54 protein-coding genes and 1 pseudogene (2 of these 55 running past the window's edge) are annotated in these 55,227 nt (G+C 61.9%); 26 read left to right on the top strand and 29 right to left on the bottom strand.

Going from position 1 to position 55,227, the window contains the following annotated elements; translation table 11 throughout:
- A protein-coding gene (locus tag BFQ04_RS18925; protein WP_065952113.1) for a helix-turn-helix transcriptional regulator crosses the window boundary here: on the top strand, positions 1-223 show its 3' end. 488 nt of this gene lie to the left of the window's left edge; only the last 223 of its 711 coding nucleotides appear in the window; its start codon lies beyond the left edge, outside the window; its stop codon occupies positions 221-223.
- A 142-nt stretch (positions 224-365) separates the two neighbouring features.
- Positions 366-1,490, top strand: coding sequence for a methyltransferase (locus tag BFQ04_RS18920; RefSeq protein WP_065952112.1), 1,125 nt, complete (start codon positions 366-368; stop codon positions 1,488-1,490).
- Positions 1,491-1,562: 72 nt separating this feature from the next.
- Here the strand turns inward: BFQ04_RS18920 and BFQ04_RS18915 are convergent, their stop codons facing one another.
- The 3 genes from BFQ04_RS18915 to BFQ04_RS18905 are packed head-to-tail and all read right to left on the bottom strand — an operon-like array spanning position 1,563 to position 4,191.
- On the bottom strand, positions 1,563-1,730 hold the full coding sequence (locus BFQ04_RS18915) for a DUF2474 domain-containing protein (protein WP_065886906.1): 168 nt from the start codon (positions 1,728-1,730) through the stop codon (positions 1,563-1,565).
- Between the two features lie 12 nt (positions 1,731-1,742).
- Positions 1,743-2,750: a cytochrome d ubiquinol oxidase subunit II gene (cydB, locus tag BFQ04_RS18910; protein ID WP_065952111.1), complete on the bottom strand. Its 1,008-nt coding sequence runs from the start codon at positions 2,748-2,750 to the stop codon at positions 1,743-1,745.
- A gap of 1 nt (position 2,751) precedes the next feature.
- Positions 2,752-4,191, bottom strand: a complete 1,440-nt coding sequence (locus tag BFQ04_RS18905) for a cytochrome ubiquinol oxidase subunit I (RefSeq protein WP_065952110.1) — start codon at positions 4,189-4,191, stop codon at positions 2,752-2,754.
- Between the two features lie 318 nt (positions 4,192-4,509).
- Here BFQ04_RS18905 and BFQ04_RS18900 point away from each other — a divergent pair, with 318 nt between their 5' ends.
- Positions 4,510-5,760 (top strand): MFS transporter, encoded by a 1,251-nt coding sequence (locus BFQ04_RS18900; protein ID WP_065952109.1) that lies wholly within the window; start codon positions 4,510-4,512, stop codon positions 5,758-5,760.
- A 130-nt stretch (positions 5,761-5,890) separates the two neighbouring features.
- Here the strand turns inward: BFQ04_RS18900 and BFQ04_RS18895 are convergent, their stop codons facing one another.
- From BFQ04_RS18895 to BFQ04_RS18880, 4 genes are all read right to left on the bottom strand, one after another.
- Positions 5,891-8,074 (bottom strand): xanthine dehydrogenase family protein molybdopterin-binding subunit, encoded by a 2,184-nt coding sequence (locus BFQ04_RS18895; RefSeq protein WP_065952108.1) that lies wholly within the window; start codon positions 8,072-8,074, stop codon positions 5,891-5,893.
- Positions 8,071-9,060: an FAD binding domain-containing protein gene (locus BFQ04_RS18890; RefSeq protein WP_065952107.1), complete on the bottom strand. Its 990-nt coding sequence runs from the start codon at positions 9,058-9,060 to the stop codon at positions 8,071-8,073. The genes BFQ04_RS18895 and BFQ04_RS18890 overlap by 4 nt, the downstream gene beginning before the upstream one ends.
- On the bottom strand, positions 9,057-9,581 hold the full coding sequence (locus tag BFQ04_RS18885; protein WP_065952106.1) for a (2Fe-2S)-binding protein: 525 nt from the start codon (positions 9,579-9,581) through the stop codon (positions 9,057-9,059). The genes BFQ04_RS18890 and BFQ04_RS18885 overlap by 4 nt, the downstream gene beginning before the upstream one ends.
- Before the next feature lie 96 nt (positions 9,582-9,677).
- Positions 9,678-10,124 carry a DUF4879 domain-containing protein gene (locus tag BFQ04_RS18880; RefSeq protein WP_065952217.1) on the bottom strand — a complete coding sequence of 149 codons (447 nt, stop codon included), beginning with the start codon at positions 10,122-10,124 and terminating at the stop codon, positions 9,678-9,680.
- Between the two features lie 188 nt (positions 10,125-10,312).
- Here BFQ04_RS18880 and BFQ04_RS18875 point away from each other — a divergent pair, with 188 nt between their 5' ends.
- Both BFQ04_RS18875 and trmA read left to right on the top strand, forming a co-directional pair.
- Entirely contained in the window at positions 10,313-11,608 is a 1,296-nt protein-coding gene (locus BFQ04_RS18875; protein ID WP_065952105.1) for an NCS2 family permease, read from the top strand.
- Entirely contained in the window at positions 11,605-12,684 is a 1,080-nt protein-coding gene (gene trmA / locus BFQ04_RS18870; protein ID WP_065952104.1) for a tRNA (uridine(54)-C5)-methyltransferase TrmA, read from the top strand. The genes BFQ04_RS18875 and trmA overlap by 4 nt, the downstream gene beginning before the upstream one ends.
- A gap of 34 nt (positions 12,685-12,718) precedes the next feature.
- Here trmA and BFQ04_RS18865 read toward each other — a convergent pair whose 3' ends face one another.
- Positions 12,719-13,186, bottom strand: coding sequence for a DUF2442 domain-containing protein (locus BFQ04_RS18865; protein ID WP_065952103.1), 468 nt, complete (start codon positions 13,184-13,186; stop codon positions 12,719-12,721).
- The gene (locus BFQ04_RS18860) at positions 13,183-13,611 is read right to left on the bottom strand and encodes a DUF4160 domain-containing protein (protein WP_065952102.1); all 429 of its coding nucleotides are present in this window, start codon (positions 13,609-13,611) and stop codon (positions 13,183-13,185) included. The genes BFQ04_RS18865 and BFQ04_RS18860 overlap by 4 nt, the downstream gene beginning before the upstream one ends.
- A 330-nt stretch (positions 13,612-13,941) precedes the next feature.
- Between BFQ04_RS18860 and aroQ the strand changes: the two genes are divergently transcribed.
- Both aroQ and BFQ04_RS18850 read left to right on the top strand, forming a co-directional pair.
- Entirely contained in the window at positions 13,942-14,388 is a 447-nt protein-coding gene (gene aroQ / locus BFQ04_RS18855) for a type II 3-dehydroquinate dehydratase (protein WP_065895204.1), read from the top strand.
- Entirely contained in the window at positions 14,388-15,242 is an 855-nt protein-coding gene (locus tag BFQ04_RS18850) for a shikimate dehydrogenase (RefSeq protein ID WP_065952216.1), read from the top strand. The genes aroQ and BFQ04_RS18850 overlap by 1 nt, the downstream gene beginning before the upstream one ends.
- Before the next feature lie 366 nt (positions 15,243-15,608).
- On the opposite strand, the gene BFQ04_RS18845 is transcribed toward BFQ04_RS18850, so the two are convergent.
- Both BFQ04_RS18845 and quiC read right to left on the bottom strand, forming a co-directional pair.
- Positions 15,609-16,274: a TetR/AcrR family transcriptional regulator gene (locus BFQ04_RS18845; protein WP_065933063.1), complete on the bottom strand. Its 666-nt coding sequence runs from the start codon at positions 16,272-16,274 to the stop codon at positions 15,609-15,611.
- A 75-nt stretch (positions 16,275-16,349) separates the two neighbouring features.
- The gene (gene quiC, locus BFQ04_RS18840) at positions 16,350-18,251 is read right to left on the bottom strand and encodes a 3-dehydroshikimate dehydratase QuiC (protein WP_065952101.1); all 1,902 of its coding nucleotides are present in this window, start codon (positions 18,249-18,251) and stop codon (positions 16,350-16,352) included.
- A 210-nt stretch (positions 18,252-18,461) separates the two neighbouring features.
- Here quiC and BFQ04_RS18835 point away from each other — a divergent pair, with 210 nt between their 5' ends.
- Positions 18,462-19,796 carry an MFS transporter gene (locus BFQ04_RS18835; RefSeq protein ID WP_065952100.1) on the top strand — a complete coding sequence of 445 codons (1,335 nt, stop codon included), beginning with the start codon at positions 18,462-18,464 and terminating at the stop codon, positions 19,794-19,796.
- Position 19,797: 1 nt separating this feature from the next.
- On the opposite strand, the gene BFQ04_RS18830 is transcribed toward BFQ04_RS18835, so the two are convergent.
- Positions 19,798-20,676 (bottom strand): DMT family transporter, encoded by an 879-nt coding sequence (locus BFQ04_RS18830; protein ID WP_065952099.1) that lies wholly within the window; start codon positions 20,674-20,676, stop codon positions 19,798-19,800.
- A gap of 185 nt (positions 20,677-20,861) precedes the next feature.
- On the opposite strand from BFQ04_RS18830, the gene BFQ04_RS18825 reads away from it, so the two are divergent.
- Genes BFQ04_RS18825 through BFQ04_RS18815 form a run of 3 tightly spaced genes read left to right on the top strand, consistent with a single transcriptional unit; the run spans position 20,862 to position 23,205 of the window.
- Positions 20,862-21,275 (top strand): lipoprotein, encoded by a 414-nt coding sequence (locus BFQ04_RS18825; RefSeq protein ID WP_065952098.1) that lies wholly within the window; start codon positions 20,862-20,864, stop codon positions 21,273-21,275.
- 55 nt (positions 21,276-21,330) lie between these two features.
- A complete protein-coding gene (locus BFQ04_RS18820; protein WP_065952097.1) occupies positions 21,331-22,230 on the top strand; it encodes a KPN_02809 family neutral zinc metallopeptidase in 900 nt (299 codons plus the stop codon).
- The gene (locus tag BFQ04_RS18815) at positions 22,231-23,205 is read left to right on the top strand and encodes a hypothetical protein (RefSeq protein ID WP_065952096.1); all 975 of its coding nucleotides are present in this window, start codon (positions 22,231-22,233) and stop codon (positions 23,203-23,205) included.
- Between the two features lie 488 nt (positions 23,206-23,693).
- Here the strand turns inward: BFQ04_RS18815 and BFQ04_RS18810 are convergent, their stop codons facing one another.
- The 3 genes from BFQ04_RS18810 to BFQ04_RS18800 form a co-directional block, all read right to left on the bottom strand.
- A complete protein-coding gene (locus tag BFQ04_RS18810) occupies positions 23,694-24,281 on the bottom strand; it encodes an HAD family hydrolase (protein WP_065952095.1) in 588 nt (195 codons plus the stop codon).
- The gene (gene tesB / locus BFQ04_RS18805) at positions 24,278-25,147 is read right to left on the bottom strand and encodes an acyl-CoA thioesterase II (protein ID WP_065895199.1); all 870 of its coding nucleotides are present in this window, start codon (positions 25,145-25,147) and stop codon (positions 24,278-24,280) included. The genes BFQ04_RS18810 and tesB overlap by 4 nt, the downstream gene beginning before the upstream one ends.
- A gap of 159 nt (positions 25,148-25,306) precedes the next feature.
- Positions 25,307-25,876, bottom strand: a complete 570-nt coding sequence (locus BFQ04_RS18800; RefSeq protein WP_065952094.1) for a GNAT family N-acetyltransferase — start codon at positions 25,874-25,876, stop codon at positions 25,307-25,309.
- A gap of 76 nt (positions 25,877-25,952) precedes the next feature.
- On the opposite strand from BFQ04_RS18800, the pseudogene BFQ04_RS18795 reads away from it, so the two are divergent.
- Together BFQ04_RS18795 and BFQ04_RS18790 are read left to right on the top strand one after the other, a co-directional pair.
- Positions 25,953-26,874: pseudogene (locus BFQ04_RS18795) on the top strand (histone deacetylase).
- A gap of 171 nt (positions 26,875-27,045) precedes the next feature.
- Positions 27,046-28,272 carry a TIGR03862 family flavoprotein gene (locus tag BFQ04_RS18790; RefSeq protein WP_065952093.1) on the top strand — a complete coding sequence of 409 codons (1,227 nt, stop codon included), beginning with the start codon at positions 27,046-27,048 and terminating at the stop codon, positions 28,270-28,272.
- A 122-nt stretch (positions 28,273-28,394) separates the two neighbouring features.
- On the opposite strand, the gene BFQ04_RS18785 is transcribed toward BFQ04_RS18790, so the two are convergent.
- Together BFQ04_RS18785 and yedA are read right to left on the bottom strand one after the other, a co-directional pair.
- Positions 28,395-29,729 (bottom strand): DEAD/DEAH box helicase, encoded by a 1,335-nt coding sequence (locus tag BFQ04_RS18785; protein ID WP_065952092.1) that lies wholly within the window; start codon positions 29,727-29,729, stop codon positions 28,395-28,397.
- 49 nt (positions 29,730-29,778) lie between these two features.
- Positions 29,779-30,675 carry a drug/metabolite exporter YedA gene (gene yedA / locus BFQ04_RS18780; protein ID WP_065952091.1) on the bottom strand — a complete coding sequence of 299 codons (897 nt, stop codon included), beginning with the start codon at positions 30,673-30,675 and terminating at the stop codon, positions 29,779-29,781.
- Positions 30,676-30,835: 160 nt separating this feature from the next.
- Here yedA and BFQ04_RS18775 point away from each other — a divergent pair, with 160 nt between their 5' ends.
- On the top strand, positions 30,836-31,297 hold the full coding sequence (locus BFQ04_RS18775; protein WP_065952090.1) for an Lrp/AsnC family transcriptional regulator: 462 nt from the start codon (positions 30,836-30,838) through the stop codon (positions 31,295-31,297).
- Positions 31,298-31,347: 50 nt separating this feature from the next.
- On the opposite strand, the gene BFQ04_RS18770 is transcribed toward BFQ04_RS18775, so the two are convergent.
- Positions 31,348-31,638 carry an acyl carrier protein gene (locus BFQ04_RS18770; RefSeq protein ID WP_065952089.1) on the bottom strand — a complete coding sequence of 97 codons (291 nt, stop codon included), beginning with the start codon at positions 31,636-31,638 and terminating at the stop codon, positions 31,348-31,350.
- On the bottom strand, positions 31,628-32,194 hold the full coding sequence (locus BFQ04_RS18765) for a hypothetical protein (protein ID WP_065952088.1): 567 nt from the start codon (positions 32,192-32,194) through the stop codon (positions 31,628-31,630). The genes BFQ04_RS18770 and BFQ04_RS18765 overlap by 11 nt, the downstream gene beginning before the upstream one ends.
- Before the next feature lie 475 nt (positions 32,195-32,669).
- Here BFQ04_RS18765 and BFQ04_RS18760 point away from each other — a divergent pair, with 475 nt between their 5' ends.
- Complete coding sequence (locus BFQ04_RS18760) at positions 32,670-32,978, top strand: DUF6124 family protein (RefSeq protein WP_065952087.1); 309 nt, start codon at positions 32,670-32,672, stop codon at positions 32,976-32,978.
- Between the two features lie 140 nt (positions 32,979-33,118).
- Here BFQ04_RS18760 and BFQ04_RS18755 read toward each other — a convergent pair whose 3' ends face one another.
- The 3 genes from BFQ04_RS18755 to BFQ04_RS18745 form a co-directional block, all read right to left on the bottom strand.
- Positions 33,119-33,730, bottom strand: coding sequence for a 3'-5' exonuclease (locus BFQ04_RS18755; protein ID WP_057724934.1), 612 nt, complete (start codon positions 33,728-33,730; stop codon positions 33,119-33,121).
- Between the two features lie 42 nt (positions 33,731-33,772).
- Complete coding sequence (locus tag BFQ04_RS18750; RefSeq protein WP_057724933.1) at positions 33,773-34,249, bottom strand: LabA-like NYN domain-containing protein; 477 nt, start codon at positions 34,247-34,249, stop codon at positions 33,773-33,775.
- Positions 34,250-34,368: 119 nt separating this feature from the next.
- Positions 34,369-35,100 (bottom strand): DUF2076 domain-containing protein, encoded by a 732-nt coding sequence (locus BFQ04_RS18745; protein WP_065952086.1) that lies wholly within the window; start codon positions 35,098-35,100, stop codon positions 34,369-34,371.
- 179 nt (positions 35,101-35,279) lie between these two features.
- Between BFQ04_RS18745 and BFQ04_RS18740 the strand changes: the two genes are divergently transcribed.
- Together BFQ04_RS18740 and BFQ04_RS18735 are read left to right on the top strand one after the other, a co-directional pair.
- A complete protein-coding gene (locus BFQ04_RS18740) occupies positions 35,280-35,939 on the top strand; it encodes a YciC family protein (RefSeq protein WP_065952085.1) in 660 nt (219 codons plus the stop codon).
- 41 nt (positions 35,940-35,980) lie between these two features.
- Entirely contained in the window at positions 35,981-37,069 is a 1,089-nt protein-coding gene (locus BFQ04_RS18735) for an endonuclease/exonuclease/phosphatase family protein (protein WP_065952084.1), read from the top strand.
- A 108-nt stretch (positions 37,070-37,177) separates the two neighbouring features.
- Here the strand turns inward: BFQ04_RS18735 and hrpB are convergent, their stop codons facing one another.
- On the bottom strand, positions 37,178-39,685 hold the full coding sequence (gene hrpB, locus BFQ04_RS18730) for an ATP-dependent helicase HrpB (protein ID WP_065952083.1): 2,508 nt from the start codon (positions 39,683-39,685) through the stop codon (positions 37,178-37,180).
- A 166-nt stretch (positions 39,686-39,851) separates the two neighbouring features.
- Here hrpB and BFQ04_RS18725 point away from each other — a divergent pair, with 166 nt between their 5' ends.
- Both BFQ04_RS18725 and BFQ04_RS18720 read left to right on the top strand, forming a co-directional pair.
- Positions 39,852-40,271: a polyribonucleotide nucleotidyltransferase gene (locus BFQ04_RS18725; RefSeq protein WP_065952082.1), complete on the top strand. Its 420-nt coding sequence runs from the start codon at positions 39,852-39,854 to the stop codon at positions 40,269-40,271.
- 9 nt (positions 40,272-40,280) lie between these two features.
- Positions 40,281-41,159 carry a cation diffusion facilitator family transporter gene (locus tag BFQ04_RS18720; RefSeq protein ID WP_065952081.1) on the top strand — a complete coding sequence of 293 codons (879 nt, stop codon included), beginning with the start codon at positions 40,281-40,283 and terminating at the stop codon, positions 41,157-41,159.
- A 118-nt stretch (positions 41,160-41,277) separates the two neighbouring features.
- Here the strand turns inward: BFQ04_RS18720 and BFQ04_RS18715 are convergent, their stop codons facing one another.
- Complete coding sequence (locus tag BFQ04_RS18715; RefSeq protein WP_065952080.1) at positions 41,278-42,294, bottom strand: DUF6515 family protein; 1,017 nt, start codon at positions 42,292-42,294, stop codon at positions 41,278-41,280.
- A 417-nt stretch (positions 42,295-42,711) separates the two neighbouring features.
- Here BFQ04_RS18715 and BFQ04_RS18710 point away from each other — a divergent pair, with 417 nt between their 5' ends.
- Both BFQ04_RS18710 and BFQ04_RS18705 read left to right on the top strand, forming a co-directional pair.
- Positions 42,712-43,191: an Lrp/AsnC family transcriptional regulator gene (locus BFQ04_RS18710; RefSeq protein ID WP_003194418.1), complete on the top strand. Its 480-nt coding sequence runs from the start codon at positions 42,712-42,714 to the stop codon at positions 43,189-43,191.
- A gap of 220 nt (positions 43,192-43,411) precedes the next feature.
- Complete coding sequence (locus BFQ04_RS18705) at positions 43,412-43,621, top strand: DUF2788 domain-containing protein (RefSeq protein ID WP_032884769.1); 210 nt, start codon at positions 43,412-43,414, stop codon at positions 43,619-43,621.
- Here BFQ04_RS18705 and BFQ04_RS18700 read toward each other — a convergent pair.
- The 4 genes from BFQ04_RS18700 to BFQ04_RS18685 all read right to left on the bottom strand — a co-directional run bounded on the left by BFQ04_RS18700 (position 43,616) and on the right by BFQ04_RS18685 (position 50,101).
- Positions 43,616-44,251, bottom strand: coding sequence for a pseudouridine synthase (locus tag BFQ04_RS18700; protein ID WP_065952079.1), 636 nt, complete (start codon positions 44,249-44,251; stop codon positions 43,616-43,618). The two genes, BFQ04_RS18705 and BFQ04_RS18700, sit on opposite strands and share 6 nt — an antisense overlap.
- 71 nt (positions 44,252-44,322) lie before the next feature.
- Positions 44,323-45,795, bottom strand: a complete 1,473-nt coding sequence (gene amn, locus BFQ04_RS18695) for an AMP nucleosidase (protein ID WP_162515428.1) — start codon at positions 45,793-45,795, stop codon at positions 44,323-44,325.
- 186 nt (positions 45,796-45,981) lie between these two features.
- Positions 45,982-47,634, bottom strand: coding sequence for an acyl-CoA dehydrogenase family protein (locus BFQ04_RS18690; RefSeq protein WP_065952078.1), 1,653 nt, complete (start codon positions 47,632-47,634; stop codon positions 45,982-45,984).
- A 67-nt stretch (positions 47,635-47,701) separates the two neighbouring features.
- On the bottom strand, positions 47,702-50,101 hold the full coding sequence (locus BFQ04_RS18685; RefSeq protein WP_065952077.1) for a hybrid sensor histidine kinase/response regulator: 2,400 nt from the start codon (positions 50,099-50,101) through the stop codon (positions 47,702-47,704).
- A gap of 277 nt (positions 50,102-50,378) precedes the next feature.
- On the opposite strand from BFQ04_RS18685, the gene BFQ04_RS18680 reads away from it, so the two are divergent.
- The 4 genes from BFQ04_RS18680 (at position 50,379) to BFQ04_RS18665 (ending at position 53,903) form a co-directional block, all read left to right on the top strand.
- Entirely contained in the window at positions 50,379-51,176 is a 798-nt protein-coding gene (locus tag BFQ04_RS18680; RefSeq protein ID WP_065952076.1) for a hydroxymethylpyrimidine/phosphomethylpyrimidine kinase, read from the top strand.
- Positions 51,177-51,194: 18 nt separating this feature from the next.
- Entirely contained in the window at positions 51,195-51,818 is a 624-nt protein-coding gene (gene thiE, locus BFQ04_RS18675; RefSeq protein ID WP_065952075.1) for a thiamine phosphate synthase, read from the top strand.
- A 19-nt stretch (positions 51,819-51,837) separates the two neighbouring features.
- Positions 51,838-53,121, top strand: a complete 1,284-nt coding sequence (gene hemL, locus BFQ04_RS18670; protein WP_065952074.1) for a glutamate-1-semialdehyde 2,1-aminomutase — start codon at positions 51,838-51,840, stop codon at positions 53,119-53,121.
- Between the two features lie 227 nt (positions 53,122-53,348).
- Complete coding sequence (locus tag BFQ04_RS18665) at positions 53,349-53,903, top strand: tetratricopeptide repeat protein (RefSeq protein ID WP_065886862.1); 555 nt, start codon at positions 53,349-53,351, stop codon at positions 53,901-53,903.
- Positions 53,904-53,924: 21 nt separating this feature from the next.
- Here the strand turns inward: BFQ04_RS18665 and BFQ04_RS18660 are convergent, their stop codons facing one another.
- The gene (locus BFQ04_RS18660) at positions 53,925-54,251 is read right to left on the bottom strand and encodes a DUF1820 family protein (protein ID WP_003194436.1); all 327 of its coding nucleotides are present in this window, start codon (positions 54,249-54,251) and stop codon (positions 53,925-53,927) included.
- Between the two features lie 131 nt (positions 54,252-54,382).
- Between BFQ04_RS18660 and miaB the strand changes: the two genes are divergently transcribed.
- A protein-coding gene (miaB, locus tag BFQ04_RS18655) for a tRNA (N6-isopentenyl adenosine(37)-C2)-methylthiotransferase MiaB (protein ID WP_065952073.1) crosses the window boundary here: on the top strand, positions 54,383-55,227 show its 5' portion. Its footprint extends 484 nt past the window's final position; 845 of the gene's 1,329 nt are visible here — the first part of the coding sequence; the start codon lies at positions 54,383-54,385; its stop codon lies off the right edge, out of view.

Here is a 55,227-nt window from a genome sequence, read left to right as displayed (position 1 = left end):
ATACGCCGACAAAGCCCATATCACCACGCCCAGCAAGTTAACCGCACGGGAAACGGAGGTCCTCAAGTGGTCCGCCATGGGCAAGACCGCTTCCGAGATCGCGGCTATTCTCTGCCTGTCCGAGCGTACGGTGGGCTTTCATATCAGCAGCACCTTCAAGAAGCTTGGGGTGCACAACAAGATCCAGGCTGTGCTCAGCGCCTCTAAAGCAGGGCTGTTTTAACCCGCACAAGAAACAGCGCATGTCATCGCGTTGAAAAAAAAGTAACATTTGCGGCCCATTCTGAGTGTTGATGCTGCCCTTTCAAAGGTTGCCTCGCCGTTCACTCAGACGGTTCCGTCGATTACCCAGAGCCTCCCCCGCCATGCCCCTGCTTGACAGCCCCTTCGCCCAGCTCGATTTGATCCGTCAGCCCGAGCAACACAATGATCCGCTGCAAGCCTTCGATGCCGCCGACGAATACCTGCTCAGCCACCTCGCCGGCCAGCAACCCCCTGCGCAAACCCGTGTGCTGGTACTCAATGACAGCTTCGGCGCCCTCGCGGCCAGCCTTGCAGGCCAGGTGCAGGTGACCTCCAGCGGGGACTCGTTCCTCGCCGCGCAAGGCCTGGGAAAAAACCTGGTGCGCAACGGTAAAGCCTTTGATGCGGTAAGGTTCGTACCGGCCAGCCAAGTGCCGGTCGGGCCGTTCGATCGGGTGTTGCTCCGTGTGCCGAAGACCCTGGCGCTGCTGGAAGAACAGTTGATTCGTCTGCAGGGGCAACTGGCACCGGGCGCCGAAGTGATCGCCGGGGCGATGATCAAACACTTGCCACGCGCCGCCGGTGAACTGCTGGAGCGTTATATCGGGCCGATGCATGCCACGCTTGCGGCAAAGAAGGCCCGGCTGCTGATCGCCACCGTCGCGGATCGCCCCGCGCCCATATCGCCCTACCCTACCCGCTACTCGCTGGATACCCCGGCCATCGAATTGCTCAACCATGCCAACGTGTTCTGCCGCGAAGGCCTGGACATCGGCACGCGCGCCTTCTTGCCGCACCTGCCGAACAACCTGGGCGGCGCCCGCGTGGCCGACCTTGGTTGCGGCAACGGCGTACTGGCAATTGCCAGCGCGCTGCAAAATCCTGACGCGCAGTACACCCTGGTGGACGAGTCCTTCATGGCGGTGCAGTCAGCCGCCGAAAACTGGCAGGCCGCGCTGGGCGGACGGGATGTCATCGTGCGCGCCGATGACGGCCTGGCCGGCCAGGACCCGCAGTCGTTGGACGTGGTGCTGTGCAATCCGCCGTTCCACCAGCAGCAGGTGGTGGGCGACTTTCTCGCCTGGCGCATGTTCCAGCAGGCGCGCGAGGCGCTGGTGGTGGGTGGCGCGCTGTATATCGTCGGTAACCGTCACCTGGGTTATCACAGCAAATTGGCGCGCCTGTTTCGCGGCGTCGAACAAGTGGCGGCCACACCCAAGTTCGTCATTCTCAAGGCGCGCAAATAAAAAAAAGCCCCACCCTTCCAGTAAGAAGAGCAGGACTCAAAAAAACCGGGCCGCAAGGCCCGGATAGGGATGTCAGTGCGTGGTCAGGCCGGCCGCGTTCATGAACATGCGCATCAGGCTGGCGACGATAAACAGGGCCAGCACACTGCCAGTCCAGATCATCGCCAGCCATCCAAGGCGCCGCCACAGCGGCTGTTTCTCGGCCTGTTCGATATCGTGCAACGAAGGTTTGCCCGCCATGCTGCGACTCTCCTAGTGATAACCGTCTTCATGGGTGACCTTGCCGCGGAACACGTAGTAGCTCCAGAAGGTGTAGCCCAGGATGAACGGAATGATGAACAAGGTCCCCACCAGCATGAAGCCCTGGCTTTGCGGCGGCGCGGCGGCGTCCCATATCGACACCGACGGTGGAATGATGTTCGGCCACAGGCTGATCCCCAGGCCGCTGTAACCCAGGAAGATCAATACCAGCGTCAGCAGGAATGGCGTGTAGTGCGCACGGCGTGCCACGGCGCGGAACAACCCGTACATCGTCACCAGCACCAACAGCGGCACGGGCAGGAACCAGAACAGATTCGGCAGGGTGAACCAGCGCGCGGCGATGTCCGAATGGGTCAGCGGCGTCCACAGGCTGACGATACCGATTACCGCCAACACCACGAAGGCCAGCGGGCGCGCCAGGTTGTGCATCTGTTCCTGCAACTTGCCTTCGGTCTTCATGATCAGCCAGGTGCAGCCGAGCAAGGCATACGCCACGATCAACGCCACGCCACAGAACATCGTGAACGGGGTCAGCCAGTCCAGCGAGCCGCCGGCGAACTGGCGGTTGACCACCGGAATACCATCGATGAACGCCCCCAACGCCACGCCCTGGAAGAACGTGGCCGTCAGCGAGCCGCCGATAAACGCCTTGTCCCACAAGTGACGCTTATGGTCCTTGGCCTTGAAGCGGAACTCGAAGGCCACGCCACGAAAGATCAGCCCGATCAACATCAGGATCAGCGGCAGGTACAACGCCGACAACACCACCGAGTAGGCCAGCGGAAACGCACCAAACAACCCCGCGCCGCCCAATACCAGCCAGGTCTCGTTACCGTCCCACACGGGCGCCACGGTGTTCATCATGACGTCGCGGTCGGTCTTGCCCTTCACGAACGGAAACAGGATGCCGATGCCCAGGTCGAAGCCGTCCATCACCACGTACATCATGATGCCGAAGATGATGATCACGGCCCAGATCAGCGGAAGATCAATGCCCATCTCAATGCCCCTTGTGCTGGATGTCGTCGTGGTCGTTATCGGTGCCATCATCGGCAGCGGACAACGGACGCGCCGGGGTACGTTTCTGGCCAGGTCCACCCTGGGTCGGCTCGGTGACCTCGTAAACCACAGGCCCTTTGCGCACCAGTCGCATCATGTAACCCAGGCCCGCGCCGAACAGCGCGAAGTACACCACCACGAACAGCACCAGGGTGATGGTCATCTGCGCCAGGCTATGTCCGGAAGAGGCATCCGCCGTGCGCATCAGCCCGTAGACCACCCACGGCTGGCGACCGATTTCGGTGGTGAACCAGCCGGCGAGAATCGCGATCAGACCGGACGGGCCCATCCACAACGCCAGGTACAGGAACGGCCTGGACGTGTACATCTTGTCGCCACGGCGCAGCCACAGGCTGAACAAGCCCGTGAAGATCATCAGGAAACCCAGGCCGACCATGACCCGGAACGACCAGAACACCACGGTCGAATTGGGACGGTCTTCAGGCGGGAAGTCCTTGAGCGCCGGCACCTGTTTATCCAGCGAGTGGGTCAGGATCAGGCTGCCCAGGTAGGGGATTTCCACCGCATACTTGGTTTTTTCGGCCTTCATGTCCGGCCAGCCGAACAGGATCAGCGGCGTGGGTTCATTGCCGATGTTTTCCCAGTGACCTTCAATCGCGGCGATTTTGGCCGGTTGGTGCTTCAAGGTATTGAGGCCGTGGAAGTCGCCGATCACCGCCTGAATGGGCGCAACGATCAAGGCCATCCACATCGCCATCGAGAGCATTTTGCGGATCGCCGGGTTGTCCTTGCCGCGCAGCAAATGCCAGGCCGCCGACGAACCGACGAAGAACGCCGTGGCCACGAAGGCAGCGGTGGCCATGTGCGCCAGGCGGTAGGGGAATGAGGGGTTGAAGACCACGGCGAACCAATCGGTGGGGATCACGCGGCCATCGACGATTTCAAAGCCTTGCGGCGTCTGCATCCAGCTGTTGGAGGAGAGAATCCAGAACGTCGAGATCAGCGTACCGATCGCCACCATCACGGTGGAGAAGAAGTGCAGGTTGCGCCCCACCTTGTTCCAGCCAAACAGCATTACCCCCAGGAAACCGGCTTCGAGGAAGAACGCGGTGAGTACTTCATACGTCAGCAGCGGCCCGGTGACGGCGCCGGCGAAGTCCGAAAAACGGCTCCAGTTGGTGCCGAACTGGTAAGCCATGACCAGGCCGGAGACCACGCCCATGCCGAAGTTGACGGCAAAGATCTTCGACCAGAAATGGTAGAGGTCACGGTAGGTGTCGTTGCGGGTCTTGAGCCACAAGCCCTCCAGCACCGCAAGGTAACTGGCCAGGCCGATGGTGATCGCCGGGAACAGGATGTGAAACGAGATGGTGAACGCAAATTGAATTCGGGCGAGATCTAGCGCCTCCAAACCGAACATAAGTCTTCCTCTGTCAGGTAATACCGGCTGCGGGCTCGGAGCCTGCACCCACTGCCCCCACGGATATGGAGTGTGGCGAATTTCAATTCGTTTCTTTTTTTACCCGTCACGCAGGGAGTCTGGCCTTTCGGCCACCAGAGCAATCCCGGAGCGGGCGTTGATCTGGATCAAGCATCGTTGAAAGAGTAGTCCCATTTTCGATGGGCAGTTGTGTGGTGTTTTGCCGCGTGACAGCTTGCCTCACCGAGGTTATTGCAACTCTTTGTTACAACATAATGCTAATCTCGACGCTCCCTTCGGCACCGACCTGTACGCCCAATGCCTAGTGAACCCGCGTTGCTGTTACGTCACCACCGTCCTTTCATCGCGTTCTGGCTGGCGCGGATCTTTACCGCCAGCGGTTTCCAGATGCTGACCGTGGCCATCGGCTGGAACCTCTATCAACTGACCGGCAATGTGCTGGACCTGGGATTGGTCGGCCTGGTGGAGTTCGTGCCGCGCGTGCTGTTCATGCTGCACACCGGGCATGTGGCCGATCGCTATGAGCGACGCAAAGTCGCCGCCATCTGCCAGACCGTCCAGGCGCTGATTGCCCTGTCCCTGGCCATCGGCGGGCTGACCGGCAACGTGACCCGCGAGATGATCTTCGTCCTCGCCTTCCTGCTTGGCGCCGCGCGTTCATTCGAAATGCCCACCACCCAGGCAATGCTGCCGAGTATCGTGCCCAGCGCGCTGTTCCCTCGGGCCGTGGCGTCGTCGCAATCGGCCCAGCAATTGGCGACCATCGTCGCCCCGGCCCTCGGCGGCTTGCTCTATGCGTTCGGCAGCGTCTGGGTGTACGGCCCGACCGTGGTGCTGTACCTGATCGCCTGCGGGCTGACCTTGAACCTGCCGGCCCGCCAGACGCCGCTGAACAAAGGCAAGGCCACCCTCGACTCGCTGCTCGCCGGGATTCGCTTTATCCGCAGCCGGTCGGACATCCTCGGCGCCATTTCCCTGGACCTGTTTGCCGTGCTGCTGGGCGGCGCCACCGCATTATTGCCGGTGTTCGCCAAGGACATCCTGCTGACCGGCCCCTGGGGCCTGGGTCTGTTGCGCTCGGCACCGGCGGTGGGAGCGCTGCTGATGTCACTGTGGCTGGCGCGTTTTTCGGTGGACCGCAAGGTCGGTCGCGTCATGTTCACCGCGGTCGGCGTGTTCGGCGTGGCAACCATCGCGTTCGGGCTGTCGACCTCGTTCTGGTTCTCCCTGGCGGTGCTGGTGGTGCTCGGCGCGGCGGACATGATCAGCATGGTGATCCGGGCTTCGTTCGTGCAACTGGAAACGCCGGATGAAATGCGCGGCCGGGTGAGTGCGGTCAACGGCTTGTTTATCGGTGCATCCAATCAATTGGGTGAGTTCGAATCGGGCATCACCGCGCACTGGTTCGGCACTGTGCCTGCGGTGGTCATGGGCGGGATTGGCACGCTGGTGGTAACCGGGGTGTGGATCAAACTGTTCCCGACCCTGGCCAATCGCGACCGTATGCATGTTCCGGTGGAAGAGCCTGTGTTGAAAACCACCGCCTGACCCGCGATGACAATAAGGTCAAATGTGGGAGGGGGCTTGCCCCCGATAGCGGTAGATCAGTCGCATCAGCGTCGACTGACACGCCGTCATCGGGGGCAAGCCCCCTCCCACATGGGTTACGCGCTGTCTTTTAGAGCACCTTGTCCAGGGTGATCGGAAACTCCCGGACCCGTTTGCCAGTGGCGTGATAGATGGCATTCGCCACCGCCGCCGCCACCCCGACAATGCCGATCTCTCCTACGCCCTTGGACCCCAGCGCATTGACGATCTCGTCGTGTTCTTCGACAAACAGCACGTCAATCTCGCCGATATCGGCATTCACCGGGATGTGGTACTCGGCCAGGCTGTGGTTCATGTAGCGCCCCAGTTGATGGTCGACCTGGGTCTCTTCATGCAGCGCCATGCCGATGCCCCACACCACACCGCCGAGGATCTGGCTGCGCGCCATTTTCGGATTGACCACACGCCCGGCCGCAATGGCGCTGACCACGCGGCTGACCTTGATGGTGCCCAGGTCCTCGTCCACGCGCACTTCGACGAATACCGCCGAATGGGTGGCGCTGGCATAGCCCTCGCGCTTCTTATCGGGCTCGCTGTCTATCTGCACCTCCAGCGCGTCCTCACCGCTGTCCTTGACCAACTGGGCCAACGACACACTCACGTCACCGGTATGCAACTGGCCCTCTTCGAAGCGAACGGACCGGGCGTCCTTGAACACCGGGTAAACCTGCCGGGCGGTTTCCAGCAGTTTGGCATTGAGGGCTTCACAGGCCTGCTGCACGGCAGTACCGACGGACGACACGGTAAACGAGCCGCCCTGCAATGGCGCCGTGGGCAAGGACGAATCGCCCAGCAGGAAGCGGATATCGGCCATCGCCACGCCGCTGGCCTGGGCTGCGATCTGGGTCATCACAGTGTAGGTGCCGGTACCGATATCGGTGGTGGCGCTGCTGACGGTGAGTTTGCCGTCGCTGTCGATGCGCGCCTTGGCACTGGCTTTCATCTGCATGGCTTCCCACACCCCGCCGGCCATGCCCCAGCCGATCAACTGGCGGCCGTCGCGCATGCTGCGCGGTTCGGGGTTGCGCTGGCTCCAGCCGAAACGCTCGGCGCCTTCGCTGTAACATTCGCGCAGGGCTTTGCTCGACCAGGGTTTGTCCTCGTTCTGGTTACGCTCGGCGTAGTTGATCAGGCGCAGTTGCACCGGGTCGATGGCCAGGGCACAGGCCAGTTCATCCATGGCGCATTCCAGGCCGATCACGCCCAGGGCCGCGCCTGGAGCACGCATGTCCAGTGGGGTGAATACATCCAGCGGCACCAGGTTGTAGGTCAACTGCACGTTATCGCAGTGGTAGAGCATGCCGCTCCATTCCACCACGTGTTCGCTGAAATCCTCGAAGCGTGAAGTCTGGCCGATTGCGGTATGCCCCAGGGCCAGCAGGCGCCCGTTGGCGGCGGCGCCCATCTGCAAGCGCTGCAGGGTGCGAGGGCGGTAGCCGAAGGTGAACATCTGCTGGCGGGTCAGGGTGACGCGTACCGAACGCTTCAGTGCCAGCGATGCCATCACCGCCAGTGGCAATTGGTACTGCGGGCGCAGGCCCGAACCAAAGGCACCGCCGACAAACGCGGCAAAGATGCGCACCTGGCTTTTATCCAGGCCGAACACTTTCTGTACATAGGCCTGGCAATTCTGCGGCCCCTGGGTCTTGTCGTGGATATGCAACGTGCCGTCCGGTTGGTACAGCACGGTGCTGGCGTGGGGTTCCATCGGGTTATGGTGTTCGATGGGCGTGCTGTAGTGCAGATCGAGGCTGATGGCGGCGCCAGCCCATTCGGCCTGGAAGTTGCCACGCGGGCCGGGCGGGGTCTGCGGCGAAGGGTGGGCCGATTCCTGCTGGGTGATCAGGTCCGTTTCGAAGTCTTCGCGCGCGTACTCAATCTCCACCAACGAGCCGGCATGCCGCGCCAGCTCCAGGTTATCGGCGATCACCAGCGCCAGCGGCTGTCCGCTGTAGAGCACGCGGTCGTTGTACAGCGGGCGAAAGGGCGAGCCGTCGGCGGCATCCGCATCGGCGAAGGCATCGTCGTAGCTGGCGATCCGGGGGCGATTGAGGTGATCGATGACGTCCACCACGCCTGGCAGCGCCAGGGCCTTGGAGGCATCGATCCGGATGACCCGGCCTTTGGCGATGGTGCTCGATACCACGCTGCCATGCAGCAGGCCGTCCTCGGGAAATTCCCCGGCATAGCGTGCTTTGCCGGTGACCTTGAGCAGACCGTCGACACGGTCCAGGGGTTTGCCGATGGCACTCATGGCTGTTCTCCCGCGACCGCAGCGTCGCTCAGTGCTCGAATGATTGCGCGGCGCGCCAGCTTGATCTTGAAGCCGTTGTGTTGCAGCGGCTCGGCATCTTGCAGCAGGGCATCGGCGGCGTTACTGAAGGTTTCGCGGCTGACTGGGCGGCCGATCAGGGAAGCTTCCACCGCACGGTCACGCCAGGGCTTGTGGGCCACACCGCCCAGGGCCAGGCGGGCGTCGATGATCTCGTCGCCGTCCAGCTCCAGGGCAGCGGCAACCGACACCAGCGCAAACGCATAGGACGCACGGTCGCGGATCTTCAGGTAGTGACTGTGGCGAGCCAGGTTATCGGCAGGCAATTCCACGGCCGTGATCAGTTCGTCATCGGCCAATTGGTTGTCCCGTTGCGGCGCATCACCCGGCAGACGGTGGAAATCGGCAAACTCGATGACCCGCGCCCCGCCGCGCCCTTGCACATGCACCCGCGCCTCCAGCGCTGCCAGGGCTACGCACATGTCCGAGGGGTGGGTGGCGACGCATTGCTCGCTGGCGCCAAGGATCGCGTGGATGCGATTCAAGCCGGTGCGTGCCGGGCAGCCGCTGCCGGGCTCACGCTTGTTGCACGGCACCGTGGCGTCATAGAAATAGTAGCAGCGGGTGCGCTGCAGCAGGTTGCCACCGGTACTGGCCATGTTGCGCAGTTGCGGCGAGGCCCCGGCCAGGATGGCCTGGGACAGCAACGGGTAACGCTGCTCGATCAGCGGGTGCCAGGCCAGGTCGGCATTGCTGACCAGCGCGCCGATACGCAGGCCGCCCTCAGCGGTTTCTTCGATGGCGCGCAGCGGCAATCCGGTGATATCGATCAGGTGCTCAGGGCGGCTGATGTTCTCTTTCATCAAGTCCAGCAGGTTGGTGCCGCCGGCAATGAAGCGTGACGCCGCGCTGCTCAGGTTGACCGCCTCGTGCACATCGGCCGGCTTGCTGTAATGGAACGGATTCATTGCTCACCTCCCCGGTTGCCGCACGCCGGCAGCGCCTCTTCAATGGCGTCGCGGATATTGCTGTAGGCGCCGCAGCGGCACAGGTTGCCGCTCATCAGTTCCTGGATCTGCGCACTGTCGTGGGCGCGGCCTTCGTTGGCCAGGCCGACCGCCGAGCAGATCTGGCCGGGGGTGCAGTAGCCGCACTGGAAGGCATCGTGCTTGATAAAGGCTTGCTGCATCGGGTGCAGTTGGTCGCCATCGGCCAGGCCTTCGATGGTGGTCAGCTCGGCGCCGTCGCACATCACGGCCAGGGTCAGGCAGGCGTTTACGCGTTTGCCGTCACGCAAGACGGTGCAGGCACCGCACTGGCCGTGGTCACAGCCCTTTTTGCTGCCGACCAGGTCCAGTTGTTCGCGCAGCAGGTCCAGCAAGGTGGTCCAGGGCAGCACACTCAATTGGCGATCCTGGCCATTGAGGGTCAAGCGTATCGGGTGGGCAACGTACGGCTGGGCCGCCGCGCCATTGGGGGTCGCGCTCATAAACACCTCACGGGTTGGTCTACATCCGCGGCGTTCAGGAAAATCGCCGTCTCAGGGGTACGACTTCCCGGGGTTTTGAGCGTTCAAGATGATTGATCAGTGGATATTGAGCTGGGTTCTCAGGGTGTTTTGCGGGGGATTGATTGACGTATTGGTGAATTCGAACCAACCCTGGGCCTGCACGTTAAGGTCGAACACATAGATGTAGCCCATCAGCGTGCCTGCCCCGTTGCAGGCCTGGCTGATGTTTCCCACCTGGCACACCGCCGTGCGTTGCCCGTTCAACTCTGCGCCGTTGAAGCGGCCCATCGGGCTATTGCCCAGGCCGACTTCCATCACTGAGACTTTGGTGGGCCCGCGGTGCTCGCACATCTGAGTGGTCTGCACGCGCTCCGGAATGGCCTCGCTGCACTTCGCCGACTCGACCTTGAACACCCGCACCTCGCTCAAGGCCGGTGCAGTCGCGCCCCACGCCGGTGCCGCGCCCAGCCACAGGCTGATACTGGCGATCAGCGCTAGACTCCACACGTTGGCTTTTTTCATGCTGTCGATGACCTGCTGTTGAACGTCGGCGCAGTATGCCTCAAGGCCATGCGCCATACAGCCTCGGCTGCTGGTATGATGCGCCGCTTTTTCCGATCCTCTCTGAAACCACAGGCGCTTGGCGCAGTTTGTGCTTTGACTTAGAGGTCAACAAATCACGACGCAAGATAGCGTCACAGGGAGCCGGCATGCTGGAAAAGCTGTTTCAACTCAAAGCCCACAACACCAATGTGCGCACCGAGATTCTCGCGGGTATCACCACATTCCTGGCCATGGCCTACATCCTGTTCGTCAACCCGAGCATCCTCGGCGAAACCGGCATGGACAAAGGCGCAGTGTTTGTCGCGACCTGCCTGGCGGCGGCCATCGGTTCCACCGTGATGGGCCTGATCGCCAACTACCCGATCGCCCTGGCACCGGGCATGGGCCTCAACGCCTTCTTTACCTATACCGTGGTGCTGCACATGGGCCACACCTGGCAGGTTGCGCTGGGTGCGGTATTCATTTCGGCGGTGCTGTTCTTCCTGCTGTCGATCTTCCGTATCCGTGAGTGGATCATCAACAGCATACCCCTGCCCCTGCGCTCGGCGATTGCCGCCGGTATCGGCCTGTTCCTGGCGCTGATCGCCCTGCACAACGCGGGTATCGTGGTCGCCAATCCGGCCACGCTGGTGGGCCTGGGCGACCTGAAACAACCGGCGCCGATCCTGGCGACCCTGGGCTTCGTGCTGATCGTCGCGCTGGAAGCCCTGGCAGTGCGCGGCGCCGTGCTGATCGGCATTCTGGCGGTGACCATTGTTTCGATCCTGCTGGGCGTCACCCCGTTCGGCGGCGTGACCTCCATGCCGCCGTCACTGGCCCCGACCTTCCTGCAGCTGGACATCAAGGGCGCGCTGGATATCGGCCTGGTCAGCGTGATCTTTGCCTTCCTGTTCGTCGACCTGTTCGACAACTCCGGCACCCTGATCGGCGTCGCCAAGCGCGCCGGCCTGATGGGCAAGGACGGCCATATGCCGAAAATGGGCCGTGCGCTGATCGCCGACAGTACAGCGGCCATGGCCGGCTCGCTGCTGGGCACCTCGACCACCACCAGCTACATCGAATCCGCCGCCGGCGTGAGCGCCGGCGGCCGTACCGGCTTGACCGCCATCGTGGTCGCGCTCCTGTTCCTGCTGGCGCTGTTCTTCTCGCCCCTGGCGGCCAGCGTACCGGCCTTCGCCACCGCGCCGGCGCTGCTGTTCGTGGCGGTGTTGATGACGTCCGGCCTGGCCGAAATCGACTGGGATGACATTACCGTGGCAGCGCCGGTGGTGATCACCGCCCTGGCGATGCCGTTCACTTACTCCATCGCCAACGGCATCGCCTTCGGTTTCATCGCCTGGACCGCCATCAAGCTGCTTTCGGGCCGCTACCGTGAGCTGAACCCGGCACTGGTGATTCTGTCGATTCTGTTCGTGATCAAGCTGGGCTGGTTCAACGCATGACTTTCGACGCCGCACACTACACCGCTCAACTGCAAGACAAGGTCACGCGTTTGCGTGACCTGCTGGCACCCTTCGACGCGCCCGAACCGCAGGTCTTCGACTCGCCGCTGCAGAACTTCCGCCTGCGCGCCGAGTTCCGCCTGTGGCGCGAAGGCGGGGAACGCCACTACGCGATGTTCGCCCAGGACGACAAGCGCACGCCGATCCTCATTGAAGAGTTTCCCATTGCCAGCCAACGCATCAACCAATTGATGCCGCAGCTCAAGGCCGCCTGGCAAGCCAGCGCCGCCCTGAGCCACAAGCTGTTCCAGGTGGAGTTCCTGACCACCCTGGCCGGCGACGCGATGATCACCCTGTGCTATCACCGCCCGCTGGACGAGCACTGGCACGCCGCCGCCAACCAACTGGCGACCGAGCTGGACGTGAGCATCATCGGCCGCTCCAAGGGCAAGCGCGATGTGATCGGCCGCGATTACGTGGTGGAAAAACTCGAGGTCGGTGCCCGTACGTTCAGCTACCGCCAGCCCGAAGGCGCCTTCACCCAGCCCAACGGCACGGTGAACCAGAAGATGCTCAATTGGGCGTACGAGGCCCTGGGCGATCGCCCGGACGACTTGCTGGAGCTGTACTGCGGCAACGGCAATTTCACTCTGCCGTTGGCGACCCGCGTGCGTAAGGTGCTGGCCACCGAAATCAGCAAGACGTCGGTCAATGCGGCACTGAGCAACCTCGATGAAAATGCCGTGGATAACGTCACCCTGGTGCGCCTTTCCGCCGAAGAGCTCACCGAGGCGCTGAATGAAGTGCGACCGTTCCGCCGCCTGCATGGCATCGACCTGAAGAGCTACGAATTCGGCAGCGTATTCGTCGACCCGCCCCGCGCCGGCATGGACCCGGACACCTGCGAACTGACCCGGCGTTTCGACAACATCCTGTATATCTCCTGCAACCCGCAGACGCTGGCGGCGAACATTGCGCAACTGCATGACACGCACCGGATCACCCGGTGTGCAATGTTTGACCAGTTTCCGTGGACGCATCATATGGAATCGGGTGTATTGCTGACCCGTCGATAAATCTGTCAGGCATCATCAACTCCGAAGCTGGAATTCATGTATCCGGCGTGTCGCCGGGATCCAGAACGTCCTTGCGCGGCCGGCCGCCCTTCTTGCCATTGGCCCGGGCGGCAGCTGATTTGGCGGCGCTGCGTTTGCGACCGTTTCGCGAGGCTACCAGGCTTGTAGCGAGGTCCATCAGAGGCTGGCTTGTGGCGATAAGGCCCGTGATCGAAACGTCCAGGTCCCGGGCCTCACAGCAAAGCGCCTTGCCGCCGAAACCGACCTCCAACTGCTGAAAGTCCTGCGGGGAAAACCCCGCGAACTCCGGTAGACCGGCCACCGGCAACATGACACGGCTGCCATCGCTGAAGCCAATGGAGATGCAGTCGTCTTGATAGCGCACGTTGCTGGCATTGGCATACAGACGCTTCAGTTTGCGCCCACGGGCTATTGCCTTGTCGACATCGGCATCGCTGAGAGGCACATAGGGTGTGACTTTGGCTTTTACGATTTTTTTCATAATTCAATCTCCACAAACCCCGGTGCCCTGACCAGGCTCAAAACTGTTTTTTGCCCTACGACATCGTGCCGGGCACGTGCGATCACATAAACGCCCCGCTGAATGATCAACCCCGGCAACAACTCACTGGTTTCCCAATCCCAGGAATGGTTCTCCAGGCAAACCGTTTGCAGGTTTTCCCACCAGATCCTGCGTGCCCGCGCCAAGTAGTGCCGCTGCATTATTGCCTCGCGTAATGCCTTCAAGATCGCTGTGGGTGGTCGGCAGCGTTCAGGGTTTACATCCCACAGCTCCACGTCCCCATCCAGGAAACTGAAACGAAAACGTGCATCCCATGCCCTTCCCCTGACATGCACATGAGGCGGGCAATGCTCATCCCTGAGAAATACCGAAATTACATATCCCTTGTAAGTGCCTACTCTCATCGTAACCCATCCGTTAGGTTGTTTTCCGCCAGGTAACAATTTTCCTGTGTCACCCGACCACCGGCTTCATGCTCACGAAGCTGCGTCAAAGATTAGTAACGCTGAACAAACCGGCGAACGCCGGGTTGTAACCACTCATGCCAACGGTTGGGAGACTCCGTCCGCGCTCGCAAATCGTGTTCACTCTGCAATCCGGCGTAACACTTCAGCAGAAGCTGCCGTGCTGATTAACGGTTCGATAATCGAACACATCTACCGCCATTCATTGACCAAACTAACCATTCAGTACATTTTATCTCCACAACCAATAAAAACTGTGGAGACCTCTCTATGCCGCCTATCGTGCTGGTGCTCAACGGCCCCAATCTGAACCTGCTCGGCACCCGCGAGCCCGCCACTTACGGTCACGAAACCCTGGCTGACATCGCCGCCCTGTGTGGCCGCAGCGCCGAAAAGCTCGGGCTGAGCATTGAGTTTCGCCAAACCAACCATGAAGGCGAATTGCTCGACTGGATTCACGCGGCCCGCGCCCGTTGCGCCGGGATCGTGATCAATCCAGCGGCCTGGACCCACACCTCGGTAGCGATTCGCGATGCGCTGGTGGCCAGCGAAGTGCCGGTGATCGAAGTGCATTTATCCAACGTGCATGCCCGTGAGGCGTTTCGTCATCACTCCTTTGTCTCGCCCATCGCCAAGGCGGTACTGGCCGGGTTTGGTAGCCATGGCTACCACTTGGCCCTGGAGCATTTCAGCCACTCGTTGAAAGGATGCGCCTGATGAAACCCCGCGTTCTCGCCGGCCTGATCGGCGCCGGCATCCAGGCCTCGCGCACGCCCGCCCTGCATGAACAGGAAGGTGACGCCCAGGGCTTGCGCTATTTGTATCGCCTGATCGATCTGGAGGTGCAGCGCCTGGACAGCCATGCCCTGCCCGACCTGCTGCGTGCCGCTGAACAGATGCACTTCACCGGCCTGAACATTACTTACCCGTGCAAGCAAGCAATCCTGCCGTTGCTGGATGAATTGTCCGACGAGGCCAGGGGCATTGGCGCGGTTAACACGGTGGTGTTCAAAGACGGCAAGCGCATCGGCCATAACACCGATTGCCTGGGCTTCGCCGAAGGTTTTCGGCGCAACTTCAATGATGTGCCACGCCAGCGCGTGGTGCAGATGGGCGCCGGCGGTGCGGGCGCGGCCGTGGCGCACGCGCTGCTGGCCGAGGGCGTGGAACAGCTGAGCATTTTCGACGTGGACACCGCCCGTTCCCGCGAGCTTGTGGATAACCTCGCCCGGCGTTTTGGCGAAGGTCGCGCCCAGGTCGGCGGCCACTTGGCCAACGCCGTGACCGAGGCGCAGGGTCTGGTCAATACCACGCCGATGGGCATGGCCAAGCTGCCCGGCACACCCGTGCCGGCCGGGTTATTGCACGCCGGGCTGTGGGTGGCGGAAATCGTGTATTTCCCGCTGCAAACCCAATTGCTGCATGACGCCCGCGCCCTGGGTTGCCGTACCCTGGATGGCGGCAATATGGCGGTGTTTCAGGCGGTAAAGGCGTTTGAGTTGTTCAGTGGCGCCGCGGCGGATGCAGACCGGATGCTGGCGCACTTCCAGAGCATGAATAGCCAGCAGTAGAAACCGGGCCGAAAATGTGGGAGGGGTCTTGCCCCCGATAGCGGTGTATCAGTCGGCACATGCTCAACTGACAGACCGCAATCGGGGGCAAGCCCCCTCCCACATTGATTGCACTCAGCCGTGAAATGGCGGTGCTTCAGGCGGTGAAAGCATTTGAGATTATTCAGTGGCGCGGCGGCGGATGCAGACCGGATGCTGGCGCACTTCCAGAGCATGAATAGCCAGCAGTAGAAACCGGAGCAAAAATGTGGGAGGGGGCTTGCCCCCGATAGCGGTGTATCAGTGGCACATGCTCATCTGACAGACCGCAATCGGGGGCAAGCCCCCTCCCACATTGATTGCACTCAGCCCTGAAATCACGTGTTCTCAGGCCTGAAGGTAGCGCAACACCGATTCGCAGATCATCGCGCGATGCCGCTGCTTGATCGCCTCATCCGACAGTTCGATCTGAAAAATCTCGCTGAACGTATGGCGGTTGGATACGCGGTAAAAACTGAACGAGTTGATCAACAGGTGGACATCCAGGGGCTCCAACCCTTCACGAAACAGCCCCATCTCAGCGCCTCGACGCAAGGTCTCGCCAAGACTCTCAAGGATTTTGCTGTTCATGTCCTTGATCGTACTGGTGCGTTTCACATACTCGGCGTTGTGGATATTTTCGATGCTGACAATGCGCACGAAATCCACGTTCTGGTCATGGTGGTCGAAGGTGAACTCCACCAGCCGGCGAATCGCTTCGCGCGGTTCCAGGGCCGTGAGGTTCATGCGGGTTTCAGTGTTGCGGATATCGCCGTAGAGCTTCTCCAGCACCTCGACGTAGAGCTGCTCCTTGCTGCCGAAGTAGTAATAGATCATGCGCTTGGAGGTGTGGATGCGCTCGGCAATGGCGTCCACGCGGGCGCCGGACAGGCCTTGCTGAACAAACTCGACAACGGCTTCCTGGAGAATATTCTCGCGGGTCTTTTCCGGATTGTTCTTGCGACTCTTGCGCGGTGCGTCTGACACGGCAGAGAGGTCGGGAGTCAGGGTCATGGTGCGCTCACGGCGTTTTTATGCAGGCCCGATTATGGGCCGAGGCGCTCCCCGAAGGAAGCACCCCGACTGCCGTTATAAACGTGCCTGGCGCACCGCACCGCTGCGCGACTTGGCCATTGCCGCCAGACGCACGGCCACGTTGGCCGCGCCATAGCCGGCATAGCCGTTCTTGCGCTGGATGATCTCAAAGAAAAACCGGCCCTCGAAGGCTTCGGTGTAGACGTGAAACAGCTCACCGCCCTGGGCGTCGCGGTCGTACAGCACGTTGTAGTACGCCAATTCGCTGAGAAACTCATCGTCGAAATCAAAGCGTGCGGCCAGGTCGTCATAGTAATTGAGCGGGATGTCCAACAGCGGCACGCCGGCCTCCTTGGCCCGGCGCACTTCGGCGAAAATATCCGCGCAATCGAAGGCAATGTGGTGCACGCCCGAGCCGCGGTAGCTCGATAACGCGTGGGAAATGGCAGTATTGCGGTTCTCGGAAATATTCAGCGGCAGGCGAATCGAACTGCAGCGGCTGCGCAATGCGCGGCTTTTGACCAGACCATAGGGATCGGGCAGCACCACTTCGTCGTCGGCTTCAAAATCCAGCAGGCTCTTGTAGAACAATACCCAGCTGTCGAGGCTGTCGGCCGGCAGGGCCATGGCCATATGATCGATGCGCAGCAAGCCGCCGCTGGCGGCAGTCGCGGGCTGCAGGTTGAAATCGGTGTCGTAGAGCCCGCCTTCGCTTCGGTCCACCAGGTAGATCAGGCTGCCATCCGGCGCACGCACGGCGGCCAGCTCGAGTTCGTTGGGCCCAACCAGGCCGCGATAGCGCTGGCCTTTGTAGGCCACCGCTCGCTCCAATGCCTTGGCACTGTCGTTGACCCGCATCGCCATGGCGCACAACGACGGCCCATGGGCCTCGAAAAAATTGTGGGCAAAGGAATAGGGCTCGCAATTGAGGATCAGGTTGATATCGCCCTGACGCAACAGGCTCACATTCTTGGAGCGATGCTGGCCGGCCTTGGCAAAGCCCAGGCGCTCCAACCAATGCGTGAGCTTGGCGCCGAGACTTTCATCCACGGCAAACTCGAGGAATTCGATGCCGTCGTATTCGCTGGCCGCCGGCGTCTCGAACAGGATATCCACGGGCGCGGCAGGTTGTTGCGCGGCCAGGCGCTGACGGGTTTTCTCTTCCAGGTACAGCAACGAGCGCAAACCATCCGCCGCGTTGGCCCGCGTCGGCGCGGCGCGAAAGCCGTCGTTGAAAATCTCCAGGGACAAAGGCCCGGTGTAGCCACTCTGGATGATCGGCGCAAGAAAGCCTGCCAGATCGAATTCGCCCTGGCCGGGGAAGCAGCGAAAATGCCGGCTCCACTCGAGTACATCCATGGCCAGGATCGGCGCGTCGGCCATTTGTACGAAGAAGATTTTGTCGCCGGGGATCTCGGCGATGGCACTCGGATCGCCCTTGAGGGACAAGGTGTGGAAACTGTCGAGCAAAACGCCCAGGCTTGGCTGATTCACCTGGCGCACCAGGTTCCACACCTGTTGCCAGGTGTTCACATGCTTGCCCCAGGCCAGCGCTTCGTAGCCGATTCTCAAGCCACGGCGACCCGCGTGTTCGGCCAGCAGGCTGAGGTCATCGAGCAGGATGCGTTCATCGCCCACGCAATCGGCCGAGGCGTTACTGCACACCAACACCAGGTCGGTGCCCAGCTCCTGCATCAAATCGAACTTGCGCTCGGCGCGCTCCAGGTTACGGGCCAGGCGGTCACGGCGGCAGCCTTCAAAGTCGCGGAACGGCTGGAACAAAGTGATGGCGATACCGAGGTCGGCGCACATCTGTCTAACTTCGCGCGGGCTGCCGTCGTAATACAATAGGTCGTTCTCGAAAATCTCAACGCCATCAAACCCGGCGGCGGCAATGGCTTCGAGCTTTTCCGGCAGGGTGCCGCTCAACGACACGGTAGCGATGGAACGTTGCATGGGTCACTCCCGGCAATTGTTGTTTATGGCAAATTATTCGCCCCCAGCCTACACGCGGCAATTAAAATGTACGAACCGGTTAGTTTTTGGTGCGATTATCGAACACTATGCCCCTTTGGCGAATTGACGACTTTTTAACCACTGCGCACCATCGACCTTGCATCAAGACCCAGATCTCACCATAAAAATTTCAAAAACGGGTACGACCTCATGCCTCTGCAAAATCCCGCCCTGGCCACGCGCCCCGGCACACCGCACGCCGGCATCGGCGACAAGATCCGCGGCGCCCTGGCCGTGGGTAAAACCCGCTGGGGCATGCTGGCCCTGGTGTTCTTCGCTACCACCCTCAACTACATCGACCGCGCCGCCCTGGGCGTGATGCAACCGATTCTGGCCAAGGAAATGAGCTGGACGGCGATGGACTACGCCAACATCAACTTCTGGTTCCAGGTCGGCTACGCCATCGGCTTTGTGCTGCAGGGCCGGTTGATCGACCGGGTTGGCGTCAAGCGCGTGTTTTTCTGCGCGGTACTGCTGTGGAGCCTGGCCACCGGTGCCCACGGCCTGGCCACTTCGGCGCTCGGTTTCATGGTCTGCCGGTTCATCCTCGGGCTGACCGAAGCGGCCAACTACCCTGCCTGTGTGAAAACCACGCGCCTTTGGTTCCCCGCTGGCGAACGCGCAGTGGCTACAGGCATTTTCAATGCCGGCACCAACGTCGGCGCCATGATGACGCCCATGCTGCTGCCGTTGATCCTGCACGTGTGGGGCTGGCAGGCGGCGTTCCTGTGCATGTCCGCGCTCGGTGGTATCTGGCTGGTGCTTTGGGGCTTGAAGTACTACAACCCGGAAGACCATCCCAGCGTTAAACAATCGGAATTGGACTACGTGCAACAGGAAGTCGAGCCGGAACAACCCCGCGTGCCGTTCAGCCGCATCCTGCGCATGCGCGGCACCTGGGCCTTCGCCCTGGCCTACTCGCTGACCGCCCCGGTGTTCTGGTTCTACCTGTACTGGCTGCCGCCGTTCCTGAACCAGCAATACAACCTGGGCATCAACGTGACGCAGATGGGCATTCCGCTGATCATCATCTACCTCACCGCCGACTTCGGCAGTGTGGGCGGCGGCATCCTGTCCTCGTTCCTGATCGGGCGCGGGATGAACTCGATCAAGGCACGGCTGCTGTCGATGCTGTTGTTCGCCTGCTGCATCGTCGGCGTGATCATGGCGGCCGGCTCCAGCCAGCTGTGGGTCGCGGTGTTCGCCATCTCCCTGGCCATCGGCGCGCACCAGGCCTGGACCGCCAACATCTGGAGCCTGGTGATGGACTACACGCCCAAGCACATGATGAGCACGGTGTTCGGTTTCGGCGGCATGTGCGCGGCCATCGGCGGCATGTTCATGACCCAGATCGTCGGCCACATCCTCACCGTGACCCACAACAACTACACCGTGTTGTTCACCCTGATTCCGGCGATGTATTTCATTGCGCTGACCTGGATGTACTTCATGGCGCCGCGCAAGATTCCTACGGTAGACGTTTAATTTACCGACGCCGCTGCTGCCAGGCAGCGGCCAACCCGCTCATGCAGATCACCCCGATGCCGACCACGGTGGTTGTGTCGGGGGTATGGCTGAACACCAGCCAACCCAACAACCCCGCAAACACGATCTGGCAATAGCCGAACGGCGCCAGCAAGGCCGGCGCCGCGAAGCGGAACGCCTGGGTGAGCATCAAGTGCGCGGTCATCCCACAGGTGCCCAGCGCCAGCATCATCACGCCATGCCACAGGGTGGGCACCTGCCAGAAGAACGGCACCATCGCACTCATCACCAAGGTGTTGCACAGGCCGGCGAAAAAGTTGCTGGTGGTGGGACTGTCGTATTGGCTGAGAATGCGCGTGAGCAGTTGGTAGAAACAGAAGAACAACGCCGAGCACAGCGGCAGCAGCACCGCCGGTGTGAACAACTCACCGCCCGGATGAATGATGATCACCACGCCGACAAACCCGCAGATCACCGCCAGCCATTGGCCACGTGTGACGTGCTCGCCGAGCAAGGGCACCGAGAGCGCCGTCACCAGGATCGGCGCGAGGAAGTTCACCGCCGTGGCTTCCGCCAACGGGATGTAATGCAGCGCCGTGGTGAAGAACAGGCTGGTGCCCAACAGGCACAACGCCCGCACCACCTGCATGCCCGGGCGTTTGCTGCGCAGCACGCGCAGGCCCGATTGCGGCAGGAAAATCCCCGCCATCAACAAGGTGTGCACCATGTAACGCGCCCAAACCACCATCACGATCGGGTAGAACCCGGCCAGGTATTTGGACAAGGCGTCGTGGCTGGAGAACAGAAACGTCGCCAGCACAATCAGCAGAATGCCTTTGAAGGGATGGTTGACGCCGGAAAGCGGGGTACTGACAGTCATTGATTTCTCTTGTATGTCGAGCGGAACGCGATAGCACTCAACCTAGTAATCTAGCAGCCGGGCCTGTGTCTGCCCCAAGAGCATAACCAAACACCGGGCGAACAGCGCACTAAATCAGTGGATTTGAGTCCAACGCTGCACGCACGCCCCAGCGTTGCACACTTTTTAACCAAGGCCCTGCCGATATGAAAAAAATCCTGTTTGCCCTGTCTGCCCTCGCCCTGCTCTCTGCCTGTGACAAGACCCCCAAGGAAGCACCAAAGCCTGCACCCGCTTCCGTGCAAGCAACCCTGGTGCCCGAGACCCCGCCAACCGATAAATGGGTGGGCAAGTGGATCGGCGTCGAAGGCTTGAACCTGAACATCGCCAAGGACGACAGCATCGGCCGCGGTCATTACCTCCTGACCATGCAATATGGCCTGGATGCCGATGCTTCCGGCACATTCAAGGGCCAGGCAACCGACGAAGGCATCGCCTTCACTCGCCCCGACGGCCCCCAGTTGCTGCGTGCCGGGGACGGCGCCGCCACGGGCCTGAAGTGGCTGGCAGATAAAAAAGACTGCCTGATTGTGGCTGCCGGCGAAGGCTATTGCCGCTAACTACGACCATACTCCATCCATATTTTTGCCGGACCGTTAACAAGAGGATTGCCCCATGCTATGGAAAAAAGGCCGACGCAGCGACAACGTGGTCGATGCCCGCGATGACAGCCGCGGCGGTGGCGGTGGCGGTGGTATGCGCTTCGGTGGCGGCAAGGGCCTGAGCCTCACCGCTATCGTGCTGATCGTCGGCATCGGCTGGCTCACCGGCCAGGACCCGATGCAGATCCTCGGCCAGTTGACCGGCCAGATGGAACAGGCGCCGTCGGTCAGCACGCAGCCACAGTCGCGCCAGGCGCCGCCGGCCAACGATGAGCAGGCCGACTTTGTCCGCGCCGTGCTGGGCGATACCGAAGACACCTGGGGCCAGGTATTCCAGGAAAACGGCCTGGCCTACAAGAACCCGAAACTGATCCTGTTCCGTGGCCGGGTGAACTCCGCCTGCGGGGGCGCCACCGCGGCCAGCGGCCCGTTCTATTGCCCGGCGGATCAGCAGGTGTACCTGGACCTGGATTTCTTCCGGGAAATGTCGCAACGCTTCCAGGCCGCCGGCGATTTCGCCCAGGCGTATGTGATCGCCCACGAAGTCGGGCATCACGTGCAAACCCTGCTCGGTATTTCGTCCAAGATCCAGGCCGCGCGCGAGCAAGGTCGACCCATGCAAGGCGACGGTGGCTTGCTGGTACGCCAGGAACTGCAAGCCGACTGCTTTGCCGGCGTGTGGGCCAACCGCGCCCAAAAACGCCTGAACTGGCTGGAGCCCGGTGATATCGAAGAAGCCCTGAACGCGGCCAATGCCATCGGCGACGACCGCCTGCAGCAACAGGGCCAGGGGCGCGTAGTGCCGGACTCGTTCACCCACGGTACCTCGGCCCAGCGCGTGCGCTGGTTCAAGACCGGCTTCGCCCAGGGGCAGATCGCCCAGTGCGATACCTTTAATGCCAAGAGTCTCTAAATGAATAAACGATTGGGGTTGCTGCTGGGTGTGTTGGTGTCCTGTTGCACCCTGGCGGCCGAACACAGCGTCAAGGTGGTCAGCCCCGATCGTTTTCATCTGGAGGCCGGCGACCTCAGCCTCGGCTTGAGCCAGGATTGGCGCCAGCCGCTGCCCAAGGTCACTCGTGCGCTGATCATCGTGCATGGCCGCCTGCGCAATGCGCAGACCTACCTGCAAAGCGGCATCGACGCCGCCAACCATGCCGGGGTTGGCGGCAACACGCTGGTGATCGCGCCGCAGTTTCTCAATCAGTTGGATGTGAAGCGTAACCACTTGGGCGATCAGGTGTTGCATTGGAAGGGTAACGACTGGATGGCCGGCGAACCGTCAATCGGCCCGGGCCAGATCAGCTCGTTTGCCGCCCTCGACCAGATCATCAAGCACCTGGGCAGCCGCACACTGTTCCCGGCGCTCAAGGAAATCGTGGTCGCCGGGCATTCCGGCGGTGGCCAGGTGGTGCAGCGTTTCGCTGTCACCGGCCACACTCACCCGATGCTGGAGACCGAGGGCATCAGCCTGCGCTATGTGGTCGCCAACCCATCGTCCTATGCCTACTTCAGCCCGCAGCGGCCGGTGCCGTTCGAAATAGCCGATTGTCCAGGTTTCAATGACTGGAAATACGGCATGCAAAAGCTGCCGGCCTACGCCGGCGACCACGGTGCCGAACAGTTGGAGCGGGCCTACGTATCACGCGATATCACCTACCTGCTGGGCCAGCAGGACACCGACCCCAACCACCCAGCGCTGGATAAAAGCTGCGAAGCCCAAACCCAGGGCGCGTATCGGCTGATTCGCGGGCACAACTATTTTGACTACCTCAAGCGGCGGCATCCGCAGCTGGGTCACAGGTTGGTGGAAGTGCCAGGGGTTGGGCATGACGGGGATAAGATGTTGACTTCGCCGCAGGGAGAAAAGGTGTTGTTTGCACCATAATCACTGAAGAAACCCAATCAAAATGTGGGAGGGGGCTTGCCCCCGATGGCGGTGTGTCAGTCAGCACATGTTTAGCTGACAGCCCGCTATCGGGAGCAAGCCCCCTCCCACAGTTGATCTTCATGGCCTGGGCTGGATCATCCGGCACAACGCTGCGCAGCAGAGACGTTCCCGCACTCACTGAAGAAACCGGATTAAAAATGTGGGAGGGGGCTTGCTCCCGATGGCGGTGTGTCAGTCAGCACATGTTTAGCTGACAGACCGCTATCGGGAGCAAGCCCCCTCCCACAGTTGATCTTCATTGCCTGGGCTGGATCATCCGGCACAACGCTGCGCAGCAGAAACGTTCCCGCACTCACTGAAGAAACCGGATTAAAAATGTGGGAGGGGGCTTGCTCCCGATGGCGGTGTGTCAGTCAGCACATGTTTAGCTGACAGCCCGCTATCGGGGGCAAGCCCCCTCCCACAGTTGATCTCTATTGCCTGGGTTAAATCATTCGGCGCAGCGCCGAACAGTCCTCGGCATGCCAATCCGCCAACTCCGGCCAGGGGTTCTGCGGCAGGTTCACCAACACGGTCCTGGTCCCCGCTGCCCGGCCACAGTCCAGGTCAAAACGATAATCCCCCACCATCACCATCTCGCGGGGTGCTACGCCCCAGGCCGCCGCCAGTTTCAACAAGCCACCCGGGTCAGGCTTGGGCGGCGCGTCCTCACGCCCCAGCACATCCTCAATGGCAAAGCAGTCCGCCAGGCCAATCGCCTCCAGGGTGATATGGGCCAGCTCCTGGGCATTGCGCGTCAGAATTCCCAGGCGATAACCGCGTGCGGCCAGCTCGCGCACCAGTTCAACCGCACCTTGCGCCGCCACCGAGCCCAGCGCCAGCTCGCGCTCATGCTCCAGCAGCCAGGCATGCTTGGCTGCCGCGATGTCCGCCGGCAACGCGGCAAGGTGCGTGAGAATGTCGTCTTCGGCAGGAATCTCCAGCGCCACCCGGATGGCCGCGAAATCATGCACCGCCACCGTGAGGGTGCCGTCCATGTCGAACACCCAATGCCGGACGTCGGCCAGGCTCATGCCCAGTCCTTGCGATGGCGAATCAAGCCTTCCTGGGTCACCGAGGCCACCAGTTGCCCGGCGCGGTTGTACACGCTGCCACGGGAAAACCCACGGGAATTGCCGGCCCAGGGGCTGTCCATGGCATACAGCAACCAATCATCGGCGCGCAGGTCGGCGTGAAACCACAGCGCGTGGTCGAGGCTGGCGACTTGCATGTCTTTCTGCCACACGGTCTTGCCGTGGGGCAGCAGCGAGGTGGTCAGCAGGCCGAAGTCCGAGGCGTAGGCCAGCAGGTATTTATGCAATGCCGGCGCATCGGCCAGGGCGCCGTCGGCGCGAAACCACACGTACTTGACCGGGTCGGACGGCTGCGGGTTGAACGGGTCCTTTTCGGTGACCGGGCGCACTTCGATGGGCTTGGGGCACAGCAGCTTGTCGCGCATGTGCTCGGGGATCAGGTGCGCGCGCTGCTGAGTCAGCTCCAGCTCCGATGGCAGGTTCTCCGGGCCGACCACCACGGGCATGGTGGTCTGGTGCTCGAAGCCTTCTTCGTCGTACTGGAACGAGGTCGTGCAGGTGAAGATCGGATGGCCCTTCTGAATCGCGGTGACGCGGCGCGTACTGAAACTGCCGCCATCGCGCACGCGGTCCACCGAATACACCACCGGCAACGCCGCGTCTCCAGGGCGCAGGAAATAACCGTGCAGGGAATGTACGTGACGCGCTTCTTCTACCGTCTGGCTGGCCGCCGACAGCGACTGGCCAAGCACCTGGCCACCGAACAGTTGGCGAAAACCCAGGTCCTGGCTGCGGCCGCGAAAGAGGTTTTCCTCGATCGGCTCCAGGGTCAGCAAGTCCACCAGATCTTCCAATACTTGGCTCATTGAAACTCTCCTCAAAGCAAAACGGTATCTACCTGTAGGAGCGAGCTTGCTCGCGAAAATCGTTAACGATGACGCAGCGCTCTTGGTTTACCGCAGCGCGCTTGCGTCCTTCGCGAGCAAGCTCGCTCCTACAGGTTTCTATTAAGTATGACCGCCTGCTTATCCGTGCAGCGTGTCCAACCATTGGGCGCGGGTGATGCGGTACAACACATGGGCGCGCAGCGGGTCATCGGCTGCGACTTTGGGGTGTTGAAAATCTGCCTGCGGATCGTAATGCATACCGATGGCCTGCATGACTTTTTGTGAAGGCAAATTGCCTTCGGTGGTAAAGGCGACGATTTCATCCAGGCTCAAACGATCAAAACCACAACGCAATGCGGTCCATGCTGCCTCGCTGGCATAACCCAGGCCCCAATGTTCGCGGGCCAGGCGCCAGCCGATTTCCACCGCCGGGGTGAAGCTTTCCTCAAAACTGACGTTCTGCAGCCCGGTAAGGCCGATGAATTCGCCGGTGTCCTTGCGCTGCAACGCCCAAAAGCCAAAGCCATATTCGGCAAAATGGCCGCGAATCCGCCCGATCAGTGCGGCGCTTTCCAGGTGGCTCAACCTGGCCGGGAAATAGCGCATCACCTGCGGGTCGGCGCACATCTGCGCAAAGGCCGGCAGGTCGCTGTCACGCCATGGGCGCATGACCAGGCGTGCACTTTCCAATTCCAGTATCGGCTCCATGGTTCCCCCTCCCTTGCCATGTGCGTGAGTGTACAGCGCTGGTAAGATCCGACGCAGACTCCCGTCAGAAAATCCCATGCCCTTGCCATTGATCTACCACGATGACTACAGCCCCGAGTTCCCGGCGGACCACCGGTTCCCCATGGACAAGTTTCGCCTGTTGCGCGATCACCTGGTGGACAGCGGCCTGACCGAGGACAGCCAGTTGCTGCGTCCGCAACTGTGCCCGGGGGAGATTCTGGGCCTGGCCCATGATCCCGGGTATATCGAACGCTATATGAGCGGCGAGTTGTCTCGCGAGGACCAACGGCGCCTCGGCCTGCCGTGGAGCGAAGCCCTGGCGCGCCGCACCGTGCGCGCGGTGGGCGGCTCGATCCTGGCGGCGGAGCAGGCGCTGGAACATGGCCTCGCCTGCCATCTCGCCGGCGGCACCCATCACGCCCATTACGATTACCCGGCGGGCTTTTGCATCTTCAATGACCTGGCAGTGATCAGCCATTACCTGCTGGCCAGCGGCCGGGTCAATCGGGTGCTGATCTTTGATTGCGACGTGCACCAGGGCGACGGCACCGCACGCATCCTGCATGACACGCCGGATGCCATCACCGTATCGCTGCACTGTGAAAAGAACTTTCCGGCGCGCAAGGCCCAGAGCGACTGGGACATTCCATTGCCCATGGGCATGGGCGACGACGACTACCTCAAGGTGGTCGACGACGCGCTCAATTACCTGCTGCCGCTCTACCAGCCGGACCTGGTGCTGTACGACGCGGGCGTGGATGTACACAAGGACGACGCGCTCGGTTACCTCAAGCTGACGGATGCCGGCGTTGCCGGCCCGCGATGAAAGCGTGATGCGTCACTGCCTGGGCCGCGATATTCCAGTAATGGGCGTGATCGGTGGCGGCTACAGCAAGGACCGCCCTGCCCTGGCCCGCCGCCACGGCATCCTGCATCACAGTGCGCAGCGTGTGTGGACGTCATCAGGTTGTCATTGATATGTGTGCGTTACCCACAATGCCTGTGGAATCACCTGTGGATAACTTGAGTGTAACGGCCTGCAAGCAAGTAACCGTATGGCGTGTAGGAAAGTGTACATTTTTTGATCAGGCAGGCGTGCCGTCGTCGGGTAGAATGCTCGGCCTATTCACACCACCGTAGCCTTGCCCATGCCTCAGTCTTCTCCCCCCTCTGTCTCCATTATCGGCGGCGGCCCTGCCGGGCTGATGGCCGCCGAAGTCTTGAGCCAGGCGGGCGTACGGGTGGCGCTGTACGACGGCATGCCTTCGGTAGGACGCAAGTTCCTGCTGGCCGGCGTCGGCGGCATGAATATCACCCACTCCGAAGCCTACACGGCGTTCTTGGCGCGCTATGCCGAACGCGCACCGCACATGGCGCCGTTACTGCGCCGCTTTGGGGCCGAGGCGTTATGCGAGTGGATTCACGGCCTGGGCATTCAAACCTTTGTCGGCACCTCCGGCCGCGTATTTCCTACGGACATGAAGGCCGCGCCGTTGCTGCGTGCCTGGCTCAAGCGTCTGCGTGATCAAGGTGTGGTTATCCACACCCGGCATCGCTGGGTGGGCTGGAATGCCGAGGGTGATCTGCTTATCCACAGCCCGGACGGCGAAAAAGTTGTCCACAGCGATGCCGTGCTGTTGGCCCTGGGCGGCGGCAGTTGGTCCCGCCTCGGCTCCGATGGGGCCTGGCTGAATCTGCTGGAAGGCCAAGGCGTGCCTTACGTTCGCCTGCAACCGAGCAACTGCGGGTTTGAGGTGTCAGCCTGGAGCAACCTGATAGTCAGCAAATTCGCCGGGGCGCCGTTGAAAAATGTCGCCATTGGACTGGGGGACGATAAGCCTCGACTGGGGGAATGTGTCGTGACGTCCACTGGCATCGAAGGCAGCCTGATCTATGCGCTGTCGGCGCCGATTCGAGAAACGATCAACCGTGACGGCGCCGCCACCGTGCATATCGATCTGCTGCCGAGCAAGCCGCTGGACAAGGTGCAGGCTGCGCTGGCCAAACCACGTGGGTCGCGGTCAATGAGCAAGCATTTGCACAGTCAGCTGGGGTTGGATGGCGTGAAAGCGGCGTTGTTACGCGAGCTGACGCCCGCTGAACACTTCGCCGATCCGGCGCAGTTGGCAGTCGATATCAAGGCGTTGCCGCTGACATTGGTCAAGACGCGGCCCATCGACGAAGCCATCAGCACGGCCGGTGGTGTGCCGTTTGAAGCACTGGATGAGCGGTTGATGCTCAAGCAATTGCCTGGGGTGTTTTGTGCCGGGGAAATGCTGGATTGGGAGGCGCCGACCGGGGGGTATCTGCTGACGGGGTGTTTTGCCAGTGGCAGGGCGGCGGGGCTTGGGCTGTTGGAATGGCTTGACAGCTGAGAGGTGGGGTGGATTCAAGGCCGCCATCGGGGGCAAGCCCCCTCCCACATTTCGAATGTGTTCACAAATCAAAGTGTGGGAGGGGGCTTGCCCCCGATGAGGCCATCAGCCCCACCGCAAAATCACTTCTTCTTACGCGGTCCGGTGTTGAAAACCGGCACCTTGCGCACCGGCTTGATCGACGGCTCCGCGGGCGCCACGTCACCGCTGTCCACCCATTTACCCAGATTGCGCTTACCGCCGCCGCCCGATGTCTTGGGCTTCTTCGGCTTTTTCGGCTTCTTCACCACCTGCCCACTGGCATCGGTATCCGGCACGCGATGCTCGGGTACGAAATCCGCTTCCATTTTGCGGGTCAGGGTCTGGCGCGTGAGCATCTCGATCGCCGACAGCATGTTCACTTCATCGGCACACACCAGTGAAATCGCCTCGCCGGTGTTGCCCGCACGGCCGGTACGGCCGATACGGTGGATGTAGTCTTCGGCGACGATCGGCAGGTCGAAGTTGACCACCAGCGGCAGGTCTTCGATATCCAGGCCACGGGCCGCCACGTCGGTGGCCACCAGGATCTGCACTTCGCTGGCCTTGAAGCGGTCCAGTGCACGTTGGCGGGTCGCCTGGGGTTTGTCGCCATGGATGCCGTCGGCATTGATGCCCAGGCCCTGCAACTTGTCCACCAGCGCGTCCACGCCATTGCGGGTTTTGGCGAAGACCAGCACCTGTTTCCAGCGGCCCTTGCGCATCAGGTGCACGAACAGTTCCGGCTTGCGCTTTTTATCCACCGGCACCACCCACTGCTGCACGGTGTTGGCGGCGACGTTGCGCGGGCTGACTTCGATACTCAGCGGGTCATTGAGCATTTGCCCGGCGAGCAGGCGGATGTCATCGGAAAACGTGGCTGAGAACAGCAGGGTCTGGCGTTTTTTCGGCAGCATGCGGTAGATGTTCGCCAGCTCTTCGGAGAAGCCCAGGTCGAGCATGCGGTCGGCTTCATCCAGCACCAGGGTTTGCAACTGGTTGAGTTTCAGCGCGTTCTGGCGGAACAGATCAATCAGGCGCCCAGGCGTGGCCACCAAGATGTCGACACCCTTGCGCAGCTTCATCATCTGCGGGTTGATGCTGACGCCGCCGTACACCGCGTAAGTGGTCAGCGGCAGGTGCTGGGCGTATTCGGCGACGCTGGCGTGAACCTGCTCGGCCAGCTCGCGAGTGGGGCACAGGATCAGCGCACGCGCCGAGTTGGCGGCGACTTTCGGCCCTTCCATCGTCAGCAATTGCAGCAGCGGCAAGGCAAAGCCGGCGGTCTTGCCGGTGCCGGTCTGGGCGGCGGCCATCAGGTCGCGACCGGCCAGCACCGCCGGAATGGCTTGCGCCTGCACCGGCGTCGGGGTCTGGTAGCCAAGCGTCTCAAGGGCGCGCAGCAAGGGTTCGATCAGGCCAAGGGTGGCGAAAGTCATGTAGTTACCGTAGGAAAAATTCAGCGCAAGGTCGCAATTGCGCCGCAGTTTACCTTATTTCCGGCTTCGGCTTACGCCACTGCGGCAAGCTGATCAGCAACACCGCACTGATGATCACCAGCATCGCCAGGGCCTCTTCCAGGCCAATGCTCTCGCCGACGAACACAATCCCCAGCAATACCGCCACCGCCGGATTCACATAGGCATAACTGGTCGCGGCCGCCGGGCGCACGTGCTTGAGCAGGTACATGTAGGCGTTGAAGGCGATGATCGAACCGAACACCGTCAGGTAGGCCAGAGCCAGCCAGCCTTCCAGCGGCGGCATGGCCTGCAGGTGTTCGCCGGACAGCGTGCTGACGATCAGCAGCGCCACGCCGGCCACCAGCATTTCCGCGGCACTGGCCATGGCGCCCTGGGGCAGCGGCAAGTGTCGGCTCCACACCGAACCGAAGGCCCAGGAAGCCGCCGCCATCAACAGCAACACCGCCCCCAATGGGCTCGATTGCAGCGTACTGCCCATATTGAGCATGGCGATGCCAATAATCCCCAGGATCACCCCGGCCCATTCCAGCCGCGTATTACGCGCGCCCCAGAAAAAACCGCACAGCAGGGTGAACAGCGGCACGGTCGCTACGGCCAAGGCCGCCACACCGGACGACACGCCCATATGCTCCGCCACGCTGACGCCGCCATTGCCTACGGTGAGCAGCAAAATGCCGATCATCCCGGCCGCCTTCCACTGCGGCCACGTCGGCGCCGGCACCCCGCGCCACCGCAGATAGCCATACATCAACACGCCCGCGGTGCAAAACCGAATCCCCGCCAGCAACAGCGGTGGCCAGTACTCCACGCCGATGCGGATCACCAGGTAAGTGGAACCCCAGATCACATACAACGCAAAAAAGGCGGCGATCAACGGTAAGGGAAAACGACGTGGGCCAGGCATTGGGCGGCTCTATGGCAGGAGTTGGGAGGCTTATTCTAGAAACGAAGGTGGATAAACATAAGTTACAAAACCTGTTTAAAGCGCCCATACACTTTTCAAAGCATGGTTATGAAGGCTATAAACCATGCTTTCGAAAGCCAGGCGTAACCGGAGCCTTATCATGGACAAATACGACCGCATGCTCCTCAGCGCCCTGCTCGAAGACGGGCGCGCTTCCTACGCACAATTGGCCCGTACGGTGAACCTGTCCGCCCCTGCCGTGGCCGAGCGCGTGGCCAAACTGGAGGCCAGCGGAGTGATCACCGGTTACCAGGCCAAGGTAGACCTGTCCAAAGTCGGCCTGCCGATTCAATGCGTGATTGAATTACGGCTGACCAATCACGGCAGTCAGAAGGTCTACGACGCCCTGGCGCAAATTCCCGAGCTGACCGAATGCCATCGGGTCACCGGCGATCCGTGCGTGATCATGCAGGCGGCGGTAGGCACCATGCCGCAGTTGGAAGACCTGATTAATCGAGTGGCGAAATTCGGGTTCAGCAAGACGTCGATTATTTTGTCCAGCGCAATAGAGCGGCGGGTGCCGTTGGGGCAGTTGGAGGCCAATGGGAAAAGTGGTGGCTGACCCGCCGCCATCGGGGGCAAGCCCCTCCCACACTTGATGTGTGAACACCTTCAAAATGTGGGAGGGGGCTTGCCCCCGATGGCGTCAGTGGCCGCGCTGAAGATCAAATCGACTACCTGCTTGATGGTTGTAATGTGATCCCAATCGTCCTGAGTCGCTTGCAGCTTGAACTGCCACTTGATCTGCATGACGAAGCAGGTCAAGTCATCATCAATGATGTCGAAGTCATGGATGAAATCGGTTTGCTCCGTCACATCGCTTTGGTCGATGAAACCGATGATATCCACGAACAGCTGAATTACTTTTTCGCTGATTTCGGCTCGGGTCAGGCTACCTTCCATTTCTCGCTTCATAGGCACACTTACCAATACTGACTAGATCAAAGACTGCAAGCCCGGCAGCAACGAAGGGTATGCCTCGCCCAATGACGCCAAATACCCGGACCGTACCAAACGTTGCTTTTGCCATTCTGGCCATGGTGGGTTGCCTGATCAATGTACGAGGAAAAAAGCGCATTCCGATCAGGCTAGCCAGGTTCGTGGTTTTGCTGGAGCCGACGTGAACCCACGCACCCACCGCAATTTTGCTTATCGGTATGCCCGCCGCGCCCGTGGCAACTGTGGCTGCCGTGAGGCCGTAGTGTTGCTGTGTACATTTCCACAGTTCATCAAACGTCGTATCGGGCACAGCGGGGTCAGCGTGAATCGGCTTGAGTAACTGGTAATGAGGACCATGACGCCAACCTGGCGAACTCGGCAACACCATGACTGCCGGGCAGCTTGTCATTGTGTTGCCCACATGAAACGCCATGCTTGAACTTGACCCCAGATCAATGCCATTTGATTCGAGTTCGAGCTTGCTTCGAATGATCGCCGTATGAAGATCGCTTTCCTGCATGACTGTAATCCCTGTGCGTGAATGACAGACGGAATGGTAGGTCGCAGTAAGACGCGATAGATGAACGAAGGAGAAAACCAGAAAGGTCCTAGGCTACAACCGGATTCGGCCTACCAACCATTCAGAGCTCAAGGGAAAGCGATCTCAAACCAACGGATTTTCAGTGGCCAGCAAGACCGATCCCTTTCATTTGCGGGACGTTTCCGAGAGAATCCCACAGCCTTGTTTCCGTCGGATTCGGTAGCTAGTCTCGCCCTGTCATCGAATGTTCGGTGACCGGACGTGCAAGTCCGATGGCAAGCAAGATCATAAATAAACCTACAGCCGATATGCCTGTTATGGCGGCTGTGCGTGGGAGGCCTTCGGGCCTGCTGGGTTTGGATCCTTGCCCCGGTCTTGCACACCTACGCACAGTTGCCACCCAAATTCGCGTGCAAGCGAACGGTGTCAACTTCTTCCAGCAAGGAGTTTCACCATGGTCAAAGTCACCCCCGACCCACCCAAGTCCAAACCCGACTTCCTCAGCGAAGACGCCCTGCTCCACCGTCGTGCCATCGACTACTACCTCAAAGCATCCGCCCCGGACGCGCCCATTTTTATCCTGAATGACAACCTGAGCTTCGAAGAGGCCCTGGCCCATGCGGCGGATTTGTTGCATTGCGCGGTGGAGACGGCCCACGCGTCGGGTGAGGTAATGAAGGCGCCGCAGCGGGCGGTGATGCATTTGGTGGAGATGGCGAAGGGGGTGGTGGATCAGGCGTTGGAGTGCACACAGCCTCGATAGGCGACGCATCACCCAATGTGGGAGGGGGCTTGCCCCCGATGGCAGTGTGTCAGTCAGCTTATCTGCAGCTGCCCCACCGCTATCGAGGGCAAGCCCCCTCCCACATTTGGATCTTTGGTGTTCTTGAGACTGTGGCTGGTTCAGAACCCGCGATGTTTCTTCAGGTGCTCATTGATCTTCGCCGCCGGCACTTTCTGCAAGGTGCACAGCAAGTCGTGGGACAGTTCGCGCAGGCCGTGGGTCTGGCGCAGTTCCCGCGCCAGGTGCGCCGTCAGGTTGGCTGCCATCTCGGCATCCGCCAGCGCCCGGTGAGCCTGACCGGTATGGGGCAGCTGGGCGTAGCTGTTAAGGGTGCCGAGTTTGTGATTGGGCGCCGCCGGCATGAGGCGGCGGGCCAGCAGCAGGGAGCAGGCGAATTTCTGCAGGCGGGTGCGGCGGATCAGGCCCAGTTCAAAGTCCCAGAACTTCTGGTCGAACGCGGCGTTGTGGGCCATCAGCGGCGTGGTGCCGACGAACTCATTGACCTCATTCATCACCCGCTCGGCCGGTGGCGCGTTGCGCAGCATGGCGTTGCTGATGCCGGTGAGTTGTTCAATGAAACCGGGCACGCGTACGCCGGCATTCATCAGGCTCTGGTAGCGGTCGACAATGTGCCCGCGCTCAAGGATGACCACGCCAATTTCCGTGGCCCGGCAGTGGCTGCTCGGGGTAATGCCGGTGGTTTCAAAGTCGATGACCGCTATACGTTCCAAACCTGTTCCAACTCCGTGTGACAATTTAGTGAGCCGCCGCGCTTATTTGAGCAGCAGCGCGCCTTCGATCGGTACGTAGCGGCTGGCGGCGCGTATCAGTGAGTTGGCCGTCAGCCCCGGCACGCCGTAGGCCACCGCTTGCACGCCATGCTTGTGGATGATGCGCTCGAGCAGCATGTCGAAATCCCCGTCGCCGGAAGCCAGCACCACTTCATCGACGTGGTCGGCGGCGTCCATGATGTCGAGGGTGATGCCCACGTCCCAGTCGCCCTTGGCCGATCCGTCGCTGCGCTGGATGTAAGGCTTGAGTTTTACCGTAAAGCCCAGGTTGCGCAGGATTTGCTGGAACTGCTGCTGCTTGCTGTCGCCACGGTCGATGGCGTAGGCGTAGGCCTCGACGATCTGCCCATGGGCACTGATATCAGCCCACAGCGCAGCGTAGTTGAAGTGGCAGCCATAGGCCTGGCGAACGGTGTAATAGAGGTTTTGCACATCGGCGAACACTGCAATTTTCTTCACCGCACTTCCTCAATGACCGCCAGGCGCCAGCGCCCGGAAAGGTTGCCAGTATGCCAGCCATGGGGAGGTTTCCGGGAAAAAATCAGACCGGGGCGACGCAGCGCCCCGGGTCAAGCGGGTCAGACGAAGGAATCGTCGTCGCCAAAGGCGGAGGAATCGTCGGCATAATCGCTGTCGGCGAAGCTATCGGTGTTGTTGGCGCCCCAGTTGTCATTCCCGGCGAACTTCTGGTCATCGTTGCCCCAGCCACCTTGATCACTGGCCGGCGCCGGTTGTTCGATGATCTCTTCCACCACCTGCGGCTGCTGGTTGTGATGAAACAGGCTGCTGATGCCCTCGGCGAGCAATACACCACCGGCCACGCCGGCCGCCGTTTTCATCGCGCCACCGAGGAACCCGCTGCCGGCTGGCGGGGCGGCGGCCGGTTGTTGCGGCGGTTGATAATTCTGCTGCGGCGTCGGCGGGTTGAACGATGGCCGCGCCGGTTCACGCCAGCCGCCGCCCGAATTACCCGGCGCAGGCTGCGCCTCGCGCGAACCGCCGCCAAAGATGCTCGACAGGAAGCCACCACCGCCGCTGGCCGGGGCCGGTTGCGCGGACTTGGCGCGCTGCAATTCTTCCTGCAATTGCTGGATCTGCTGGGCCTGCTGCTTGTTCTGCGCATCCAGGCTTTGCAGCGCGTGTTCCTGCACCAGGAGCGACTGGGTCATGTAGTAGCCGGCGGCCGGTTGGCGAGTCATGTGTTCCTTGATCCGCGCTTCGGCCTGGGCGTCGCGGGGGGCTGAATCCGTCTCGGCTTGCTGCAACCGTGAAAACAGTCCATCGATCAGGGTTTGTTCTTCGCTGTTCATGGCGACCTCGTTAGATTGCCGGTAAAAATCAGGGGCCCGCCTGACATCAGGCAAGGTACGCCCTAGTTATGGGGCTGTTACCAATTGTTTCAATGGTCTTTACTCAAGGTTTACGTTTGCTTGCCCAGGCCGGCTATCGGTTAAAGTGTGTCCCTGCTTTTCGGCCTGTGATGACTCTGATGAATCCGTTAGACGTGCTGCGCGACTCCTTCCGCTTTACCCTGCGTAACCTGGGCGCCATCGTCCAGCTGTGCCTGCCGCTGGTGATCCTCGAAGCCCTGTTGCAACAGGTGCTCGACCATACGCTGGGCCCGGATGCCTTCAGCGGTTACAGCGTGGTGGTGGGATTACTGGTGTATCCGTTGTACACCGGCGCCCTGATCCTGTTCCTCGACGCGCGCACCCGCGGTGAATCGCCACGCACCCGGGATGTGTGGGCCATGGCCCTGGCCATGTGGCCGCGCTTCGCTTTGCTGACCGCCATGAGCACGTTGTTGATTCTGCTCGGGCTGTCGCTGTACTTTCTGCCGGGCCTGTGGCTGATGGTGGTGCTGGCGTTTGCCGAATACTTGCTGGTATTGCGCGGCATGTCGGCGCTTGAAGCGATGAAGGAAAGCCTGCGCCTGACCCGTGGGCATTTCTGGCGCATCCTGGTGTGCCTGCTGTGCGTGATGACCCCGCTGTGGCTGCTCAAGGGCGCCAGCGTGGCGGCGTATCCCGAACCCGCGCCGCTGCTGGGGCTGTTGATGGACAGCGCCCACAGTTTCCTGCAACTGTTTACGAGTGTGGTGCTGTTCCGTTTATTCATGTTGATCGGTGGCGACGCCGACGCGCGGTGATATGCTCCGTGCCTCTTCTGAAACGCACATAAGCCGAGCCGATGACCCGTTTATTGCGCATCACCGTGTTGAGCCTGCTACTGATTGCAGGCCTGTTGGCGGCACTGATCTACAGCCTGACCTGGCGCCCGGCGGACAAGGAGATCCTGCCGGTCAGTTGCGTGGCGCCGCGTGCGCCGACCCTGCTGCCGGGGCAGGCGCTCAAGGTGATGACCTGGAACGTGCAGTACCTGGCCGGCAAGAACTACGTGTTCTGGTACGACACCCCCGACGGCAGCGGCCCGGATGAACGGCCCACGGTTGAAGACATGGCCTTCAGCCTCGACGAAGTGGCGCGGGTGATCCGCGACGAACAGCCCGACATCCTGCTGTTGCAGGAAATCGACGAAGGCGCCAAGCCCTCCCATTACCAGGATCAGCTCGCGCTGTTGCAGGAGCGGCTGGTCGACCTTTACCCGTGCAGCACCCAGGCATTCGACTGGAAAGCCGATTTTGTGCCCAGCCTGCCCATCTTCGGCAGCGTCGGGCGCAAGCTGGCCACCCTCAGCCGCTACCAGATCGAACACGCCGAGCGCCTGCAACTGCCCACGGCGGATGCCAACTTCATCAGCCGCCAGTTCCAGCCCAGGCCCGCCTTGTTGCTGACGTACCTGCCACTGAGCGACGGTGGGCAACTGGCGGTGCTCAACACGCGCCTGGACGGCGGCATGCCTGGGCGCAGCGCGGTGCAGGAGCAGGTGAAGGCCACCGCGAAGTTACTGGATAAACTGGAAGGCCGTGGCACGCCCTGGTTGATCGGCGGGGATTTCAATCTGCTGCCGCTGGGCCAATTCCTGCGCCTGGATGCGCAAAAACGCGGCCAGTATTCGCCGGACAGTGAGTTGCACCTGTTGTGGGACAAATACCCGATGATCCCGAGCAACAGTGAATCCAGCGGGATCGACCGCAAGCAATGGCTGACACACTTCCCTAATGACCCAAGCCTCGAGGGGCCGGATCGGACACTGGATTACCTGTTCTACAGCGCGCGGATCAAGCGGGTCGAGGCCAAGGTAAGGCAGGAAGATACCTTGCGCATCTCCAACCATTTGCCGGTGATCGCCCGGTTCCTGCTGCCCGCCGCGCAATAAAATGTGGGAGGGGGCTTGCCCCCGATGGCAGTGTGTCAGTCAGTACAGGTGTTACTGGTACACCGCTATCGGGGGCAAGCCCCCTCCCACAGGGGATTTCCAGGGTGGCTACTTTCGGGGTTTGATCCTGGCGGTCGCTTCGGCCACCAGGGGGTCATCCGGCCAGTAATGCTTGGGGTAACGCCCCTTCAAATCCTTCTTCACCTCGGCATAGGTACTGCGCCAGAAGTTCGCCAGATCCTGCGTCACCTGCACCGGCCGCCGCGCAGGCGACAGCAGGTGCAACTTGACCACTTGGCGCCCGCCGGCAATGCGTGGCGTATCCGCCAGCCCGAACAACTCCTGCAAGCGCACCGCCAGGATCGGCGGGTGTTCGCTGTAGTCCAGGCGCACTGATGAACCCGACGGCACTTTCACATGCTGCGGCGCCAGTTCTTCCAGGCGCTGGGGCAGCGGCCAGGGCAGCAGGTTATGCAGGTAGCTGGAAATATCCAGGTTGGCGAAATGGCTCAGGCGCGAGACTTTGCCCAGGTAGGGCATCAGCCAGTGTTCCAGGCCGGCAAGCAAAGCGCTGTCGCTGACGTCGGGCCATTCGCTGGTTTTGCCGGCCTCCAGCTGGCGCAGCAACAGCACGCGCGCCTGCCATTGGCGCAGTTCCGGGGTCCAGGGCAGCAGCTCCAGGCCTTTGCGCCGCACCAGGTTGACCAGCGCCTGACTGCGGGCGGCCTCGTCAAGACCGGTGAGTGGTTCACGGCTGAGCACCAGTTCACCGACTTTGCGTTGGCGTTCGGCGCGCAGCACGCCTTCGCGCTCGTCCCAATCGAGTTGGTCGACGTTGCGCACTTGCTCGGCAAGCACCGTGTCGAACAGCGCCGGGTCGAAATCCGCCGCCAGGTAGATGCGCTCTTCGCGCTGGCCCTGACGGCTGCCCAGGTCGGCGATCACCAGCCAGGCTTGTTTCATCAAGCTGTCGGCTTCGGCAAACAGCGCGGCGCGCCCATTGGCCAAACGGTATTCGGCGCCACCGGGGCGACGCTGTTGGGCGACGCGGTCCGGATAGGACAACGCCAGCAGGGCGCCGAGCCAGCGAGGGTGGTCGGGGTCGGCCACCGGCTGGGTGGCCTTGCCTCTCAGATAGCCGCGATATTGCCGCGCCAACTGCCTGGCCCGCTGTACCCCGCCCTGGGTACCACGGGCTCGCTCTTCACCGGACAACAGCGCCAGGCGACTGTGCAAGTCGGCACCGCCGCCGCGCAGGATATCGCGCTCGCCCAACAAGGCGGCGACGTCACACGCCATGGCCGCAAGCCCCAGGTCCTGCCCGCGCAACAGCAAATGGGCGATACGCGGGTGGGCCGGCAATTCGGCCATTTTCTGGCCGTGGGCGGTGAGCTTGTCCTTATTCAAGGCGCCCAGGCGCACCAGCAAATCCTGGGCCTGAGCGTAAGCGGCGGTCGGTGGCACATCGAGCCACACCAGTTGTGCGGGCGTGACGCCCCAGCGCGCCAATTGCAAGGCCAGGCCGGCGAGGTCGGCGGCGAGAATTTCCGCACTGCCGTAGGCGGCCAGCCCGTCATGCTGGTCCTCGGACCACAAGCGATAACACACCCCCGGCTCCAGGCGCCCTGCCCGGCCGGCACGCTGGGTGGCGCTGGCGCGGGAAATACGTTGGGTGTCGAGCCGAGTCATGCCGCTGCCGGGGTCGAAACGCGGCACCCGCGCCAGCCCGGCGTCGATCACCACGCGCACGCCGTTGATGGTCAGGCTGGTCTCTGCAATGTTGGTAGCCAGCACCACTTTGCGTTGACCGGCGGGCGCAGGGTCGATGGCGGCGCGTTGGGCATTGAGGTCGAGCTCACCGTGCAGCGGGCACAGCAGCACGTTGGGCTGATGACCCAAGGCGTCGGACAGTTGCTGATGGACCCGGCGAATCTCCGCCTGCCCCGGCAGGAACACCAGCACGCTGCCGGACTCGTCATGCAGGGCTTCAAGGATCGTGTTCACCACCCGCGGCTCGATGAATTCCCCAGCCTGGTACGGTCGCCCCCAGCGCATCTGCACCGGGAACATGCGCCCTTCGCTGCGCAGGATCGGTGCATCATCCAGCAGGCCGGCCAGGCGCTCGCCTTCGAGGGTGGCGGACATCAGCAGGATTTTCAGCGGTTGGTCATCGCGAAACAGGTCGCGGCCGTTGAGGCTCAGGGCCAGCGCCAGGTCGGCATCGAGGCTGCGCTCATGAAATTCGTCGAAGATCAGCAGGCCCACGCCGTCCAGCGCCGGGTCGTCCTGCAAGCGACGCGTGAGGATGCCTTCGGTGACCACTTCGATACGCGTGTTGGGGCCGACTTTGCTGTCGAGGCGGATGCGGTAGCCAACGGTCTCACCGACCTTTTCACCCAACTCGCTGGCCAGGCGTTCGGCAGCAGCGCGCGCGGCCAGGCGCCGGGGTTCGAGCATCAGGATGGTTTGCCCGGCGAGCCAGGGCTCATTCAACAAGGCCAGGGGCACGCGCGTGGTTTTACCGGCGCCGGGCGGCGCTTCCAGCACGGCTTCATGGCGAATCGCCAAGGCGTCACGCAGGGCGGGTAAAACATCATCAATCGGCAACGAATTCATACTGGCTCCAAAGCAGAGCGGCGAGTATAACGGCGAACTGCCGGAGGCTGACGCGGGTCTCAAAAACACTCACTGTCTGGACTGTGAATGCAGTCGAGTGTGGGAGCATCGGCGTCTGGCAGAACTGGCTTATAGTCACCCTTAAATATGTTCAGGAGACTTTTTCATGCGTATCGCTTCCCGTGTCATCGGCGGCGTCTTGGCCGTCACGCTGCTGAGCCAACTCACCGCCTGCGGTTCGATTTTCTACCCGGATCGGCGCGGCCAGATCGACGGCAAGATCGACCCGGCGATTGCCGTGCTCGATGCAGTCGGCCTGCTGTTCTACGTGATCCCGGGCCTGATCGCGTTCGGCGTCGACTTCGCCACGGGGGCGATCTACTTCGAACCGGGCAAGACCGCCCAGGTCGCGCCGGAAAAACTGCACGAAGCCATCGGCGCCGACGGCAAGGTCGATAACGCCAAGCTGCAAAGCATCATCCAGACGGAAACCGGCCGCACCTTGCCGCTGGACGACCCGCGCCTGATCCAGTTCAAGGGCAGCGTGCACCAACTGGCGTCCCTGGGCCTGCAACCCGCCGCATAAGGACAGTTCATGACCAGCAGTCCCGAACACGCCAGGCTTCTGCGCCTGGCCACCCGCGCCTCGGTGGGCGTGGCCTGTGTGTTGATCGTCACCAAGGCCATCGCCTGGTGGTTCAGTGGTTCGGTGGCCATGCTCGCCGGGTTGACCGACTCGCTGCTCGATGGCGTGACCTCGCTGCTCAACCTGCTGGCGGTGCACTACGCCCTGCGCCCTGCCGATGATGATCACCGTTACGGTCACGGCAAGGCGGAGTCCCTGTCGGGCATGGCCCAGGCGCTGTTTATCGGCGCCAGTGCAGTGTTGATCGCCCTCCAGGCCTATCAACGCCTGCAGCACCCTGAACCCGTCGGCGCGCCCTGGCTGAGCATTGGCGTGATCGTGTTCTCACTGGTGCTGACCGTGGCGTTGTTGATGCTGCAACACCGGGTGATCCGCGAAACCGGCTCCAACGCCGTGCGCGCCGATTCGCTGCATTACCGCTCCGACCTGATGCTCAACGGCAGCATCCTGGTGGCCTTGGTGCTCGCCGGTTTCGGCTGGCATCAGGTGGACGCCTGGTTCGGCCTGGGGATCGCCGCTTACATCCTGTGGAGCGCCATTCAGATCGCCCGGGAAAGCTTTGCCGTGCTGATGGACGAGGAGCTGCCGGCCGATATCAGCCAGCACATGCTGGACCTGGCCCGTGGCGTACCCGGCGTACTGGGTGCCCATGACTTGCGCACGCGGGTGTCGGGCAACCACTGGTTCGTGCAGTTGCACCTGGAGCTGCCGGGAGAATTGACGTTGTCCGTGGCCCACGGCATCAGCGACCAAGCCGCCGACGCCATTCACCGAGCCTACCCGAAGGCCGAAGTGCTGGTGCATGCGGATCCTGCGGATCAGCTATAAGTCTCAAGCTGCAAGCTGCAAGCCTCAAGCCTCAAGCCTCAAGCTTGTAGCTTGTAGCTTGTAGCTTGTAGCTTGCAGCTTGCAGCTTGCAGCTTGCAGCTTGCAGCTTAAAACCCTACTACTGAACCTGATAGCCGCGACTGCTCAAGCAGTTACCCTGGGCCTGGCGGTAGGTTTGCACCACCGCCGGGTCGGGGGCGTAGGTAGCGGTCTGCGGGTCAAAGCCGCTTTGCTGCGCGGCCCAGCGATAACAGTCGTAACCGTCCTGCTGTACCTGAGCCGGGGATTGCCCGTTGGCAGGATAGGCCACCACGTTATAGCCATTGCCTTGTGGCGCAGGCTGAGGCGCCGGCACCTGCGCCGGCGGTTCCACTACCACGTATTGCTGGGTGTTCTGTTCGTAGGCGTAGTAGGCGCCAGCCGCGAGGAACAATAGCGAACCGCCCACCCAGACTTCACGGGCGTAGTCCGGCAAATACTGCACCCGGATGCCATACGGTGGCCTTACCACCACATAACGCGGGCCTTGTGGACGGTACCAGTAACCGCCGGAGAAAAAGTAATCCTGGCCGCGATACGGCACACGGTAATTGCGCTCCGGGAAACGGTCGACGATATAGCCGGGGCGATACTGCGGGCCCGGGCCCCAGCCGTTGCCATGCCCATCGGGGCGGCCAGGCCAGCGGTTATCCCAGCGGTTATCACTGGGATGTCCATTGTAGCCGGGGCGCGAACCGGGACCGCCGGCCTCCCAGTGCCGGTTGTCGTCGTTACGCCGGGGAATGTCGCGGTAGTAACCCTGGCGCGGTTCCTGGGTCTGGCGCACGGTGTCGGGCCGGCCCTGAATCGGCAGGTTACTGGGTGGCTGCGGCTGCGGTCGCCCCGGTTCATTGACCGGCGGGCGCCCTTGCCATTGGCCGCCGCCATTGTGGCCGCCGCGATCAACCTGCGGGGCCTGCGGGCGTGGCTGATTGTTTTCCGGGCGACCTCCCCCTTCAGGCCCCCGCTCATGCTGGCCACCGCCCTGCAGCCGCGGCCCTTGGCCCGGTGAGTTATCGCGCTCGTCGCCCATTACCTGCGTGCCGACGCTGACCACCAGCAAACCAACACCTGCCATACGCCAGATGCGCTTCATGCTTTTCCTCACTGCGGGTTAGGGCTTGTTCATGAGACTGGGAAAGCCTCGCCCGGTTCTGAGACAGGTTATTAGTCACGAGCACTATTTTCTTGAACGCAAAAGAAAAGGGGTGACCCGTCGGCCACCCCTTGAGAATTTCGTCCTGGCTCAACGCTTTTGACGTTGGCTCACCTCACGCCGTCTGGTGGACAGTGTGCAGCCTGGAGGCCGGCTCAACCCTGCTGGGGTGGCGGCCGCAGCGCGCCTGATTGGGCGGGCTGCAGTGGACTGTTGTCCAGGCGGTGATTCTGTTGATAACGATACAGGCACACGTCCGACGGATGATTGCGAAGATTGCGTCAATAAACAGTGCTTGCGCAATTTTTAACCCTTCATGGATAATTCACCGCAATAGTTACGACAAAGGCCAACCCAATGAGCAAGCTTGACCGATACGACCTGAGTATTTTGGCGGAATTGCAGCGTGACGCGCGGATCTCCAACCAGGAGCTGGCCGAGCGTATCGGCCTGTCGCCTTCGCCCTGCTCGCGCCGGGTCAAGCAATTGGAAGACGATGGTTACATCGCCCGGCAGGTCGCGTTGCTCGACCGCAAGATGCTCGGCCTGAGCCTGACCGCCTATGTGCTGATCGGCATGGACCGGCATACGCCGGAACGTTTCGAGAATTTCGAAGCGGCCATCCGTACCTTGCCCCAGGTACTGGAATGCAGCCTGGTGACCGGGATGGACGCCGACTATCAGTTGAAGGTGGTGGTGCCGGACATGGATCACTACCAGAAGCTGCTGCTGGGGCACCTGACCCGGATTGAAGGCGTGACCAGCGTGCGTTCCAGCTTTGTGCTGAACCAGGTGCTCAACAGCACCGAACTGCCATTGACCCACCTGCGTACCTGAGAACAACGAAGTTCGAGGGGCTTGCTTGTTGTAGGAGCGAGCTTGCTCGCGAAAAACTCACAGGCACCGCGTTCATTCAGAAAGCACGCGGTATCGTTGACGTTTTTCGCGAGCAAGCTCGCTCCTACATTTGGATTGTGTTTCGACCCAGGTCAATGTTGCGTCTGTGACGCTGCCGTATACTTCCCGCCTGCCTTTGTAGGAAGCGCCCATGAACAACATCGATCCCGCCCTGTTCGAAGAATGGATGATGACCGGCCTGGTCACTGTCCTGATTATTTTCATGGGTTTTATCGTCTGGGACCTGGCGAAGAAATCCAAGGCCGGGCGCTTTGGCTCGTTCATCCTGTTTTTCGTGCTGGGCCTGGGCGTGGCCGCGTTCATCATCAAAAGCGTGGTGATCGGCCTGATCGAGTCCGGCGCCTTATAAACGCGCCGGTACTGCCCTCCACTGGCCCTGATCAAGGCCTTCGATAGACCAGTCGCCTATACGCACCCGCACCAGGCGCAACGTCGGCAAGCCCACCGCCGCAGTCATGCGTCGCACCTGGCGATTGCGCCCTTCACGTATCACCAATTCCAACCAATGCGTGGGCACGCTTTTGCGAAAGCGCACGGGCGGGTTGCGCGGCCATAATTCGGGCTCGTCCAACTGCCGGGCCTCAGCGGGCAAGGTCATGCCGTCGTTAAGCTCCACGCCCTCGCGCAGACGTTGCAGTTGTTCTTCGGTCGGTTCGCCTTCGACTTGCACCCAGTAGGTTTTCGCCAGCTTGTGTCTGGGGTCGGCAATGCGCGCCTGCAACTGGCCGTCGTTGGTCAACAGCAACAGGCCTTCGCTGTCACGGTCCAGGCGGCCGGCCGGGTAGATACCGGGGATATCGATAAAATCCTTGAGGGTCGCACGCCCGCCGTCGTCACTGAACTGGGTCAGCACATCGAAAGGCTTGTTGAACAGGATCAGCTTTGGCTCGGCCGGCGGCGCCTTGGCGACACGGCGCGGGCCTGCATGCGGGGGTTTCACGCCGGGGCGGCGTGCATCGGGACGGGTGGGACGGGACATGGCAAAGGAACATCTAACGGTCAGGACTCACAATGCTAGTGGCCTGACCGCTAAATGACCATCCCAACCGCTTAGCGGAACGGCGGCTCGTCGAAGCTGCGCAGTTTGCGCGAGTGCAGCGAGTTGAGTTCGGTGCGCAGCAGGTCGACGGCTTCGATGCCAATCTTCAAGTGCTGGCTGACGGCGCGCTCGTAGAACGCGTTGGCCGAACCCGGCAACTTGATCTCGCTGTGCAGCGGTTTGTCCGACACACACAACAACGTGCCATACGGCACACGCAGACGGTAACCCTGGGCGGCGATGGTGCCGCTTTCCATGTCCACCGCCACGGCGCGGGACAGGTTGATCAGCGGTCGTTCCTGGGCCCAGCGCAGTTCCCAGTTGCGATCGTCGTAGGTCAACACGGTGCCGGTGCGCAGGCGTTTTTTCAGCTCTTCGCCTTTTTCGCCGGTGACGTGCGCCGCCGCTTGCTGAAGCGCCAGTTGCACCTCGGCCAGGGCCGGGATCGGGATGTTCGGCGGTACCACGCGGTCGAGAATCCCGTCGCGACGCATATAGGCGTGGGCCAGTACGTAGTCGCCGATGGTCTGGGATTGGCGCAGCCCGCCGCAGTGCCCGATCATCAGCCAGCAGTGCGGGCGCAGCACGGCCAGGTGGTCGGTGATGTTCTTGGCGTTGGACGGGCCCACGCCGATATTCACCAGGGTCACGCCATGGCCGTCAGTGGCCTGCAGGTGATAGGCCGGCATCTGGTAGCGGTGCCAGACCACACCGGCAGCAATCGCCGAGGCTTCGCCGTGGTCCATGCTCTTGTCGATCACTACGTTGCCCGGCAGCACCATGCGGATAAAGCGAGGGTCACTGCGCAGTTGCTCCAGGCCATGCAGGATGAACTGGTCAACGTAGCGATGGTAGTTGGTCAACAGAATCCACGGCTGCACATGGCGCCAGTCGCTGCCGGTGTAGTGCACCAGGCGGCGCAGGGAGAAGTCCACACGCGCCGCGTCGAACAGGGCCAGGGGCAGCGGGTCGGTGTTTTCCCAGTCATAGAGACCGTCGGCGATGCCATCGGTGGCGGCGGACAAGTCGGTGCTGGGGAACACGCGGGCGAGCGTCGCGGCGGTCACGCCGGAACCGGCCAGTTCGTCGCCCTGCTCCACCACGTACGGGTACGGAATGTTCTGCTGGCTGACGCCCACTTCCACCGTCACAGTGAAGTCGTGCATCAGCGGCACCAGTTGCTCCAGCAGGTACTTACGGAAAGCCGCCGGATGGGTGACGGTAACGCTGTAGGTCCCCGGCAATTGCACCTTGGCATAGGCCCGGGTGGTCTGTGGGACTTCGCCGTGGCAGTGGTAGGTCAGGCGCAGTTCCGGGTAGCGAAACAGCGCGCGTTGCTCGGCGTCGGGTTCGACGCGGTCCTTGAGGTATTGCTTGAGGGCTTGATTGAGCGCGCCAGTCGCACGCTCATGCAGGGCCGCCAGCCGATCCACGGCTTCTTCAGCGGTTTGAACGACAACAAAAGCTTCGGTCACGGTAAGCATCCTGTGTTCTGGACTTGCAGGCCTTTATCTTGCCTGTATCCAGGCTCCACTGAAACAGTCGGATTGGAATGCTGTTGATAATGTGGGAGGGGGCTTGCCCCAGATGGCTGAGTATCAGCCACCAGATGCAGTGGCTGACACACTGCTATCGGGGGCAAGCCCCCTCCCACACTTGACCGCACTCATTCAAGGAAATGGCGGGGTTGAACGGGCTACAAGCGCTTCCACATCCACCCCTCGCGGCAAGGCGCCGTAGACCCGGCCCGATGACTCACCCAACCGACTGGCCACAAACCCATCGCTGACCGTCGCATTACCGGCCTCCAGCAGCAACTTGGCCTGCAACGCCAGGGCGATATCTTCGGTGAGCTGACGGGCGCGGTATTGGATATCCTGGGTGTCCATGAACGCTGACTTCAACCGCTCGATATGGCGCGCCAGTCGGGGGTCGCCATGCCCGTCGCCCAGCTCGACAAACAACGCTTCCAACACACCGGGTTCCTTGGACAATGCCCGCAGCACGTCCAGGCATTGCACGTTGCCGGAACCTTCCCACGTCGAATTCACCGGTGCCTCACGGTACAGACGCGGCAGGATGCTGTCCTCGACATAGCCGGCACCGCCCATGCATTCGCCAGCTTCATTGATCATCGCCGGCGCCCGTTTGCAGATCCAATACTTGCCCACCGCCGTCACCAGCCGGGCGAATTTGGCCTCCCGTTCATCGTCCAAGTGATCCAGCGCGCGGCCCATGCGCAGGCTCAAGGCCAACGCCGCCTCACTTTCCAGGGCCAGGTCGGCGAGCACGTTCTGCATCAGCGGCTGTTCGCTCAGCACGCGGCCGCCGACCGAGCGATGGGCGCAGTGATGGCTGGCCTGGGTCAATGCCTGGCGCATCAGCGCGCTGGAGCCGACCATGCAATCGAAGCGGGTCATGGCGACCATCTCGATGATGGTCGGCACACCGCGCCCCTCTTCACCGATCATCCAGGCCAGGGCGCCGCGAAACTCCACCTCACTGGAGGCATTGGAGCAGTTGCCGAGTTTGTTTTTCAAACGCTGGATATAGAACTCGTTGCGCGTGTCATCCGGGCGATGCCGGGGCAGCAGGAAACAGGTCAGGCCCTTGTCGGTCTGGGCCAGGGTGAGGAACCCGTCACACATCGGCGCCGAGCAGAACCATTTGTGGCCGACCAGTTCATAGGCCTGCCCCGGACCGCCCGCGCCCACCGGGTAGGCGCGGGTGGTGTTGGCGCGCACGTCGGTGCCGCCCTGTTTTTCGGTCATGGCCATGCCGATTGTGGCGCCGCCTTTGTGGGCAATGCCGATGTTGCGCGGGTCGTATTGGGTCGAGAGGATCTTCGGCAGCCAGATGTCCGCCAGGTCTGGCTGCAACTGCAAGGCCGGGACGCAGGCGAAGGTCATGGTCAGCGGGCAGCCGCTGCCGGCTTCGGCCTGGGTGTGCAGATAGGTCATGGCCGCGCGCGCCACGTGGGCGCCGGATTGCGGATGGGCCCACGGCAGCGAGGGCAGGCCGTGTTCGACGGCGGTGCGCATCAGTTCGTGGTAGGCGGGGTGAAACTCCACCAGGTCAATCCGGTGACCATAACGGTCATGGCTGCTGAACACCGGCTTGTTCTGATTGGCCAGGAAGCCGGCCTCCATCAGCGGCCCGCCGGCCAATGCACCATAGGCATCGATACGCGATTCGGCCCAGCCGGCGCCAAAGCGACGCGCCCACTCTTGCAGGGGCAGATCGATGCGATACAGGTTGGTGCCGTCCAGGGACGGTGGCTGGTTGGTGACGTCGTGGGTTTCGGCAAACCGGTGCAGGTTCATGACGGGCCTCCTGGAAAAAGACCACGTGATATCGAGGCCTGATTTTCAGTTAAGCACGTCTGCAAGGTTAAAAAAGTGGCATACGTGCCGAACTCTCGGCGCTTTCGCCCTCTGGCGGACACAGTACGAGACGCTCCAACACGGCCTGCAACGCCTCGAACCGTACCGGCTTGGCCAAGTGCTCGCTCATGCCGATGCCATGGCAGCGCTCGCGGTCTGTGACATTAGGTGCAGTGCTCATGCCGATCACCGCCAACTCACCGCAGCCCGGCAAGGCACGAATCTGACAGCACAACGAGAAGCCGCCCTCAGGCACATCCAGCACCACCGCATCAAACCTGTTCTCATGCAAAGCGGTCAGTGCAGCCGGACCACCATCCACGGCTTTGACCCGGTAACCCAGTTTGAGCAGCATGCCCCGCACCGCCAGTTGCACCACACTGTTGTCGTCCACCAGCAGCACCGTGCAATCCTGCGGCGCGCGTTGCACAGGCAGCGACTGCCCGGCCGGCTTGGGCGCAGGCGGCATCGGCTTGACGTCCACTTCCAGTTGGAAACGACTGCCCCGGCGTGGTTCCGAATGATGGGTGAGACGCCCGCCCACCAGCTCGATCAACTGTCGGCAAATCGCCAGGCCGATGCCCAGCCCGCCGTATTCACGGGTCATCGAACCGTCGAGCTGGAAGAAGCGCTGGTACAGCGTGGCTTCGTCGAGGAAGGCGAAGCCGATACCGGTGTCGGTCACGATAAAGCTCAGGTGCAAGCTGCCATCGGCTTGGGGGATGCCCACCACACGCAAGCGCACCGCGCCGTGGTGGGTGAACTTGAAGGCGTTGTCCAGCAGGCAATCCAGGCACTGGATCAGTTTGTCGGCGTCGCCGATCACGCGGTCCGGCACCGCATCGGCAACGTCAATGGAAAACTCCAGGCCTTTGGCCTGGGCACTGGGAATGAACTGTTGGCGCAAGGTTTCAAGCGCGCCGCGCAGGCCGAACGCCTGGGGTCGAGCAACCAGGCGGCCGGCCTGCAATTCCGTCAGGGTGAGAATGCCATTGACCATGCGCATCATGTCCCGCGCCGAACCGGCGGCGGTTTGCTGGTACTGCGCCAGGTCGTCGCCCAGGGATTCGGTTTGCATCAGTTCAAGGGAGCCGATCACGCCGTTCATCGGCGTGCGTAACTCATGGGTCAAGGTGGCGAGGAATTCATCCTTGAGCCGGTTGCTGCGGGCCAGTTGCTGGTTGAGCACTTCGAGCTTCTGGCTGGCGTCGAACAGGATCTGCGCCTGCTGCTCGCGCATACCATTGATGCGGTCGGCCAGGGCCAGGGACAGCAGCGCGACTTCAATGGCCGAGCCGATCTGGCTGGCATACATCGTGAGGAATACGTTGGGCAAGTAGCCCAGCACCATCAGCGTATTGACCACGCCTCCGAGCAAAAACGCCGACCAGGCGATGATGAAATACCGCGCCATGCGCTGGCCGCAATACCAGGCTTTGATCGCGGTCACGAAGATGGTTACGGTGAATACCAATGCCAGGCCGGTGGCCAGGCGCAGGGCCACCGCGTAGCTGGTCAGCAGCGCCAGCGCCATGACCAGCCCGCCGCAGGCCGCCAGCGCCAGCAGGATGCGGTCGAGCCAGCGGCTGTGCTGCGCGGTGTGCAGGAAACTGCGCGCGAACAGGCTGCCGAACAAGGCGGCCGCGCCGATCAGAAACGGCACCGCCGCATTCGCCCACCATGGATTGTTCGGCCAGAAGTATTCCACGGCCACGCCGTTGACCGACAGTTGATACAGGCCGAACGAGGCAATGTAGAGGATGTAATAGAGGTAGCTGGTGTCGCGCACGCTCAAATAAATGAACAGGTTGTAAATCAGCATGCCCAGCAACACGCCGTAGATCGCGCCCAGCACATACAAGCGCAGCGGCTGCTCTTCCATATAGGCGGTGCCCGCCCACAGGGTCAATGGCGCCTGGATCGAGCCCTGGCTTTGCAAGCGCAGGTAGACCGTCTGCCGCTGGTCGGGCACGAAGTTGAGCTTGAACAGGTAGTTGCTCTGTCGCACCTCGCGGCTGGAAAACGCTAACGCGCTGCCGGTGCGGGTGGTGAGGCGGTAATTGCCGGTGCCGTCGTTCTGGTACAGATCCAGGCGATTGAGCGGCGGGTAAGCCAGTTCCAGAAACCAGGTACGCGGGGAGCGTGGGTCAACGGCGGTGTAATGAAGGTTGACCTTCAGCCAGAACACCGAGTGCGAATACCCGGCATTGAGGGTGGGCTTGTCATGGGTCCTGAATTGGGCGGCGTAGGCAGGAGAGCTGACGTCGGCGATGGTGAGGGCGCCGGTTGGGTCTTCGAGCACTTGCATGACCCGGCCCAATGGCAGGCTTCGGGTGCTCTGATTGAACTCGACGGCGCCCGCCAGCAGCGGCAGCCCGCACAATAATAAAATCAGCAAATAGCGCATAGAGCCCCAGCGTGGCCTGACCGGTTATGGCAAAAAGCTCCCCCATTCCTTTTGAGAAGACGTACACCGGCAATACAGTAAGTTGTCTGGATCCACTCTAGCATAGCCGGTAAAGGCCATTGGACACCATTGGAACTATTTTTCGGATGGCCCTGGGACGAGGCTTTCAGCGCATTTGATGACAATTGTCAGCCACACGAAACGTCTCGGCGCAGCGCAACATTCAGCTATCGCCGGACAGCCACGCAAAAAGCGTTTGGTGGTAAGCTCGCGCACCATGAATATCTACAGCTCTCGCCCCGTTGTTCTCTGTCTCTCCGGCCATGATCCCAGTGGTGGCGCCGGCTTGCAGGCGGATATCGAAGCCCTGCTCGCCCAGGGCTGCCACGCCGCTACGGCCGTCACCGCGCTGACCGTGCAGAACACCGTCAATGTCAGTGACTTTCGTGTGCTCGACCGCGAGTGGGTGCTGGCCCAGGCCAACGCCGTGCTCGGCGACTCCGAAGTCGCGGCGGTCAAGCTGGGCATGCTGGGTTCCACCGCCATGGTCGACACCGTGGTCGAACTGCTGCAGGCGCACCCGCACCTGCCGGTGGTGTGCGACCCGGTGCTGCGTGCCGGCGGCGGTGGCAGCCTGGGCAAGGATGAGGTCGGCTATGCGATGCGCGAGCGGCTGTTGCCCCTGGCGCTGATCGCCACGCCCAACCTGCCCGAGGCACGCATGCTCGCCGAACTGCCTGACGGCAGCGCCGACGAATGCGCCGAGAAGCTGCTGCCCTACATCAAGCACCTGCTGATCACCGGCGGCCACGGCGATGAGCACGAAGTGCACAATCGCCTGTACAGCCGCGACGGCAGCCGTCATACCTATACGTGCCAGCGTTTGCCCGGCAGCTATCACGGCTCGGGATGCACGCTGGCCAGCACCCTTGCCGGGCGAATCGCCCAGGGTGAAGGGTTGGTGAGCGCCGTGCAGTCGGCACTCGACTACACCTGGCGCACCCTGCGTGACGCCGAACGACTCGGTCAGGGCCAGTTCGTGCCTCGCCGTCTGCCGCTGGATTTCTGCTCTTAATACCGAGAGGCCTGCCCGATGAAACTACGTGGCCTTTACGCCATTACCGACAGCCAGCTGTTGGCCGGCAAATTCCTCGTCTACGTCGAAGCGGCGTTGGACGGCGGCGTGACGTTGTTGCAGTACCGCGACAAAAGCAGCGACGAAGCGCGCCGCCTGCGAGAGGCGGAAAAGCTGCGGGAGCTGTGCTCGCGCTACAAGACCCAATTGATCATCAACGATGACGCCGAACTGGCCGCGCGCCTGGGCGTGGGCGTGCACCTGGGGCAGACCGACGGCCCGCTGACCCCGGCCCGGGCGCTGCTCGGTTCCAAAGCGATCATCGGCGCCACCTGCCATAGCCAGATCGAACTGGCCGAACAGGCCGCGAAGGAAGGCGCCAGTTACGTCGCCTTCGGTCGCTTCTTCAATTCCACGACCAAACCCGGCGCCCCGGCCGCCACCGTTGACATGTTGGCCGAGGCGCGCAAACGCCTGCACCTGCCCATCTGCGTGATCGGCGGCGTCACCCTGGAAAACGCCGAACCGCTGGTGGCCCACGGGGCCGACCTGCTCGCCGTGGTGCACGGCCTGTTCGGCGCCGACAGCCCCCAGGAAGTCACGCGCCGTGCCCGTGCTTTCAATGCCCTTCTCAAGATTTGATTTCAGAGAGACTTCCACCATGTCCCGTTCCGAAACCCTGTTTGCCAATGCCCAGAAACACATCCCCGGCGGTGTGAACTCCCCCGTGCGTGCGTTCAAGAGCGTGGGCGGCACGCCGCTGTTCTTCAAACATGCCGAAGGCGCCTATGTCACCGACGAAGATGACAAGCGCTACGTCGACTACGTCGGCTCCTGGGGCCCGATGATCCTCGGTCACAGCCACCCGGACGTGCTGGACGCCGTTCGCCAGCAACTGCAGCACGGTTTGTCCTACGGTGCCCCCACCGCGATGGAAACCGAGATGGCCGACCTGGTCTGCTCGATCGTGCCGTCGATGGAAATGGTGCGCATGGTCAGCTCCGGCACCGAAGCCACCATGAGCGCAATCCGCCTGGCCCGAGGCTTCACCGGTCGCGACAGCATCATCAAGTTCGAAGGTTGCTACCACGGCCACTCCGACAGCCTGTTGGTAAAAGCCGGTTCCGGCGCGCTGACCCAGGGCGTACCGAGTTCGGCCGGCGTGCCGGCGGCCTTCGCCAAACACACCCTGACCCTGCCGTTCAACGACATCGCTGCCGTCGAGCAGATGCTCGCTGACGTCGGCCAGGACGTGGCCTGCATCATCGTCGAGCCGGTCGCCGGCAACATGAATTGCGTCCCGCCGGCCCCAGGCTTTCTCGAAGGTCTGCGCGAGCAGTGCGACAAGCACGGCGTGGTGCTGATTTTTGACGAGGTGATGACCGGTTTCCGCGTCGCCCTCGGTGGCGCCCAGGCGCACTACGGCGTCACGCCGGACCTGAGCACCTTCGGCAAGATCATCGGCGGCGGCATGCCGGTGGGCTGCTTCGGCGGCAAGCGCGAGATCATGCAGCACATCGCCCCGCTGGGCCCGGTCTACCAGGCCGGCACGCTGTCGGGTAACCCGCTGGCGATGGCGGCCGGCCTGACCACCCTGCGCCTGATCAGCCGTCCGGGCTTCCATGCCGAGCTGACCGACTACACCACCCGCCTGCTGGACGGCCTGCAGGTGCGCGCCGATGCCGCCGGTATCCCGTTCGTCACCACGCAAGCCGGCGGCATGTTCGGCCTGTACTTCAGCGGCGCCGACGACATCGTTACCTTTGATGACGTCATGGGCAGCGATGCCGACCTGTTCAAGCGCTTCTTCCACCTGATGCTCGAAGGCGGCGTGTACCTGGCACCGAGTGCCTTCGAAGCCGGCTTCACGTCGATCGCCCATGGCGAAGCCGAGCTGAAGCTGACCCTGGATGCGGCCGAGCGCGCCTTCGCGGCCCTGAAATAAGGGATGGCAATCATCTGACGCTGCCCGTGTCGGCGTCAGATTTGCTACTTTGCCTACAGAGATTTCCCGGTTTTTTCGAGAATTTCCCTGCAATCCGGCAGATAACTTGCCCAAGCAGCAGAAAAACGAGTAAAGACTTTGTAAGCAGAGGCCTGCTTATTTCATAATGCGCGCTTATTGGACTCCCCCGAGGGTCCGCGCGCCCCGTCAGAGGTAAGTCGATTCCCATGAAACGCACCGGCCGCACCCTGGTTCTGGGCTGCCTGTTGCTCCTTCAGCCGCTGCTGGCGCATGCACAAGCAGGCGGCAACTCGTTGTTAATCCCAGCGATGGGTCGTTGCACCCTTAATACCCAGCCCGACACCCAGGCCGAGGCCCTGAGCGCGTGCCAGAAACAGGCTGACGAAGGGGATGCGCAAGCGCAATACGAGTTGGGCGAGTACTTTCACGACAGTAAAAACCCGGCCGTCGACCTCAACAAAGCGTTGAGCTACTTCGAAAAAGCTTCGCTGCAGGGCCACGCCCAGGCGCAATTCCAGCTCGGCAACATGTTCTTCCGTGGCGAAGGCGTACCGGCCAATAACGTTCAGGCCTACATCGTGTTGAAAATGGCGGCAGTCAATGGCGCCGAAGACGCGCTGGACACTGCCGACGAAGTGGCCGAGCACATGCAGCGCGATGAACTGGAAGTGGCAACTCAAGTGCTGGGGCAGATCTTCCGCAATTACCTGCAGGAATTGCAGAGCGCCGATGGGCGTTCGCCCTTTTCACCCCTACCCTGAATCTTCAGTGCGATTGAAGCCCTACTTCTCCGGCATCGGCATCGGAAACGGCATCACATTGCTGGTGCCCCGCGCCTCGCTGATCTTCGGCGTGCCCAGGCGCTCGACTTCATCGATGCGCACGATCGAATGCATCGGCACAAAGCTGCGCACCACGCCTTCGAACTGGGCCTTGAGCTTTTCTTCGCCCGGGTCGACGACCAATTGGGTCCGCTCGCCAAAGACGAACTCTTCCACCTCCAGAAAGCCCCACAGATCACTTTGATAGATCTGCTTGGCGTACATTTCGAACACCTGGCCTTGGTTGAGGAAAATCACCTTGTAGATTGGAGCTTCACGTTTGGTCATGGCGGGCGAGCAACACATCGCGGATATAAAAGAGGGCGCGAACTATAGCATGGCACCCGATGCACAGCGCTAGGAACCAATGGGCATGCCCCCTATAATGCGCGGTTCTTTACCACCAGTTGACGATACCCATGGCCAAGAAGCTTTACATCGAAACCCACGGTTGCCAGATGAACGAGTACGACAGCTCGCGCATGGTCGATCTGCTGGGCGAACACCAGGCCCTGGAAGTCACCGCCCGCGCCGAAGATGCCGACGTGATCCTGCTCAATACCTGCTCGATCCGCGAGCGGGCCCAGGACCGTGTGTACTCGCAGCTGGGCCGCTGGCGCGAATTGAAGCTGGCCAACCCGGACATGGTGATCGCCGTCGGCGGTTGCGTGGCCAGCCAGGAAGGCGCCGCGATCCGCGACCGCGCACCCTATGTCGACGTGGTCTTCGGCCCGCAAACCCTGCACCGCCTGCCGGAAATGATCGACGCCGCGCGCCTCACCAAGCTGCCGCAAGTGGACGTGTCGTTTCCCGAAATCGAGAAATTCGACCATTTGCCCGAGCCGCGCATCGACGGGCCAAGTGCCTACGTGTCGGTGATGGAAGGCTGCAGCAAGTACTGCACCTTCTGTGTAGTGCCCTACACCCGTGGCGAAGAAGTCAGCCGGCCGTTTGACGATGTGCTGTCGGAAATCATCCATTTGGCCGAAAACGGCGTGCGTGAAGTCACCCTGCTGGGCCAGAACGTCAACGGTTACCGTGGCCAGACCGACGATGGGCGCCTGGCTGACCTGGCGGAGTTGATCCGCGTGGTTGCCGCCGTCGATGGCATCGAGCGCATCCGCTACACCACTTCGCACCCGCTGGAGTTTTCCGACAGCCTGATCCAGGCCCATGCCGACGTGCCGGAGCTGGTCAAACACCTGCATCTGCCCGTGCAGTCGGGCTCGGACCGCATCCTGTCGGCCATGAAACGCAACCACAC

This window comes from Pseudomonas sp. 37 R 15, assembly GCF_900004865.1.
GTDB lineage: Bacteria > Pseudomonadota > Gammaproteobacteria > Pseudomonadales > Pseudomonadaceae > Aquipseudomonas > Aquipseudomonas fluorescens_AM.
Note: the sequence above shows the minus strand (reverse complement) of the source record. Positions and strands in the feature narration are given on the sequence as shown.

Excerpts from the sequence above, each read along its gene's own strand:
- BFQ04_RS18890 (WP_065952107.1), bottom strand. The coding sequence starts at position 9,060 with ATGAATCCGTTCCATTACAGCAAGCCGGCCGATGTGCACGAGGCGGTC.
- BFQ04_RS18875 (WP_065952105.1), top strand. The coding sequence starts at position 10,313 with ATGCTGGAAAAGCTGTTTCAACTCAAAGCCCACAACACCAATGTGCGC.
- BFQ04_RS18715 (WP_065952080.1), bottom strand. The coding sequence starts at position 42,294 with ATGAAGCGCATCTGGCGTATGGCAGGTGTTGGTTTGCTGGTGGTCAGC.
- BFQ04_RS18800 (WP_065952094.1), bottom strand. The coding sequence starts at position 25,876 with ATGGAGCCGATACTGGAATTGGAAAGTGCACGCCTGGTCATGCGCCCA.
- BFQ04_RS18835 (WP_065952100.1), top strand. The coding sequence starts at position 18,462 with ATGCCTCTGCAAAATCCCGCCCTGGCCACGCGCCCCGGCACACCGCAC.
- BFQ04_RS18735 (WP_065952084.1), top strand. The coding sequence starts at position 35,981 with ATGACCCGTTTATTGCGCATCACCGTGTTGAGCCTGCTACTGATTGCA.
- BFQ04_RS18865 (WP_065952103.1), bottom strand. The coding sequence starts at position 13,186 with ATGAAAAAAATCGTAAAAGCCAAAGTCACACCCTATGTGCCTCTCAGC.
- BFQ04_RS18790 (WP_065952093.1), top strand. The coding sequence starts at position 27,046 with ATGCCTCAGTCTTCTCCCCCCTCTGTCTCCATTATCGGCGGCGGCCCT.
- BFQ04_RS18710 (WP_003194418.1), top strand. The coding sequence starts at position 42,712 with ATGAGCAAGCTTGACCGATACGACCTGAGTATTTTGGCGGAATTGCAG.
- BFQ04_RS18760 (WP_065952087.1), top strand. The coding sequence starts at position 32,670 with ATGGTCAAAGTCACCCCCGACCCACCCAAGTCCAAACCCGACTTCCTC.
- BFQ04_RS18775 (WP_065952090.1), top strand. The coding sequence starts at position 30,836 with ATGGACAAATACGACCGCATGCTCCTCAGCGCCCTGCTCGAAGACGGG.
- BFQ04_RS18850 (WP_065952216.1), top strand. The coding sequence starts at position 14,388 with ATGAAACCCCGCGTTCTCGCCGGCCTGATCGGCGCCGGCATCCAGGCC.
- BFQ04_RS18665 (WP_065886862.1), top strand. The coding sequence starts at position 53,349 with ATGAAACGCACCGGCCGCACCCTGGTTCTGGGCTGCCTGTTGCTCCTT.
- amn (WP_162515428.1), bottom strand. The coding sequence starts at position 45,795 with ATGCTTACCGTGACCGAAGCTTTTGTTGTCGTTCAAACCGCTGAAGAA.
- BFQ04_RS18815 (WP_065952096.1), top strand. The coding sequence starts at position 22,231 with ATGAATAAACGATTGGGGTTGCTGCTGGGTGTGTTGGTGTCCTGTTGC.
- quiC (WP_065952101.1), bottom strand. The coding sequence starts at position 18,251 with ATGCAACGTTCCATCGCTACCGTGTCGTTGAGCGGCACCCTGCCGGAA.
- BFQ04_RS18770 (WP_065952089.1), bottom strand. The coding sequence starts at position 31,638 with ATGGAAGGTAGCCTGACCCGAGCCGAAATCAGCGAAAAAGTAATTCAG.
- BFQ04_RS18825 (WP_065952098.1), top strand. The coding sequence starts at position 20,862 with ATGAAAAAAATCCTGTTTGCCCTGTCTGCCCTCGCCCTGCTCTCTGCC.
- BFQ04_RS18700 (WP_065952079.1), bottom strand. The coding sequence starts at position 44,251 with ATGTCCCGTCCCACCCGTCCCGATGCACGCCGCCCCGGCGTGAAACCC.
- BFQ04_RS18690 (WP_065952078.1), bottom strand. The coding sequence starts at position 47,634 with ATGAACCTGCACCGGTTTGCCGAAACCCACGACGTCACCAACCAGCCA.
- BFQ04_RS18785 (WP_065952092.1), bottom strand. The coding sequence starts at position 29,729 with ATGACTTTCGCCACCCTTGGCCTGATCGAACCCTTGCTGCGCGCCCTT.
- tesB (WP_065895199.1), bottom strand. The coding sequence starts at position 25,147 with ATGAGCCAAGTATTGGAAGATCTGGTGGACTTGCTGACCCTGGAGCCG.
- thiE (WP_065952075.1), top strand. The coding sequence starts at position 51,195 with ATGAAACTACGTGGCCTTTACGCCATTACCGACAGCCAGCTGTTGGCC.
- BFQ04_RS18745 (WP_065952086.1), bottom strand. The coding sequence starts at position 35,100 with ATGAACAGCGAAGAACAAACCCTGATCGATGGACTGTTTTCACGGTTG.
- BFQ04_RS18895 (WP_065952108.1), bottom strand. The coding sequence starts at position 8,074 with ATGAGTGCCATCGGCAAACCCCTGGACCGTGTCGACGGTCTGCTCAAG.
- BFQ04_RS18900 (WP_065952109.1), top strand. The coding sequence starts at position 4,510 with ATGCCTAGTGAACCCGCGTTGCTGTTACGTCACCACCGTCCTTTCATC.
- BFQ04_RS18685 (WP_065952077.1), bottom strand. The coding sequence starts at position 50,101 with ATGCGCTATTTGCTGATTTTATTATTGTGCGGGCTGCCGCTGCTGGCG.
- BFQ04_RS18905 (WP_065952110.1), bottom strand. The coding sequence starts at position 4,191 with ATGTTCGGTTTGGAGGCGCTAGATCTCGCCCGAATTCAATTTGCGTTC.
- BFQ04_RS18740 (WP_065952085.1), top strand. The coding sequence starts at position 35,280 with ATGAATCCGTTAGACGTGCTGCGCGACTCCTTCCGCTTTACCCTGCGT.
- hemL (WP_065952074.1), top strand. The coding sequence starts at position 51,838 with ATGTCCCGTTCCGAAACCCTGTTTGCCAATGCCCAGAAACACATCCCC.
- BFQ04_RS18860 (WP_065952102.1), bottom strand. The coding sequence starts at position 13,611 with ATGAGAGTAGGCACTTACAAGGGATATGTAATTTCGGTATTTCTCAGG.
- BFQ04_RS18765 (WP_065952088.1), bottom strand. The coding sequence starts at position 32,194 with ATGCAGGAAAGCGATCTTCATACGGCGATCATTCGAAGCAAGCTCGAA.
- BFQ04_RS18810 (WP_065952095.1), bottom strand. The coding sequence starts at position 24,281 with ATGAGCCTGGCCGACGTCCGGCATTGGGTGTTCGACATGGACGGCACC.
- BFQ04_RS18915 (WP_065886906.1), bottom strand. The coding sequence starts at position 1,730 with ATGGCGGGCAAACCTTCGTTGCACGATATCGAACAGGCCGAGAAACAG.
- BFQ04_RS18820 (WP_065952097.1), top strand. The coding sequence starts at position 21,331 with ATGCTATGGAAAAAAGGCCGACGCAGCGACAACGTGGTCGATGCCCGC.
- BFQ04_RS18880 (WP_065952217.1), bottom strand. The coding sequence starts at position 10,124 with ATGAAAAAAGCCAACGTGTGGAGTCTAGCGCTGATCGCCAGTATCAGC.
- BFQ04_RS18725 (WP_065952082.1), top strand. The coding sequence starts at position 39,852 with ATGCGTATCGCTTCCCGTGTCATCGGCGGCGTCTTGGCCGTCACGCTG.
- BFQ04_RS18680 (WP_065952076.1), top strand. The coding sequence starts at position 50,379 with ATGAATATCTACAGCTCTCGCCCCGTTGTTCTCTGTCTCTCCGGCCAT.
- BFQ04_RS18660 (WP_003194436.1), bottom strand. The coding sequence starts at position 54,251 with ATGACCAAACGTGAAGCTCCAATCTACAAGGTGATTTTCCTCAACCAA.
- aroQ (WP_065895204.1), top strand. The coding sequence starts at position 13,942 with ATGCCGCCTATCGTGCTGGTGCTCAACGGCCCCAATCTGAACCTGCTC.
- BFQ04_RS18885 (WP_065952106.1), bottom strand. The coding sequence starts at position 9,581 with ATGAGCGCGACCCCCAATGGCGCGGCGGCCCAGCCGTACGTTGCCCAC.
- BFQ04_RS18920 (WP_065952112.1), top strand. The coding sequence starts at position 366 with ATGCCCCTGCTTGACAGCCCCTTCGCCCAGCTCGATTTGATCCGTCAG.
- BFQ04_RS18720 (WP_065952081.1), top strand. The coding sequence starts at position 40,281 with ATGACCAGCAGTCCCGAACACGCCAGGCTTCTGCGCCTGGCCACCCGC.
- yedA (WP_065952091.1), bottom strand. The coding sequence starts at position 30,675 with ATGCCTGGCCCACGTCGTTTTCCCTTACCGTTGATCGCCGCCTTTTTT.
- BFQ04_RS18845 (WP_065933063.1), bottom strand. The coding sequence starts at position 16,274 with ATGACCCTGACTCCCGACCTCTCTGCCGTGTCAGACGCACCGCGCAAG.
- cydB (WP_065952111.1), bottom strand. The coding sequence starts at position 2,750 with ATGGGCATTGATCTTCCGCTGATCTGGGCCGTGATCATCATCTTCGGC.
- hrpB (WP_065952083.1), bottom strand. The coding sequence starts at position 39,685 with ATGAATTCGTTGCCGATTGATGATGTTTTACCCGCCCTGCGTGACGCC.
- trmA (WP_065952104.1), top strand. The coding sequence starts at position 11,605 with ATGACTTTCGACGCCGCACACTACACCGCTCAACTGCAAGACAAGGTC.
- BFQ04_RS18830 (WP_065952099.1), bottom strand. The coding sequence starts at position 20,676 with ATGACTGTCAGTACCCCGCTTTCCGGCGTCAACCATCCCTTCAAAGGC.